The organism is Cylindrospermopsis curvispora GIHE-G1, from assembly GCF_014489415.1.
Classification (GTDB): Bacteria; Cyanobacteriota; Cyanobacteriia; order Cyanobacteriales; family Nostocaceae; genus Raphidiopsis; species Raphidiopsis curvispora_A.
Genome location: NZ_CP060822.1, coordinates 1,845,490 through 1,902,500 on the forward strand (window position 1 = coordinate 1,845,490; position 57,011 = coordinate 1,902,500).

The 57,011-nt window shown below is 42.2% G+C and carries 22 protein-coding genes and 2 pseudogenes (2 of these 24 only partly in view); 6 read left to right on the forward strand and 18 right to left on the reverse strand.

Annotation, left to right across the window (positions count from 1 at the left end; translation table 11 throughout):
* The 5 genes from pglX to IAR63_RS08420 form a co-directional block, all read right to left on the reverse strand.
* A protein-coding gene (pglX, locus tag IAR63_RS08400) for a BREX-1 system adenine-specific DNA-methyltransferase PglX (RefSeq protein ID WP_187707238.1) crosses the window boundary here: on the reverse strand, positions 1-2,792 show its 5' portion. It extends 847 nt beyond the left edge of the window; 2,792 of the gene's 3,639 nt are visible here — the first part of the coding sequence; the start codon lies at positions 2,790-2,792; the stop codon falls past the left edge of the window.
* Between the two features lie 212 nt (positions 2,793-3,004).
* A complete protein-coding gene (locus IAR63_RS08405; RefSeq protein ID WP_057176919.1) occupies positions 3,005-3,760 on the reverse strand; it encodes a ribonuclease T2 family protein in 756 nt (251 codons plus the stop codon).
* 64 nt (positions 3,761-3,824) lie between these two features.
* Positions 3,825-7,394: a BREX system P-loop protein BrxC gene (brxC, locus tag IAR63_RS08410; RefSeq protein ID WP_187707239.1), complete on the reverse strand. Its 3,570-nt coding sequence runs from the start codon at positions 7,392-7,394 to the stop codon at positions 3,825-3,827.
* Positions 7,381-7,983 carry a DUF1788 domain-containing protein gene (locus tag IAR63_RS08415; protein WP_187707240.1) on the reverse strand — a complete coding sequence of 201 codons (603 nt, stop codon included), beginning with the start codon at positions 7,981-7,983 and terminating at the stop codon, positions 7,381-7,383. Before IAR63_RS08415 ends, brxC begins: the two co-directional genes overlap by 14 nt.
* A gap of 227 nt (positions 7,984-8,210) precedes the next feature.
* Positions 8,211-8,363 carry a hypothetical protein gene (locus tag IAR63_RS08420; protein ID WP_057176922.1) on the reverse strand — a complete coding sequence of 51 codons (153 nt, stop codon included), beginning with the start codon at positions 8,361-8,363 and terminating at the stop codon, positions 8,211-8,213.
* A gap of 224 nt (positions 8,364-8,587) precedes the next feature.
* On the opposite strand from IAR63_RS08420, the gene IAR63_RS08425 reads away from it, so the two are divergent.
* Positions 8,588-9,214, forward strand: a complete 627-nt coding sequence (locus IAR63_RS08425; RefSeq protein ID WP_141303655.1) for a 7-carboxy-7-deazaguanine synthase QueE — start codon at positions 8,588-8,590, stop codon at positions 9,212-9,214.
* Positions 9,215-9,409: 195 nt separating this feature from the next.
* Here IAR63_RS08425 and IAR63_RS08430 read toward each other — a convergent pair whose 3' ends face one another.
* The 4 genes from IAR63_RS08430 to IAR63_RS08445 all read right to left on the reverse strand — a co-directional run bounded on the left by IAR63_RS08430 (position 9,410) and on the right by IAR63_RS08445 (position 15,371).
* The gene (locus tag IAR63_RS08430) at positions 9,410-10,468 is read right to left on the reverse strand and encodes a hypothetical protein (protein WP_187707241.1); all 1,059 of its coding nucleotides are present in this window, start codon (positions 10,466-10,468) and stop codon (positions 9,410-9,412) included.
* A 421-nt stretch (positions 10,469-10,889) separates the two neighbouring features.
* Positions 10,890-11,789, reverse strand: coding sequence for a hypothetical protein (locus IAR63_RS08435; protein WP_187707242.1), 900 nt, complete (start codon positions 11,787-11,789; stop codon positions 10,890-10,892).
* A gap of 211 nt (positions 11,790-12,000) precedes the next feature.
* Complete coding sequence (locus IAR63_RS08440) at positions 12,001-13,404, reverse strand: MFS transporter (protein ID WP_187707243.1); 1,404 nt, start codon at positions 13,402-13,404, stop codon at positions 12,001-12,003.
* Positions 13,405-13,607: 203 nt separating this feature from the next.
* Positions 13,608-15,371, reverse strand: coding sequence for a condensation domain-containing protein (locus IAR63_RS08445; protein ID WP_235678388.1), 1,764 nt, complete (start codon positions 15,369-15,371; stop codon positions 13,608-13,610).
* 67 nt (positions 15,372-15,438) lie between these two features.
* On the opposite strand from IAR63_RS08445, the pseudogene IAR63_RS08450 reads away from it, so the two are divergent.
* Positions 15,439-15,655: pseudogene (locus IAR63_RS08450) on the forward strand (hypothetical protein).
* Positions 15,656-16,087: 432 nt separating this feature from the next.
* Here IAR63_RS08450 and IAR63_RS18405 read toward each other — a convergent pair.
* From IAR63_RS18405 to IAR63_RS08480, 6 genes are all read right to left on the reverse strand, one after another.
* On the reverse strand, positions 16,088-27,403 hold the full coding sequence (locus IAR63_RS18405; RefSeq protein WP_187707244.1) for a cadherin domain-containing protein: 11,316 nt from the start codon (positions 27,401-27,403) through the stop codon (positions 16,088-16,090).
* A gap of 473 nt (positions 27,404-27,876) precedes the next feature.
* Positions 27,877-36,915 (reverse strand): cadherin domain-containing protein, encoded by a 9,039-nt coding sequence (locus tag IAR63_RS08460; RefSeq protein WP_187707245.1) that lies wholly within the window; start codon positions 36,913-36,915, stop codon positions 27,877-27,879.
* Positions 36,916-36,957: 42 nt separating this feature from the next.
* Entirely contained in the window at positions 36,958-40,425 is a 3,468-nt protein-coding gene (locus IAR63_RS08465) for a cadherin repeat domain-containing protein (protein ID WP_187707246.1), read from the reverse strand.
* Positions 40,426-40,541: 116 nt separating this feature from the next.
* Positions 40,542-46,316, reverse strand: coding sequence for a Calx-beta domain-containing protein (locus IAR63_RS08470; protein WP_187707247.1), 5,775 nt, complete (start codon positions 46,314-46,316; stop codon positions 40,542-40,544).
* A gap of 265 nt (positions 46,317-46,581) precedes the next feature.
* Positions 46,582-51,945, reverse strand: a complete 5,364-nt coding sequence (locus tag IAR63_RS08475; RefSeq protein WP_187707248.1) for a beta strand repeat-containing protein — start codon at positions 51,943-51,945, stop codon at positions 46,582-46,584.
* A 414-nt stretch (positions 51,946-52,359) separates the two neighbouring features.
* On the reverse strand, positions 52,360-52,509 hold the full coding sequence (locus IAR63_RS08480; RefSeq protein ID WP_187707249.1) for a hypothetical protein: 150 nt from the start codon (positions 52,507-52,509) through the stop codon (positions 52,360-52,362).
* Positions 52,510-52,663: 154 nt separating this feature from the next.
* Between IAR63_RS08480 and IAR63_RS08485 the strand changes: the two genes are divergently transcribed.
* Both IAR63_RS08485 and IAR63_RS08490 read left to right on the forward strand, forming a co-directional pair.
* Complete coding sequence (locus IAR63_RS08485) at positions 52,664-52,954, forward strand: helix-turn-helix domain-containing protein (RefSeq protein ID WP_235678389.1); 291 nt, start codon at positions 52,664-52,666, stop codon at positions 52,952-52,954.
* 76 nt (positions 52,955-53,030) lie between these two features.
* Entirely contained in the window at positions 53,031-53,276 is a 246-nt protein-coding gene (locus IAR63_RS08490; RefSeq protein WP_187707250.1) for a transposase, read from the forward strand.
* A gap of 133 nt (positions 53,277-53,409) precedes the next feature.
* On the opposite strand, the pseudogene tnpA reads toward IAR63_RS08490, so the two are convergent.
* Positions 53,410-53,770 (reverse strand): annotated as a pseudogene (tnpA, locus tag IAR63_RS08495) (IS200/IS605 family transposase).
* 79 nt (positions 53,771-53,849) lie between these two features.
* Between tnpA and IAR63_RS08500 the strand changes: the two are divergent.
* The gene (locus tag IAR63_RS08500) at positions 53,850-55,121 is read left to right on the forward strand and encodes an RNA-guided endonuclease InsQ/TnpB family protein (protein ID WP_187707413.1); all 1,272 of its coding nucleotides are present in this window, start codon (positions 53,850-53,852) and stop codon (positions 55,119-55,121) included.
* Here IAR63_RS08500 and IAR63_RS08505 read toward each other — a convergent pair.
* Entirely contained in the window at positions 55,089-55,490 is a 402-nt protein-coding gene (locus tag IAR63_RS08505; protein WP_187707251.1) for a hypothetical protein, read from the reverse strand. The genes IAR63_RS08500 and IAR63_RS08505 overlap by 33 nt on opposite strands.
* Positions 55,491-55,676: 186 nt before the next feature.
* Complete coding sequence (locus IAR63_RS08510; RefSeq protein ID WP_187707252.1) at positions 55,677-56,348, reverse strand: hypothetical protein; 672 nt, start codon at positions 56,346-56,348, stop codon at positions 55,677-55,679.
* Here IAR63_RS08510 and IAR63_RS08515 point away from each other — a divergent pair.
* Positions 56,341-57,011: the 5' portion of a hypothetical protein gene (locus IAR63_RS08515; protein WP_187707253.1), read on the forward strand. The gene runs 247 nt beyond the window's last position; 671 of the gene's 918 nt are visible here — the first part of the coding sequence; the start codon lies at positions 56,341-56,343; its stop codon lies beyond the right edge, outside the window. The two genes, IAR63_RS08510 and IAR63_RS08515, sit on opposite strands and share 8 nt — an antisense overlap.

Here is a 57,011-nt window from a genome sequence, read left to right on the forward strand (position 1 = left end):
CGGTTATTTTCTTCTTCTAGCAGTTGGAGTTGTCGAAATGCGGTTTCTGTGCGGTTTTGCCAATTGGTGAAGGATGTGGATATATTGGGGGAGTTTTCTCGCAGCAAGGGGTGGGTTTGGAAGTCCCAGGAGGTTTCAAAGTTATCCCAGTCTTCTCGAGCAATGTTAATCGCTTGTTCTATGGATTGATTAAAAACACTATCTTGTAGGGAGGTAATAATAGGTAGGTTAGCAACATTTCCTACTTGAAAACTAACAGTAGGATTCATGATTTCCATAAAATTGGCAATGACTTTACTGCATAGGAGTCCCACTAGGTTAATGATTATTTGAGAGTGCGGGAATATGGAAGATCCTTTAACATCAAAAATAAATCCTTTGGGCGAATATCTAACCGAAAAATATGAGGAACTTACGGATGACCAAGTTATACTTTCTTGAAAATATTTATCTGTGTTTTGGGGACGGGATCTAGCTTTTAGTCCATGTTCAGTGCCAAAATTACGAATCTCGAAACCATCATTTTCCCAATTAACAACATATTCCTGATTGCCATACCATTTTCTAAATTCCCCGCCTTTATTATAGGGAAACCATTTTTTTCCAGATTTTTTTGCCGCTTCTCGGCTATCTAATCCAAAACCTATATTATTAATGTTAACTTCTGTCCATAATCTCAGAAATCTATCATTATTACCAGTTTGCAGTCCAACACATGGGTTAGCAATATCATTCAGGGGTTTGGATTGTTGAAAAATCTCTAAAATCTTATCACTCACCCAATAGGCGATCGCACTTCCTGGAATTTTGGAGAAATTGACTTGATTAACTCCAGAATACCGATGTTTATTACTAATAAAGTTCCGCCGTTTGAGTTCAGAATCATTATAATCAACTAAACGGATATAAGTAGCTCTGTCATTTATAGGTTCTTTTTTATTAACAATAAAAGCTGTTGACTGAACAACTTCGCCACCAATCTCGGGAAAAGTTCGTGATCCCAGGTGAAGCATCGAACTAATAGTATAGTTACTTAAAAAATATTTTCGTAATTCTTCATAGGTACTTAAAAACATCCATGACTGCTGATTAATTGCAGACATAAATCCATAATTTTCCGTCATTTCTATGGTTCGTTCCATGAAACATGCAAATAAATCACCTTTACTCTTTGTGTAAAATTTATCGACAAAAGTTTTAATTGTCAAGTTAAAACTCCTATTCCCCATATAAGGAGGATTTGCCACCACCACCCAATACTGATTACTCAATAATTCAGCCTGATCAACTAAATGACGTAAAAAAACAACAAATTCCTGTTGAAAAAGAGGATTATCCAATGCTAAATCTGCCAATTGCTTTCTCAAAATCGTGCCATTAAAAGATGGCGGGGTAATCAAACTCCCTAAATTATCTGCATCAGAAAAAGCCTCCATTAAAGGTTGCCAATCCTTCTCAACAACCCCTTGTATGGCTGGTAACTTATACCCCCGTGTACAGCGCACAGTTTTAATATTCAAAGTAGGAGCATTTTTAAAAACACGCTTATTTATAGCCCTTGCCTTCATTAAAACTGCAAAACTTGCTAACTGTACAGCTCTTTCATCTATGTCCAATCCATACAAATTATGAGTTAAGATCAGTCCGGGAATATCCTTTTCCAAATATCCCTGCTCCTTATAAATTTCCACCAACAAATCGAAAGCATAGACCAAAATATGTCCACTCCCACAAGCTGGATCAATTACTGTTAACTCCTCCGGTGTTAAAGGAATTCCTGGACTTACCTTCTTGAAACTGGGGGGTGTTGGGTTCAATAATCCCAACAATGGAGCTGTGTCCCCTGATTGTTCTTCCCCACCCCTGATTTTCTCACCCTCCAAATAATAGGGCATTTTTTCCCGTAAATTTGATTGGGGGTGGTTTTCTAACCATAACCTGCCTAAACTATTTTCTACCATATACTGCACAATCCAACGAGGTGTGAATAGTTGGGTTGCTGCTGGTATATCCTTAGCTTCTATCTTAGATTTGGCTCCAATTACCTGGTCTTTGCGCTCAGAAATATAAAATTGATATAGCCATCCCACTATTTCTATATCTTCCCAATCTTCCTGGGCAATTTCCTTCACCAGTCTCCCGACGATTGAATCTTGACCTAGTAGATTAACTGGCAAAAATAATGCTGGATATCCCGTATCAAATAAAGCTGGTACACTAGAAGACAAGGCCTGACACTGGGCTAATAATAATTGACGGTATAGATATTCATCCGGATTAGTCTGTTTACTTGCTAGATCCTCCCATTTTTTCAGGGTTTCTCGATTAATTCCAGCTATTTCTCCCGTATCTGCTATGGAATCCCTATCTCGCAAAATGTCCGGATCTACCAAACTGCGATCGCTACTACTTAACACCCTTCCGATATAGCCCTTAACCTCCATAAAGCGCAGTGCTACTAATCGGTTAAACCAGGTATAGGCAATTTCCTCAATCAGTATATCCAGAACACTATCAGCTTGTTTAGTTAACTTTTTGTCTAAATTTTTAGATGCTTGTTGTTTTAATAAATATTCTATATGGGAATGTAGTTGTTGATATTGTTTAGCTTCCTCGCTATTGAGAGTTTGCTCCCCACTCAATAAACCTCCCGCAAAGGTCCTTTGGTCAGTAATGGTCTTTTCGGTAATGGTTTTTTCGGTAATGGTAAGTTGGGTAGCACGAGTGCTTACCTGTTCTTTTAGATGGTTCCGTGCCCAAATGGCAAAGTTTTTAATAGTGGTTCTATTCATAACAAAAGTTGAATAAGTAAGTGGGTGGAATTAAATATAAGATGAACGTAGGTTGGGTTGAAGTATGAAACCCAACACCCCCATGGGTCTCGTTACTCGACCCATCCTACAAATAATTGTGCATATCTACTTACTGGTTTTATTTTTGACTTTTCCCTGGTTGAAAACACCAGGGACTCTAGCAAACCAAAAAATTTTTTAAAAAATCTTTATTAGTTTAAACTGCTAACACCAAAGCCATCAACCACAACTTGACTACAAGACTGACCACCACTGGGAAGTAGGAGATCCGCCAGTTTTTGACCAACCTGAGGGCGTTTGATTTTCAGACGAATTTCGGTGGCCAAATTGTTCCTAGAATCGCATTTAAGACTCAAACTGGAAGAACTACCACTGCCAAAAGTTCCTTCAAATGCTGTTTTTACCTGATCTAGGGAGATTGTTTCACCTATGTGCTCAACAAACAAATTTCGCACTTGAGAATCATTAAATTCCTTCAGTAGGTCTACAGATAAATCATAGTAATCATCCGAGTTTCTCCCATCACAGGTTCCATGTTTGATCCATTCATGACGTTCAAGACTAGACTCTCCAAAACCCGGCATTACTTCATCTAATTCATCAGTAGTTTCTCCGTCTACCTCCACTGTGGGTAAATCTTTCCAGTTCCCGGTTTTGTCGTTCTTGATATTACTAGCGGAAACATTACAGTATTCCAACTTATCCGGCCATAATCCATGTAAGGTGAAGTTACTAGCATCGTAGCTGGTTGCTGTTTGTTCCTGACATTCTGCTTTATCCCCATGGGTTTCACAAAATCCAGGTTGCCAGGATAATGCTAAAGTATATTTTTGAGCGCATCCTTTGGTGGGACAATTATCTGCTATTGCAGTTCCTTGATGAGTAAGTAGAAAAGCTAGTACACATGCTATTACTAGTCTTACAGATTGCATAAGTCGTCTAGTCATAAGTTCAGATTCGTTAGAAAACACACAAAATTTATCACATTATATTTATCACATTATTTTGGCATCATCTCTCCAAACGGATTCTGTAACCTGTTTGAATCTGTTTGAGAAATTCCTCCCGCAATACTCCCAGATACACCTCCACATCTTCTTCATTTTCTAGCACTTTGCTGGGAGTAAATCTCCCCAACTGAATAAAAGTGATGGGTTTTACTTGCTCTGGTATGTGGTTTGCTGTATGATATGATTTGCCCAATTTTTCTTGAACTTTTTGAGCTTCAGCATCTATTTTCTTCCATAACTGGTTTGTCTTGTCGCTTAATTCGCTCCGATGGGCGATCGCTGAATCAATAGTTTTGATTTCCGATGGGTGAAAATTGTTTATCTCCTGGGTGATCTCAGAAATTTCATTGACAATCGCTGGGTATTGCTCCTGAATATAATCGCGTATTTCTTTTTCTTGGTTTTCCATTTCCCGATGCAGTTCTCCAATCTTTTGTCGGAGGATTTCCTGTATTTTTTGCTGCACTGGTTTCAGCAAATTTGGCAACAGCTGTATTTTACTGGTTGGGTCATCCATATTGAGAATTTCCTCAACTGATTTTACCTGCTCCAGCAGTTCCTCTTCCTCAATATGGCGCAATTCTGGTTTCAACTCTTTTAAACTCTGTTGAGCTTCTTGAAATATTTTCAGTTGTGAGGTGAAGAAAGACCTTAACTTTTGTAAGTCATCAATATATTCTTCCAGGTCATCCCGACGACCACGAACAAGCTGAAAAAACTCCTGTTCATGAGAGTTATCCGTTCTTAGCTCTTCTAGCATGGCTATGTGGTCTTTCAGCAAATTCCCAAATGGTAATTGCTGTTCTTGAGTCAGTTTTAACCATTCTTTTAACCTTTGAACATGTTGCCATAAAAGTTCTTGATAGGTTTGAAATAATTTGCCACTTTCCGTAGGTATGTCTAGTATATTCTTATCTAGTATATTCTTATCAAGTAATTGACTGGCTAAGTCTCTAGCCACCTTTAAACTAGCTGGATCAATGGTACTAGCCAATCTCACAATATAAGTTTCTTTACCATCGCGAGAAAGTAACTTATCTATTAGTCCTTCCTCTTGTAGATTGACCTTATTTTGTGCGTGTCTCAATTCAACTACACCTGCATTAGCCAACTCTGCCATTATCCCTAGGGTGTCTAGCTCTGACCAACCATAGGGAGTACAGGTAAATTTATCTATTAAAGATTTAATCGTAGTTGGATGATATTTATTTTGACTATGCAAAAAAGATTCCATGTCTTTTCGTGCGGATATATTAACGTCCTTAACCACCTCTCCATCGGTGGTCTTTTCTTGGATATGACGAGTTAAGGCATTTTTCACCTGATCTGAATTTTCAAATCCACTATCGATGTATTTTAACTTGCTGTAGGCATTGTTAATTAAATAGGTAAGAGCTTGTTTTAATAACTCTGTTGCAAATTCAGTTCGAGTAATTTCTACTTTATTGCCATAACTAAACACATCCGCACTGGCAATAAGTTTTTGTAGGCTATCTTTGATATTTTTCTCCCGCTGTGTATTTTCATCTTTCCGTGCTGTTATAATCTTTTGAATACTGGGACTAAGATTACTACCGGCTTTTTGGCGCAGATACTGATCGGTTTGACTAAACGTCTCTAAGTCTTGCAAAAGGTGATCCTCATTCCCTAGCCTAATTAATAACTCTGGACTTGACTGGGTTGTGATTAGACACTTTGTATTGTTCTCAAATTCAGCATAGTTTTCTCCATAGGGAGTAATAATATGCACAGTTAGTTCTTGTAATTTCTTTCCATGATCACGCTCATCTAACTTTCGATTGAATGAATACTTACGTTTACCAAATTTGAATTCCCTATCGGTCAAAATTGATCCCCACACCCATTCTTGCAGTTTTTTGTAAATCTCCCCTGGGTTCACCCTTGTGTTTTTAATTTCTTTACTAATATCTTGCTCTTCGTTTGTGAGAAATATGTATTCATCTGTATTACGCTGAATTAGGGTTTGTTTTTCCAATCTTCCCAGGGCTTCTGCTACTTGTTTTTTCAAGCCTAGTCTATCTTCATCTATGTCGGTTAAACTCAAAGTCGTTAAGTTTTCTAAGTTTGCCCTAATCTCTTTAATATATTTAATCATAAATAGGGTTTTTAAGAGCTGAATATCAAACTCCTTTAGTTGGGGATTATTCGTAGCCTGGGTAATCACCTGACTAATAACACTATCCAAAAAACCCTCAATGGCCAAATAAAAAGTATGAAAAGGAACTAACTTACCCAGGGATTGTGCGGAAATTGCTTGGGAAGCAACCTGAAAAGCGTCCAGCAAGGAGCGTTCTCCCGATGCTAAATGTTTACCCGCAGAACCCATTAACCGAATTTGGGTAAATACCTTCTGCAACAGATAAAACTGATAGGGAATAAACGGATAAGCTGCCACAAAATCCTGTGCATCTTTATACCCTGGTATATCCGCAGAGTCCCTAAAGGTGATTTGGTTTCTGAGAATGGCAATTTTTTCTGTATATAGGACTTCCAAACGTTTTTTAGCTTCGTCAGTTTTAGACAATAACCGTAATTTAATTACCTCATCAGTATTAGCAGAAGATAAATTCAGGGGACGATGAAAACGTCCAATAATTTTAGAGAACTCTTCCCCCTTGATTTTGTTTTTGGTGATTTCATCCATAGCTTCTTGGGATGTGACCAGCACCCAAGCTCTTCCCTGACAATGGATACCCAAATCTTCCACTACTGTTTGCAGATTGAGCATTAATTTGGTATCTTCGCCAATATACTGACCTACCTCATCTACCATAAAAACTAGGCGATGTTTTGGTCCCTTGGTGTGTAAATACTCTTTAACTGTTTTGGCAAACTCTTCTGGACTTAAAGTATATTTCTCATTGAACTCTAATAGGCGATTAGCCTGTTCTCCACTCATTCCTGTGCTAACGGTTAGAGCAGCAACAATATCATCTTGATAAAAAGCCCAAGCTTCTCGAGTTTCTTCCCAGGATTGGTTGGTTTGGCGATAAAAAGCCTCTTTAAAGGGCTCATACTTACCTTTACTTTCTAATTGACGTTCAAACCGGGCAATTTCCGGTGTTGTGCCAAAATATCCCAAATGGTCGTCAAAGACTTTTTGGAATACCTTGGTAATGGTTTCTTTGTCATTTTTATTATTGGCATCGGCCTTAGAATCAATATTAAAGAGAATTACATCACAATGAGTTTGTGCTGCTAAGGCAATATTTGCCAACAGGGATGGGTCGGGAATTCTTTGGGAATCGAAGTAATCTAAAGCCCGATTATTTCCCACCGAACGATTTTCTAGTATATAGGAAAGTATTTTCAAAAAATGAGATTTACCAGAACCAAAGAATCCGGAAATCCACACACCCATCTTATCCGTGGGACTTTCAATTGATTCAGCAAATCTGCCAAAAAAGGTATAAAAATGCTTTTTGAGTTCTTCGGTAACTACATACTCTTCTAACTCTTGACGGATATTAGTATCATCCTGCTGTCCCACCTTGATGACACCATTAATACTGCGGTTAATATCCTTGGCAAACAGTTCAGCAATGTTCATAGACAGCTCCATGATGTGGTATTAAAGCAAAAGCTCGATAATAGTTATCACTTTTAAAGGTATTAAATAAACAGAGTTCTTGACCATCATAGGATCCGGGAAAGAACAGCACTAAGGGAATGTGGTCAAGATAAGGTTGTAGACCATTCAAAATACTGTGGGATCTAATTAGGGGCCAACTCGCTCCAACTCCAGTCAGGAATACTAATTGTTCGTTCCCTTGGAGATGGTTTTGGATCTGAGTAATCACCTTTTCGGGTCGAACTATAGGTTGGATTTTATTCCAGAGAGATTTGTGTCCTTCTTTCGCTTCTACAATAAAAGCTTTATTGAGAATTCCTTTTTCTTGTAATATCTCTAGGATTATATTATACAGATTGAATTCTTTAACGACTAGATTTATTGGATCCCTAGTTAACTGCGAAATAAGTATTTTAGTATATTCTTGGACATATATTTCATCTTCTGGAGCATAATCAAAAACGTAGAAACCAATCTCATTGCCAATACCACGATTGCCCAACAGTCGGGAGTCTTGTAGTTTAGGTAGTAGTTGATTTAATCGTTCCTGAATACTCAATTTAGACATCTGTTTAGGTTAGCAGCACTCAAGAGCTAGTATAACAGGCGATCGCATTTTTGAGGAGGGGCTATTATATTTTATGTTATGTTTTATCCAGATAGGTTTGCAGACCATAGCGTGGTTCTTATGAAGCATCAATTGGCAAAGCTTCTTTTTGATAGAGAAGTCAAAGCGCTAGGATCATTCAACCAGTTGGTTTATAGACCGTAGCGCGGTTCTGTAGTAATATCCACTTACCAGGATGCTAATCTACCCCTCTTATAGGGTACACCGGTAAAAGGTTGAAAACCAGTCATGGGATAAGCATCATCGGTGGGGCTGAATATGCGCATAAAAGCTTCACTGAGAAATTGAACAACTCTAGAAAGCGATTTGGAGATCATCATAAACTTCGACTCCTTATTATTATGCTATTTATCTGATGTACCTGCAGTGTAATTCCAAATCTTGGGACTGACTCATTTTTGTAATATATATACAAGTAACTCAACTTTTCTTAAAAGTTCAATTGGAGTAGTTTTAGGTAAGTTTTATTGGTATAAAATAAACTTGAGAATATTTTCTCGTAAGAAAATATAGTCATCCACCTTATGAGTAGAAAACCAGAGAAATGTCGATTTTAGAAATCAAGCTACCCATTCATGAAACTTTTCAGAGTACAGTTCAAGGTGAAGGATATTGGACTGGTTCTTTAGTAGATTTTATTCGCTTGTCTGGTTGTCCATTGAGCTGTCCTTGGTGTGACACTGGTTATGCGGATGGTGGGGCAAACTTACCACGATTTGAGCGTACCATTGGTGAGCTTCTAGCAGAACTAAAATCTCCGAGAATAGTTATTAGTGGTGGAGAACCATTCATTCACAAGCATTTACCTGAATTAGTTGAGGCCTTGTTAGATGCTGGTAAACAAGTTAATATTGAAACATCAGGATCTTTTTGGAAAGAAGTTCCTTTATCAGCTTGGATCACCCTATCTCCCAAGGAACATATTAACCCTAAATATCCAGTACAGAATCAGTTTTGGAGTAGAGCTAATGAAGCGAAAATAGTTATAGAAACTGGTCAGGAAATTGATTTTTATCAAGAACATTTATCCGCACACCCTGATTTGTGTGTTTACCTACAACCTGAGTGGAATAGTTCATCAAAATCACTGGCTCTGATTTTGCAGTTATTACAACAAAAACCCGATTATAAACTTTCTTTACAAACACACAAATATATAGGTTTACAATGAGTAGGTTTTTTGAGTAGGTTTTTTCTCCTAACACTTTATAAAGTTATAAAGGTTCAATAGACTTACTTACGAGTTAAAATAAAATGCGATCGCTTAATGCGGACTCAAAAAAAATGTGGTAATTATCAGGTGGGAATTTGAAAATAGAGTTCCCAAGAACGGTTGTTGTGTGTTTATAGTTTTAAGATCCCAATATCATTGCTCCTGATTTTTTATTTGGTTGACACCCAATTGAGATAGAATAGCTGCCAAGTGCTGTAGCGTCTCTGGTGAAAGTCCTTCTAGGAGGTCCTGAGGAGAATATTGCTTTAACAGCTCTTTTGGAGAATATTGCTTGATCTCTTCGGGAGAATATTGCTTCAACACCTCTTCGGGAGAATATTGCTTTAATACCTCTTCGGGAGAATATTGCTTTAATACCTCTTCGGGAGAATATTGCTTTAACAGCTCTTTTGGAGAATATTGCTTGATCTCTTCGGGAGAATATTGCTTCAACACCTCTTCGGGAGAATATTGCTTTAACACTTCTTCAGTTGGTATCTCTCTCAAGTGACTTATTACAAAATCTTTTTTGAATTGCTTTAATGTGTATGTCATTGGCAGTTTCTCCTTTATGTAAAACTCATATAGTTGTTGCATTAATATACTATACTCGCTCTTGCGGTAATTTTCTTGATAATGGCTAATCGCTTCTTCTACCACTTCTGCTCTCGCACTAAACAGTCTCCACAACTCATTGTTGACACTTTTGGGTATTTTCGACAGCACTATCAGTCTCACGTTCATGCTAACACATTCTATATCATAAACCCCTTCACTGACACTTTTCCATTTTAATCTCCCCATTAATTGGGTCGGTTCGTGGGTTGTTAATCCGTACAGTCTGTAATCCTCCTCTGGTAGCAGGTTCGACAAGGATTTACTTGTTTGCTTCCGATAATTGACATAGTGTCCTATTAGTTCCATTAGTGACCAAACTGTGAATGATTCATGAATGGACTTATAGCTGATTAGGTTGTGTTTAGACATGTTTTCTAAACCTGCTGGATACAGATTGAATCCACTGTCTTTATATCTCTTAATGATTATGATGTCTAGCAGTTGTTTTCTGATGGTTAGATCCTTTTCTACTTCTACCTCATAAGGGCTATTATAGAAGTGGACGGTCATAAACATTCCTAAGAGGCGATGCCAGTCTCTATTTAGGGTGTCGGAAGACTTTTTTTTCTGAGGTTTGAGTTTTTTACTTACCATAACCGGACTGTTGGTATAATTCATCAGATGTGGGGTGGGTTAATTACCCCATGTCAATATAGTATCAATAGTATCAGCAATTATTACACTAATTTATTCCCAATCCGCTTGGATGAGGTTCCGCTATATTCCAGTATCCGTAGATCTAGCTTGATTGTGTTAAATTGGAGGAGGGCAATTGCGAAGCACTCACATTCCTTGGTTAGGAGTAATTCTTTATATCCCGTGGGTTTGTTGGGTTTCGTATTAAACTCAACCTACGTTCATCTTATATTTAATTCCAGCCACCTACTTACGAGTTAAAATAAAATGCGATCGCTTAATGCGGACTCAAAAAAAATGTGGTAATTATCAGGTGGGAATTTGAAAATAGAGTTCCCAAGAACGGTTGTTGTGTGTTGACAGTTTTAAGATCCCAATATCATTGCTCCTGATTTTTTATTTGGTTGACACCCAATTGAGACAGAATAACTGCCAAGTGCTGTAGCGTCTCTGGTGAAAGTCCTTCTAGGAGGTCCTGAGGAGAATATTGCTTTAACACCTCTTCGGGAGAATATTGCTTTAACACCTCTTCGGGAGAATATTGCTTTAACACCTCTTCGGGAGAATATTGCTTTAACACCTCTTCGGGAGAATATTGCTTTAATACCTCTTCGGGAGAATATTGCTTCAACACTTCTTCAGTTGGTATCTCTCTCAAGTGACTTATTACAAAATCTTTTTTGAATTGCTCTAATGTGTATGTCATTGGCAGTTTCTCCTTTAAGTAAAACTCATATAGTTGTTGCATTAATATGCTATACTCGCTCTTGCGATAACTTTCTTGATAATGGCTAATCGCTTCTTCCACCACTTCTGCTCTCGCACTAAACAGTCTCCACAACTCATTGTTGACACTTTTGGGTATTTTCGACAGCACTATCAGTCTCACGTTCATGCTAACACATTCTATATCATAAACCCCTTCACTGACAGTTTTCCATTTTAATCTCCCCATTAATTGGGTCGGTTCGTGGGTTGTTAATCCGTACAGTCTGTAATCCTCCTCTGGTAGCAGGTTCGACAAGGATTTACTTGTTTGCTTCCGATAATTGACATAGTGTCCTATTAGTTCCATTAGTGACCAAACTGTGAATGATTCATGAATGGACTTATAGCTGATTAGGTTGTGTTTAGACATGTTTTCTAAACCTGCTGGATACAAATTGAATCCACTGTCTTTATATCTCTTAATGACTATGATGTCTAGCAGTTGTTTTCTGATGGTTAGATCCTTTTCTACTTCTACCTCATAAGGGCTATTATAGAAGTGGACGGTCATAAACATTCCTAAGAGGCGGTGTCAGTCTCTATTTAGGGTGTCGGAAGACTTTTTTTTCTGAGGTTTGGGTTTTTTACTTACCATAACCGGACTGTTCGCATAATTTATTAGATGTGGGTTAATTACCCCATGTCAATATAGTATCAGAAATTATTAAGTGGCTCAGTGGAATTAAATATAAGATTAACGTAGGTTGGGTTTCGTATTAAACTCAACCCAACTTTGTATCTGGTAACTCATCTTCTACAAGACGCAGACGGGGATAAAAGTAGCAAATGAAAGTAAAAAGGATGCTAAATAGGCCCATGATGACGAACATTAAACCAATACCGCGACCATGGCCAATACCAATTATTTGTCCAATGGTGTTTGCTGCTGGTCCGTCAGCTTGCATAAAGGGTTCAAATAGTTGATCAGCTAGTGGTCCTGCTAGCAGAAAAGAAAGGGGTAGAAAACCTTGAGTAACTGCTATGCGGAAGGCAAAGACTTTTCCTTGCACTTCTGGAGCAACTTTCTTTTGATAAATTACCTGGATTGCACCATTAACAATGGGGACCATAAGAAATATAAAGAAATCCGAGATGGTAAACAGAATTGGGTTAGGACGTAACCCGGCTACAATATAGAATATACCTAAGAAAAACATCGAGGTAAAGATGAGGTTGATTTGGCGCTTTGGTCCTCCCCAGATGCTGATGATAAAACTGCTAACTAACATTCCAGAGCTTGCTATGGAAGAGATTGTACCTAGTGCTTCTGTTGAAGCAAAGGAAAGAACTAGAGGTGTGGTGAGAGCTTCAGCACCACCAATAAGAAAGTTGGTGATTGCAACAAGAAAGACTAGGCCAATTAGTCCAGGTCTCTCGATAAAATAATGCCATCCAAAGGATAATTCTTGCCAGAATGAAGAGAATAAACCAGCTTCCTCGGTTTCAGTTTCTTTGGTTTTAACTTCGGGGAAATTCACGACCAATAAGCAAAGCAAGGCAAAACACAAAGTAGATAAATCAATGAGAACCACTCCGGGAATTTCAACGCTCACTAAGAGTACAGTTGCTACCAGTGGTGAGAGGATTTCTGCAACAGCTAATCTAATTTGGGTCATAGAACTGGCGCGACCCAGTTGTTCTTTTGGGACTAATAATGTGGTAGCTGAAGAATAAGCGAGGGCTTGAAATGCACTAAAGCTAGAATTAAAGGCGCTAATTAGGCACAGAGTCCACACTTCTAGCTGGTTATTCATAAATAACCAAGCAATGGTTAGGGTACATAAACCAGCACAGAAGTCACTAATAATCATAATCCAGCGTCGGGGAAAGCGGTCAACAACTACTCCCGCAATGGGAGAGATAATAATCGTAGGTAAAGTCGTTGATAGAATTAGGAGGGTGAATTGGGTGGCTGAATTAGTATGTTGGTAAAGCCAAATACTTAAAGCAAAACTGGTCATGCGAGAGCCAACCAGAGATAATACTTGGCCAATCCAGATGAGGACAAAAACGCTCATGCTGGGAGCTTTCTCTGCTTCCTGATTGGAGCGGTCCCCAATCCACTTAAATAAAGATGATGCAAAACTGGGTTTTTGTTTTAATTCTGTTGGGTCGTTATCTAACATAGTAACAGTTATGACTGTATAAGTGGGTGGGTGAAATTAAATATAAGATGAACGTAGGTTGGGTTGAAGTATGAAACCCAACGCCCGCACGGGTCGAGGAACGAGACCCATCCTACAAATACAAATAATTGTGCCTCCCTACTTATTTCAATATTTTCAGTTAGCAAGGTAATTTGGCAGTTAAAACAGGCATGGAATTGTAATTATCCAAATTGGGTAATTGGTCTGTTTGGATTTTGCACAATTTTTTGGAGAATTTCTTGGTAATAAGTAAACATAAACTCTATAGTATCATTTGTAAATAGCTCCGTGCTGTAAAAAACTTTAATTTCAATGGTGGGATTATTTACTGAAGGTGAAGAAACATAAATTTCTAAAGGAGTTTCTTCATCCCATAAACTCAGATCACGCTTAATCGATACAAATTCAAAATCCAACATCCGGTTATGCCAATTTTGTGGGGGTAACATAGTTAGGGATGCAGAGATATTCAGTGGTTGTTTACTGGTGATAGTGTCAATGACTGTTCGAGAGGCAATTTCTTTATTGTTGATTGCTTCTATGAGGGTTTGTTGGACTTGTTCTAGAAGAGTAAGTGCGGTTTCCTCAGATGAGAAATGAGAGTGCAAAATTACATCGTTGATGAAGCAACCGAGCATTGTTTCAGTTTCCACTGAACTACGATTACCAACTGTTGTCATTACTAAAATATCGTTTTTACCGCTGTAATTAAACAAAAGTATGTTCAGAGCAGTGATGATAATCACAAAGATAGTAACTTTTTGCTCAAGACTGAAGGCTTCAATTGACCTAACCATACTGGCTGATAAAACTATGGAATAAACGGATGCACTGCTACTCACCTGTGGCGGAATGTTAGAAAAATTATCAGCTATTTGTGAGGTATTGGTTAATTTCTCTACCCAATAGGCCAACTGCTTTTCTATTACCTTTTCATTAAAGTGCTGATGTTGCCAGAGGGTAAAATCGGCATACTGAACAGGTAATTCGGGTAGAGGAGAAGATAAACCATTGGTGAAAGCTGTATAGAGTATTCCTAACTCCTCCAACAAAAGCCCTAATGACCATCCATCTGTGATGATATGGTGTATATTTATTGTTAACCAATATTCCTTTTGATTTAGTTGCAATAACTTTGTCTTAATCAGAGGAACTGAACCTAGATCAAAATGATGCTCGTATTCTAACGCAGCGAGTCTCTTAGCTTCAGATGTTCTTTCTGTATTAGGTAGGTTTTGTAAGTCTATAATCTCCAATGGTATGGTCAGAAATGGGGTAATTACTTGCACAGGTTGACCTTCTACTATAGTAAAAGCCGTGCGTAGTATTTCATGACGACGAATTATTTCATTGAAGCTGGACTCCAACACAGTTGCAGAAACAGAGCCTGTCAAACGTAAAGTAACAAAGCTATTGTAAGCGTAACTATCAGGAGTTAATTGCTGTGAATGCCATATAGACTCTTGTGCAAAGGAGAGTGGAATATATGTGTTTCGTATTTGAGGGACAAGAGGTAGTAAGGTGTTAAATGTCATATCACTTCCGCGCTCCTGCTGTACCTCTAGCTGATGAATATTTATTACTTGACTAAGTTCAGCTATGGTGGGTGCTTCCAATAGGGAACGCAAGGGAAGTTGGAGAGACAAACTTTCTCGAATTCGAGATATTACAGATGTTGCTAATAAAGAATGTCCTCCCAATTCAAAAAAGTTATCATAAATCCCGACCTTTTCTAGACCTAAGACGTTGGCGATAATGTGGGCAATGGTTTCTTCTGTGGGATTTCTGGGAGCTACAAAGACTGTTTGGGGATTGTCTGCTAAATTGGGTACGGGGAGGGCCCGACGGTCTATTTTTCCGTTAGGATTCAGGGGAAAGGCGTTGAGGATGACAAATGCCAAGGGAATCATATATTCGGGCAAATGTTCTTTGAGAAACTGACGCAACTCACTGTCTCAAAGCTCAAGTCGGTTGAAACCGACTAAAATATAATATAAAGATGTTAATTTAATTATGGTTTTGTGGCAGCTATATTATCACATATTTTGGGCGACTAAAAACGTGAGCCTTTAATTAGTCACGATATAGAAAGTCAAGTCTATGGTTATTTAACCGGGAAGGCTAATCATCTCAATTGTCCGTGGCTATAGATTATGTTAACAATCAAAAAATACATCATTTAAACAAAACTACAATTAGACTATTAGAAACAGATTTAGATGAATCCTGAACTCGATACGCCACAAATCACCCAGTACAAAACCAGTCGGTTGAAAACCGACTTGAGCTTTGAGACCGGGAATGAATTCCCGGTCTCCCCCACGGACAGTCTCCAGGTGTGGGGTGATTCAACCAATCACGGTTAATTGGCGAGCTCCCATAGGGAGTGCTTCGCAATCGCTCTCTTAATTTGAGTTAGAATAAAATGCGATCGCTTAATGCGTGACTCAAAAAAAATGTGGTAGTTATCAGGTGGGAATTTGAAAATAGAGTTCCCATTGTGGAGTTGACTTCTCCGAGTTCTAAAGAGTTGCTTTAGAGGATTCATAGTACCAAGGATTATTAGGTTTTACTTCTGTCAATAAACGCTTATGGAGATATATCGCACTAGGGATTTTGATTGATTTAAAAAGTTGGGTTGATTAAACCCAACATCGACATATTAACCAAAGGAGAAGACCGTATCATTGAAGTCGTAATCATTGACCCCTACACCAGCGGGTAAATCTTCGAATCCAAAGATATTATTGCCAAAGCTCTTGATGTGAGCTGCACCATCTGGGTTAGCTGCACCAAAGCTAAAGTAAGCAACTGGGAAAGAGGTATAGTTTTCAGCGGTGGCTCGACTATTATCAGCATTGAGTTGGAAGAAGGTGTTAATAGCATCCTGCATACTACCGAACAAGTTACCACCATTGGCAATGACGAAGGGAGCGTAAAATTTATCCCCGCCCACAACCACATTTCCAGTTATGCCATTTCCCGAACCCCCAGCTCGTACTGCAAAACTAGATACTGCTCTGTTTAAAGCAGCCCTAGCATAGCCAGGTTGTCCTGGAGCGATGCCATTAACTGTACCTGTAGCATTATCTATTTCATAAAGACCAAATAGGTTATTAAAGGCTGCATCAGTGCTAACTAAAGTTCTTTGCAGAATATCCCTTGCTTGAGTTGGATTGTAGCCAGCACGGAAATTGAAGGACACATTATTAACAATACCAGATAGGGAACCAGCTTCTGAAGGAATTAAGGGGTCACCAGGTTGGACATCTGTTATTACGCCCGAATTTACTACAACTTTTGTTCCCGTCACATTAACCTTGACGTTTGCGGTTGCTGTTAAATTTCCTTGGTCAGAGATAGTATAGCTAAAAACATCATCTCCTGTGTATGCAGCATCTAAGAGGGTGTATTTTAGCTGATCACCAATGATTTCAACCTTGCCCTGTTTACCATCGGTTACGCCAATAATTTTCAGTTTATCACCGCTATCAGGATCAGTATCGTTCTTCAAAGGTTCAATGGATCCGCTAGTATCTCCAACAATGGCTAAAAAGTCACCAATAGCAGCGGGTGCTTCATTGACATCTTCAACCTTGATATCGATATCTTGGGTTACGGGAGGGGTGTTACCATCTCCGACTGTAACTTGTACTTGATAAATATTATTCTTGCCCGCATCCTCGGGTTTTTCAAAGTCTGGTGCTTTATTAAACGTCAAGTTACCTTGGGAATCAATGGACAGCAATTTAGCATCAACTCCTGCTAGGGCAAAGGTAATAACGTCTTCCGGTTCCGGATTTTGAACACTGATTCTACCAACTAATTTACTATTTTCACGAACAGGGAAGGAGACAGCAGAGAAAACAGGTGGTTCATTTTCATTGGTGACATTAATGGTTAACTGTTTCTCAAAGAACTGTCCACCTTGGTCGGTGCTGCGAACTCTAATACTGTAGCTGTTCTTGGTTTCAAAGTCAAAGGCAGCAGCAGTTTTTAGTTGACCACGATCTATGGTAAAGGAACTATTATCGATAGAACCTGTTCCCGTAACTAGGCTATAGGTAAAGGTGTTGCCAGCATCCGGGTCTGTGGTAGACAAGTTACCCACCACTGTGCCAATTGCTTGATTTTCTGCAATGGTAGTAGCTGATAGGGTCAGGTCTGTGGGTGCTTCGTTAATGTTAGTAACATTGATAATCAAGTCCTGGGTGACTGGATTATTACCGTCCGTAACTCCAATCTGTACGTTGTAAACGTTATTGCTTCCTACATCTCCTGGTGCTTCAAAATTAGGAGCAGTAACAAAGCTCAAAACTCCCGTATTGCGATTGATGTTGAAAAGGCTCTGGTCTGCTCCCCCGCTAATGATGTAGGTCAGTGTGTTACCATCCGCATCAGTGGCAGTAATATTTCCCACTGCTGTGGTGTTTTCTGCCACGGAGAAGGTGGAGCTACTAGTAATTACCGGCGGATTACCGACTTCCACCACATTAGTGACATTAACAGTAACTGTTTGAGTAGCAGTTAGGCCTCCACTATCGGTGGCGGTAACGGTCACACTGTAAGTGTTGGTTCTCGCTGCACTACCTTTCGCCTCAAAATCAGGGGGAGTTTTAAAGGTCAGTGACCGGTTATCAATGTTGAACTTGTCCGCATCTGCTCCGGAAAGGCTGTAGGTAAGGGTGTCACCCGCATCCGGATCGGTAGCAGGAGCGATGGTTCCTACAGTAGTGCTGTTTTCCGCTGTAGAGAAAGTGGCAGTGGCATTGGCAAAGCTGGGTGCTTCATTAATACCGGTAACATTAACGGTAACTGTCTGGGTAGCGTTTAAACCCCTAACATCGGTGGCGGTAATGGTCAGACTGTAGGTGTTGCTACCTGGCGCTTCAAAATCAGGGGGAGTTTTAAAGCTAAGGGCGCGAGTAATGGTATTAAAATTAAACTTGGTTGCGTCTGCTCCCGATAGGGTGTAGTTAAGAATATCCCCCCCATCTGGGTCGGTAGCAGGAGCGATGGTTCCTACATTAGTGCTGTTTTCAGGTGTGTTGAAGGTAGCAGTGGGAGTAGGGAAGGTGGGTGCTTCATTAACGTTGGTGACATTAATGGTTAACTGTTTCTCAAAGAACTGTCCACCTTGGTCGGTGCTACGAACTCTAATGCTGTAGCTGTTCTTGTTTTCAAAGTCAAAGGCAGCAGCAGTTTTTAGTTGACCACCATCTATGGTGAAGAAACTGTTATCGGTAGCACCTGCTCCTGTAACTAGGCTATAGGTAAAGGTGTTGCCAGCATCCGGGTCTGTGGTAGAGAAGTTACCCACCACTGTGCCAATTGCTTGATTTTCTGCAATGGTAGTAGCTGATAGGGTCAGGTCTGTAGGTGCTTCGTTAATGTTAGTAACATTGATAATCAAGTCCTGGGTGACTGGATTATTACCGTCCGTAACTCCAATTTGTACGTTGTAAACGTTATTGCTTCCTACATCTCCTGGTGCTTCAAAATTAGGAGCAGTAACAAAGCTCAAAGCTCCCGTAGTGCCATTGATGGTGAACAAACTCCGGTCTGCTCCCCCACTGATGCTGTAGGTCAAGGTATTACCATCCGCATCAGTGGCAACTATTATTGCCACTGCCGTGCTGTTTTCTGTCACAGAGAAGGTGGAGCTACTAGTTATCACCGGTGGATTGCCGACTTCCTGGACATCGGTGACATTCACGGTAACTGCTTGGGTGGTGGTTAGGCCCCCACCATCGGTGGCGGTGACGGTCACACTGTAAGCATTGGTTCCCGCTGCACTACCTGGTACTTCAAAGTTGGGGGCAGTTTTAAAGCTGAGTAAGCGGGTAGAGGAGTCTATATTGAACTTGTCCCCATCTGCTCCCGATAGGGTGTAGGTAAGGGTGTCGCCTGCATCTGGGTCGGTAGCAGGAGCGATGGTTCCTACAGTAGTGCTATTCTCCGCTACAGGGAAAGTGGCAGTAGTATTGGTAAAGCTGGGTGCTTCATTAACGTTAGTGACAGTGATAATCAAGTCCTGGGTCACAGGATTGACGCCATCCGTAACTCCGATTTGCACGTTGTAAATGTTATCAGTTCCCAGTGCTTCAAAGTTAGGAGCATTAACAAAGCTCAAAGCTCCCGTATTAGCATTGATGGTGAACAAACTCCGGTCCGCTCCCCCGCTAATGCTGTAGGTCAGGGTATTACTATCTGCATCAGTGGCAATAATAGTTCCCACTGCCGTGCTGTTTTCTGCAATGGAGAAGGTGGAGGGGCTGGTTATCAACGGTGGATTGCCATTTTCCACCACATCAGTGACATTTACGGTAACTTCTTGGGTAGCAGTCAAGCCAGCAGCATCCTTGGCAGTAACAGTCACCCTGTAGGTATTGGTTCCCGCTGCACTACCTGGTGCTTCAAAATCAGGAGGAGTTTTAAAGCTGAGTAAGCGGGTAGAGGAGTCTATATTAAACTTGCCCTCATCTGCACCGGAAAGGCTGTAGGTAAGGGTGTCGCCTCCATCTGGATCGGTAGCCGTGATGATTTCTACCGTGGTCGTGTTTTCCGCTCTGGAGAAAGTAGCAGTGGGAGTAGCAAACCTGGGCGCTTCATTAACGTTGGTAACATTAATGGTAACTGCTTGGTTAGTGGTTAAGCCAGCACCATCCCTAGCGGTAACGGTCACGTTGTAGGTGTTGTTCCCTCCTGCACTACCTGGTGCTTCAAAATTAGGAGCAGTCTTGAAGCTTAAAAACTGGGTGGTAGAATCAATATCGAACTTGCCTGCATCTGCACCGGAAAGGGTGTAGGTGAGGGTATCTTCCCTATCTGGATCGGTGGCAGCTACAGTTCCCACAAGGATCGTGTTTTCACCAGCTGATAAGGTAGCGGTAGGAGCATTAAAGCTAGGTGCTTCATTAACGCCAGTAACAGTGATAATCAAGTCCTTGGTAACCGTGTTATTATCACTATCTTTGACTTGGATCTGCAGGTTGTAGCGATTATCAGCTCCTACATCTGTCGGGGCTTCAAAGTTAGGAGCAGTAACAAATCTCAGAGCTCCCGTAGTGGGGTCGATGGCGAACAAGTTCTGGTCTACTCCCCCGCTAATGCTGTAATTAAGGGTGCTACTTTCTACATCTGTGGCCATAATAGTTGCCACTGTGGTGCTGTTTTCTGCGATGGGGAAAGTGGATCCACTGGTTATCACTGGTGGGTTGCCAATTTCCACCACATCGGTGACGTTAACGGTAACTGCTTGGGTGGCAGTTAGCCCCCCACGATCAGTGGCGGTGACGGTCACACTATAAGCATTAGCTCCTGCTGCACTACCTTTGGCCTCAAAATCAGGGGGAGTTTTAAAGCTGAGTAAGCGGGTAGAAGAGTCTATGTTAAACTTGTCCCCATCTGCTCCAGAAAGGGTATAAATGAGGGTATCTCCCGCATCTGGATCGGTAGCAGCAGTAATTATTCCCGCAGTAGTGCTGTTTTCTGCAGTGGAGAACGTAGCAGTGGTATTGGCAAAGCTGGGAGCCCTATTAAATCTCACTTCCCGTGCGATCGGTGCACTGGTATTACCAGCAGTATCTGTGGCAGTTGCCAGTAAAGAAAGTATCCCTTCACTAGGTAATTCACCCGCGCTAATATTCACTGACCACTGGCCATTAATCGCGGTGACCGTGCGTGTCACATTACCAAAGGTCAACCGAACTCGGGAGTTGGCCTCTGCAGTTCCTGTAATGGTAATGCCACTTGATCTTTCTGCAGGGTTGATGATATCGTCACCTGTAACCGGATTAATGACAGGGGCGTTGGGTGGGGTGGTATCTAATAACAGAGTACGAGAAGCTGGGATGGTTTGGGATCCGGACTGAGCAATGCCAATGGCCTCAACACTGTATGAACCATCTCCTGGCAACTCCTGGGGTGTAAAATTAGCAGTCCAGTTTCCATCAATGACATTTACTGTTTTCCTTTGTCCAGCAATGGTGACTTGTACCTGAGCTAGTCCGGTTGCAGTTCCCGTAATAACAGCACCCGCTGCTTTTTCAGCTGCATTCAAAGTGTCATTTCCAGCAATCACCCTAATGGTTACTGGTGGCAAGTCATCACTAATAATAGTTGTTGCTGCTTGTCCCGCTGCTACCATTACTGAGCCTATATTAGGAGTCTCTATCCTCATTACTAATTGTTCATCAGTTTCAATGAGAGTGTCTCCTAATACGGTGACCTTCACCAGCTTTTCCGTTTCCCCATCTGCAAAGTTGATTAAACCAGACAATGGAGTACCAGGAGATAAATCATCAGCATTAATGGACCCCTCCAATCTGTAGTCCACTGTGAGATTACCACTGGGGTTGGTGCGCCACACCCGGAAGGTAACATCTTGTGAAGCGCTATTTCCTTCTGTAATAGATAATGGAGTAGCCGCTACACCAACGGAAGTAATAACTCGAGCAAGAGTCGGGTCGGTATCATCTTTGGGTTTATCCGGGAAAACCTCTGCAGCTGCAATAAAAGATCTTTCTCCTGTTAAGAGGTAATCATAAATGGCCGCATCCTTTAATATAGGATCGGTAATTCCCGCAGCAGCACGCACTGCTGCTGCTAATAAATCCGTAGGAACTTGGTTCAGGTCAATAACGCCTTGAGGGAAATTACTGCGGTTAAAACTGCCCACTTCTTCTCCCACACCATAGGAGAAGAGAGAATCCTTTCCATTGTTTGTGCCTACCCTATCTACCCGCCAACTATCGGCAAAGGGCCCGTAAAGATTCTGAAAACTGACTGGCTGAGGATAGGGGGTGCCATCTCGCCCGGTTAGATCATCTGCCCTATCGTTGTTGCGATTGCCCAGTAATCCCCTAAATCCTCGCTTAATAACTGCAGGTCTTTCCACAATTAAGACATTTACGTCCATAAAGGCATCGTAAATCTCTACTCGAACCTGCTCTCCCAAATCATTTAGGGTAATGGTGTATACGTTACCATTCCGCTCTACATCCAAAGTCCCATCACCATTTATATCCACGCCCGCTTCCGTGGGAGCAATGGATACAATTGATCCATCCACTAACAGCGGATCTGGACCCAGCTGTAACTCAATACGTCTTTCACCAAGTTTGACAGCCATACGAGTGGTAACAGACACCACTTCTGATCCTGGATAAGGTTCATAGCGGACTTGCACCTGGAAGGGGTTTTCGGACCCATCAGTTGTTTCTACTAGAACAAATTCGCCCACTGCCATAAAGTCATAGGCCAGCCCGTCTAAGGTTACCAAGTGGGGATCTCCAAAACCCCAACCCCATAACCATCCATCATCATTTAGAATCAGGGACGATGCATAGTTTTGAAAAAGCGCGATTGAGGTAGGATCTGGGTTGTCAATAACAGCTTGAAACGATTCTGCAAATTCAATGGTATTATCCCCTTGAACGCTGATAGTCAAAGGAGCAGTGGATTGCCCCGGTGCAAAATTAACCGTTCCTGAAGGGAGTGTGCTACCGACAAAATCGTTAGCATCAGCATTCGGATCGTTCGGGGAGAAGAAGCTTTGAGTATTCCAGTTGACACTCACAGCTGAATTAAGGTTACCCTGGCGGACAACTTCAAAGGTGTAGTTTGTGGAGGTTCCTTCATTGCCTTCAAAACCAGCTTGCAGCCATGCATTCCCTGGGTTACGAATAGAAAGAAAAGTCTTGGTGGTAGCAATATCTGCGGAATTGATCTGATTAAACTGATTATCACCATCCTCAAATCCTAAATTATAGGCATAGCCTTCTTCGCTACCTAAACCTCTACCACCATAGGCCCACACATAATCAGCTTTTCCATAGCCTCCTGTGCCAATTCCATCTTGGTCAGTTTGAATATCAAAATACTCATTAACCCAAATATAAGTGTTAATGTTCCTTAAACCAAAATCAGAGGTATCCCGAACAGAAGTGACTTTATAATAACCAGTCTTAACCGTATCATTAGAGTTTGAATATATAGCATATCCATCTGGACCCTTAATGTAATCTCCTATAGCAACAATGTAATCTCGACTGGCATAGCCATAGCCCTTGTAATAGTCATTATTTGTATCTTTGCCATAATAATAAGTAAATTCAAAGAAGACATTATTACTTCTTATATCGGCTTCAAAGAAGTTGCTAAAATAAGGGTCAGAGCTGAAAAAGTTAGCATCGTATGCAAAACCATATTCTGAACCCAAACCAGAGAAACCACTAACTGTACCCTGTGGCGGCCATATATTAGTTGTTGTTCCAAATCCCGTATCAGCGTCATTGTAGCTGGTAAGGTAAACCAGGTTGTTAAACGAACTGTCAGTGGTAATTTCTCCAAAAGAGTCAATGGTGTAGGATCCTGTTTGACCAGTTTCATTCCGATTGGAAACAGGTATGTTTTGACCTTGGTTGTAGGTTCCCACTGGAGCATAGACATAACCACTGTAGCTATCGCCATTACCGTAACGATAAGTAAAGTTATACTGCTGATAGCCAGGCAGACCAACAGTCAGAGTAAATGAGTTGGAAAGAGGGCTGACATTACCCGCAGCATCCGTAGCCTGGGCAGTGAAACTGTAAGTAGTTCCTGGAGCCAGGTTAGCAGTGGTGAAGGTATAATCCCCAGGAGTGTTGGCAGCAGTAGCATCACCATAGGTAAGACCATCACGGAACACGCGTACGGAACTGCCTGCTTCCGCTTTGATATTCAGGGTCGGGGTGAGATCATCTGTGGTAGTACCGTTGCCAAAGGTTCCTGTAACTGGCGCTACATCATCTCTGAAATTGATAATTTGGGGAGGATCAGGAGGGGTATCATCCACATCGGTGACGTTAACAGTAACTGCTTGGGTAGCAGTTAGGCCCCCTCCATCGGTGGCTATAACGGTCACACTGTAGGTGTTAGTTCCTGCTACACTACCTGGCGCTTCAAAATCAGGAGCAGTTTTAAAAGTCAGTGACCGGGTTGTATTATCAATATTGAACTTAGCCACATCTGCTCCCGAGAGGGTGTAGGTAAGGGTATTACCTGCATCTGGATCTGTAGCAGCAAAAATGATTCCTACAGTAGCGCTATTCTCCTCTACAGGGAAAGTGGCAGTGGGAGTAGCAAAGCTAGGTGCTTCATTAACATTGGTAACAGTGATAATTAAGTCCTGGGTGACTGTATTGTTACCATCCGTAACTCCAATTTGTACGTTGTAAACGTTATTGCTTCCTACATCTCCTGGTGCTTCAAAGTTAGGAGCAGTAACAAAGCTCAAAACTCCCGTATTGCGATTGATGTTGAAAAGGCTCTGGTCTGCTCCCCCGCTAATGATGTAGGTCAGTGTGTTACCATCCGCATCAGTGGCAGTAATATTTCCCACTGCTGTGGTGTTTTCTGCCACGGAGAAGGTGGAGCTACTAGTAATTACCGGCGGATTACCGACTTCCACCACATCGGTGACATTAACAGTAACTGTTTGAGTAGCAGTTAGGCCTCCACTATCGGTGGCGGTAACGGTCACACTGTAAGTGTTGGTTCTCGCTGCACTACCTGGTGCTTCAAAATCAGGGGCAGTTTTAAAGGTCAGTGACCGGGTCGTATTATCAATATTGAACTTGTCCACATCTACACCAGAAAGGGTGTAGGTAAGGGTATCACCTGCATCTGGATCTGCAGCAGCGGAGATGATTCCCACAGTGGTGCTGTTTTCTGCAGCAGGGAAGGTGGCAGTAGCACTGGCAAAGCCAGGTGCTTCATTAACATTGGTAACCCTTAGGGTCACTGTGTTAGTGGCAGTTAGTCCACCTCCATCTGTGACTGTAATCCCAAGGGTGAAGGTGTTAGGTAAACTTTCAAAGTTGTTAGCAGCAGCTGATATACCTGCTGATGTCAAAGTAATTTGTCCACTACTAGAATTGATGCTGAAAAATCCACTCTCGTTTCCACTGGAAATACTATACTGTCTAATACCTACGTTGTCCGTATTGGACAAGTTGTCACTTGCTGATACTGTTCCTAAGGTAGCTCCCTGCTGTTGGTTTTCTAGATAGGAAAGGACCTGGGATGCTGTTATAGTGGGGTCAATACCATCGAAGACGTTCCTTGAATTATTAATGAAGTTATTTCCCGCTATATTAATACTGTTTGCAGTAATCTGGGCTGCGTCACGTAAGACAACCCCAACTTCCCAGTTTCTAATGGTGTTGTTTTGGATGTTGAGATTGCTATTATAGGTTCCATAGCCAGTAAAAGTGGGATTTACATCAATACCGTAATAACTAGCAGTTTGACGAATTCCACCTTCACCGAAAAACTCGTTATTTTTGACCGACACCTGTCCCGGCAAACTACCGTAAAGGTTCAGACCTGTGATTAAATTAACACCTCCATTGGTACCTGTTGGAGTCAAAGTGTTGTTTTCAATGGTCACACCGTTGAAGTTACCCCGCACCTCTAAAGAAGATTTGTGGTCTTTATTGTATTTGACTTGAGCTAGATCCATTGTGATCTTATTATCACGGATCACTAAATCACTACCGGAAGGACCCCCATTCACAACCCTAGCAGTTGCCATGACAGCAGGAATCAGACCGGATAAATTATTGTTAGAGGCTTGAGTATAAGCATTAATAAAGTTATTAGCAGGAAAGGTATTCTTCTCTATGGTGACTTTCTTGAATACGAAGGGATCATTCACTTCACCATAAAGCTGAATACCACCGCTGTTGTATTCACCAATATTATTTTTGATATTAACAGTATCATTTCTCCCCTTGAGTTCTAACCAATAGTTACGACCATAGCCACCACCATAACTACCACCATAGCCACCATAGCCACCGTAACCATAGCCAGTCCCGCTAAAAAATTTCCCAAATCCGTCAAAATCGGCACCACCAGCGTGCAGTCCGTGATAGAACTTATTACCATCTATGGTAACATTGGTGAGAGATGCCAGGTATAGGTGGGCAGCACGAGGGCGCCAAAAAGTGTTATTATTAATACTTGAATTACTGAGTCCGGCTAAGTACATAGACCCGCCCGTGCCACCACCGCCCAATAAGCCACCAATGTAGTTGGCATCAATCTGCCAACCGGTAACTTGATCGGTTGGGTTGTTGCTGTTAGCATCTCCGAAACGGGGTCCCTTATTGGCGTTATACCCGGTAACGTAGTTGTTGAGTAGTTTAAAGTTATCTGGTGTACTAGTCCATTGCAAAGGACCGTTTTCATTTCTGAGTCGGAAACCATCAATAGTAACATTGTCTGCTGTTACAGTAACAGTGCCCTTAATCCAAGCTTCTGGGTTAGTACGGTATCCCTGATTGATATTAATACCACCAGTTAAGTTAATATCCGGTATAGTTGGTCTAATTCCTTTATTGGGACCTTCCAGTGTAACCGACTTATTTATAGTCACGTTTTCATTGTATACACCGGATAGCACCCTAATTACATCACCGTTGCTGGCAGCATCAATGGCTGCTTGAATTGTTGTATAAGTTTGACCGGGTCCAACTTCCAGAATAGCGGTGACCTGGTTATTGATCGCAACGGGAGCAATAGGATCTACTGTGAGGCTAGAATTACTGCTACGAGCAATAAAATTAACTGTTGCCTGGCCATCAAATGTACTGGTTGTTACAAAGGGAATATTAATAAATGATTTATTAGTTGCAGATGTAGTTAAATTTTGAAAGGTTAGCAGCACAAAATTCCCCGTACTGCTATCACTATCAGCATTGCCCGTATCAGTACCTGTTATTCTTCCATTTAAGGGAACTGTCCCTGTATTATCACCAATAGTGATAGCATTTACATCAATTTGAATTTCACTGCTAAAGTAAACCTCTATACCTGCTGAAGACACAGCCGGATCTGTAAAGTTTTCCAGTCGGTAGTCGAGATTAATCTTTCCACTACGTGGTGAAACGCTTTGAATTTTGGGGGTAATTACTAGTTTTGGTGTAGACATAAATCTCCAGTGTATTATTAGCGGTTATCATAACAAATCAGCACAAGCATAACATAATTTGCCGGTCTCTAGGAATATAGTCTAAGCAAACTAATGTTTCCAAGATTATAGTGTGTACGGACTACACATGGGTATATAAGGTTTCGGATATCATTATTGCAGCATTAACAGAACTATGGTAGCATTTCCAGAGCATGTGGTGTTAATTTTATTATTTGTTTACATTGTAAAACCACAAAATCCGCTCTTAGAAACTTACCAAAACCTACCCAAGCCTAGTTAAAACTAAACAAGGAAAGGTTTTAGCGATTGACATAACTTCCTACGGTCAGCAACCTGCTAAGTGGGTGAGTGGAATTAAACATAAGATGAACGTAGGTTGGGTTGAGGAACGAAACCCAACGCCCCACTGGTTACCTAACCCATCCTACAAATAATTGTGCCTCCCTACTTAACTCTAGGAACTTACACTTCTAGATGTTAGTACCTATTAAGTTACTTAAAGCTTGATTGAGTTCGTCGCCTGTATTATTAGGACCATTGAGTTCTGATCCAAAAGCAGATGCAACCAGCTGAAAGATTTGATTGCGGTTCGGGTTGCTCCCCAATAACAAGTATTGGTTCATCAAGAAAATATCTCCTGGCGAAGTTGTTGAATTTCCGTCAATATCAAAGAGGCTTAACTGTGCTTCAATCCCATTGGCAAGTGTAGCTCCGGTAGTATTGGTGGATCCCACGGTTTCACTAGGGAACCGAGCGAAGGTAGTTTCTAGGATGGAGTTACGGTTAGGATTATTCCGTTCCGCTAAAAACCGGTTAATTAGGAATGCATCGGATCCAGTAAAGACTCCGTTACCATCAATATCCCCTACAGCACCATCAACTATGGTTACAGTAGCTCCGGTAGTAGCACCCAGGTCATAGGTGGCTCCATCTGTGAGACTGAGAATAACGCTTTGATTACCTTCTATGATAGCATCATTTATCGGCAAGACATCGACAACCGCTGTGGTTTGTCCACCAGCAATTGTGACTGTGCCAGGTAGAAGTGTGTAATCTTCCCCATCAGTAGCGGTTCCACTGACCGTGTAGTTGACTGCAATTCCTCCTACTGGAGCCGCTTCTGACAAGGTAAATGTAAATTGACCTTTGTTGAATCTAGGTGTTTGAATTTCAGCAGCATAGGGATCTGTAGCAGCAATTGTTACGGTGGGTACAGCGGGTCCTTCATTTACATTAGTTACTGTGATTGCCACTGCTTGGGATGCGCTTAAACTGCCATCACTAGCACTAACGGTGATGTCATAAACATTGTTACTACCAGCATCAGTGGGAGTTTCAAAGTTGGGTGCGGTTTGGAAGGTAACTGCTCCCGTGGTGCTGTTTATATTAAACAGTCCTGCGTCAGTTCCTGATAAGCTATAGGTAAGAGCAGTTCCCTCTGGGTCTGTAGCTGTAACGGTGTAAGCAGTACCAGTGCCATTTTCAGCAAAGTTGGCTGTATTTGCACTGGTAATAGTGGGTGCTTCATTGACATCAGTTACTGTGATTGCCACTGCTTGGGATGCGCTTAAACTGCCATCACTAGCATTAACGGTGATGTCATAAACATTGTTACCACCAGCATCAGTGGGAGTTTCAAAGTTGGGTGCGGTTTGGAAGGTAACTGCTCCCGTGGTGCTGTTTATATTAAACAGTCCTGCGTCAGTTCCCGATAAGCTATAGGTAAAGGTGGTTCCAGCATCTGGGTCTGTAGCTAGAACGGTGTAAGCAGTACCAGTGCCATTTTCAGCAAAGTTAGCTGTATTTGCACTGGTAATAGTGGGTGCTTCATTTACATCAGTTACTGTGATTGCCACTGCTTGGGATGCGCTTAAACTGCCATCACTAGCATTAACGGTGATGTCATAAACATTGTTACTACCAGTATCAGTGGGAGTTTCAAAGTTGGGTGCGGTTTGGAAGGTAACTGCTCCCGTGGTGCTGTTTATATTAAACAGTCCTGCGTCAGTTCCCGATAGGCTATAGGTAAAGGTGGTTCCAGCATCTGGGTCTGTAGCTAGAACGGTGTAAGCAGTACCGGTTCCATTTTCAGCAAAGTTGGCTGTAGTTGCACTGGTAATAGCAGGTGCTTCATTTACATTAGTTACTGTAATTGCCACTGCTTGGGATGCGCTTAAACTGCCATCACTAGCACTAACGGTGATGTCATAAACATTGTTACTACCAGCATCAGTGGGAGTTTCAAAGTTGAGTGCGGTTTGGAAGGTAACTGCTCCCGTGGTGCTGTTTATATTAAATAGACCTGCGTCAGTTCCCGATAGGCTATAGGTAAAGGTGGTTCCAGCATCTGGGTCTGTAGCTAGAACGGTGTAAGCAGTACCGGTTCCATTTTCAGCAAAGTTGGCTGTAGTTGCACTGGTAATAGTGGGTGCTTCATTTACATCAGTTACTGTGATTGCCACTGCTTGGGATGCGCTTAAACTGCCATCACTAGCATTAACGGTGATGTCATAAACATTGTTACCACCAGTATCAGTGGGAGTTTCAAAGTTGGGTGCGGTTTGGAAGGTAACTGCTCCCGTGGTGCTGTTTATATTAAATAGACCTGCGTCAGTTCCCGATAGGCTATAGGTAAAGGTGGTTCCAGCATCTGGGTCTGTAGCTGTAACGGTGTAAGCAGTACCAGTGCCATTTTCAGCAAAGTTGGCTGTAGTTGCACTGGTAATAGTGGGTGCTTCATTTACATCAGTTACTGTGATTGCCACTGCTTGGGATGCGCTTAAACTGCCATCACTAGCACTAACGGTGATGTCATAAACATTGTTACTACCAGCATCAGTGGGAGTTTCAAAGTTGGGTGCGGTTTGGAAGGTAACTGCTCCCGTGGTGCTGTTTATATTAAACAGTCCTGCGTCAGTTCCCGATAGGCTATAGGTAAAGGTGGTTCCAGCATCTGGGTCTGTAGCTAGAACGGTGTAAGCAGTACCGGTTCCATTTTCAGCAAAGTTGGCTGTAGTTGCACTGGTAATAGCAGGTGCTTCATTTACATTAGTTACTGTAATTGCCACTGCTTGGGATGCGCTTAAACTGCCATCACTAGCACTAACGGTGATGTCATAAACATTGTTACTACCAGCATCAGTGGGAGTTTCAAAGTTGGGTGCGGTTTGGAAGGTAACTGCTCCCGTGGTGCTGTTTATATTAAACAGTCCTGCGTCAGTTCCCGATAGGCTATAGGTAAAGGTGGTTCCAGCATCTGGGTCTGTAGCTAGAACGGTGTAAGCAGTACCGGTTCCATTTTGAGCAAAGTTGGCTGTAGTTGCACTGGTAATAGCAGGTGCTTCATTTACATTAGTTACTGTAATTGCCACTGCTTGGGATGCGCTTAAACTGCCATCACTAGCACTAACGGTGATGTCATAAACATTGTTACTACCAGCATCAGTGGGAGTTTCAAAGTTGGGTGCGGTTTGGAAGGTAACTGCTCCCGTGGTGCTGTTTATATTAAACAGTCCTGCGTCAGTTCCCGATAAGCTATAGGTAAAGGTGGTTCCAGCATCTGGGTCTGTAGCTAGAACGGTGTAAGCAGTACCAGTGCCATTTTCAGCAAAGTTGGCTGTATTTGCACTGGTAATAGTGGGTGCTTCATTTACATCAGTTACTGTGATTGCCACTGCTTGGGATGCGCTTAAACTGCCATCACTAGCATTAACGGTGATGTCATAAACATTGTTACCACCAGTATCAGTGGGAGTTTCAAAGTTGGGTGCGGTTTGGAAGGTAACTGCTCCCGTGGTGCTGTTTATATTAAATAGACCTGCGTCAGTTCCTGATAGGCTATAGGTAAAGGTGGTTCCCTCTGGGTCTGTAGCTAGAATGGTATAAGCAGTACCGGTTCCATTTTCAGCAAAGTTGGCTGTAGTTGCACTGGTAATAGTGGGTGCTTCATTTACATCAGTTACTGTGATTGCCACTGCTTGGGATGCGCTTAAACTGCCATCACTAGCACTAACGGTGATGTCATAAACATTGTTACTACCAGCATCAGTGGGAGTTTCAAAGTTGGGTGCGGTTTGGAAGGTAACTGCTCCCGTGGTGCTGTTTATATTAAACAGTCCTGCGTCAGTTCCTGATAAGCTATAGGTAAGAGCAGTTCCCTCTGGGTCTGTAGCTGTAACGGTGTAAGCAGTACCAGTGCCATTTTCAGCAAAGTTGGCTGTATTTGCACTGGTAATAGTGGGTGCTTCATTGACATCAGTTACTGTGATTGCCACTGCTTGGGATGCGCTTAAACTGCCATCACTAGCATTAACGGTGATGTCATAAACATTGTTACCACCAGCATCAGTGGGAGTTTCAAAGTTGGGTGCGGTTTGGAAGGTAACTGCTCCCGTGGTGCTGTTTATATTAAACAGTCCTGCGTCAGTTCCCGATAAGCTATAGGTAAAGGTGGTTCCAGCATCTGGGTCTGTAGCTAGAACGGTGTAAGCAGTACCAGTGCCATTTTCAGCAAAGTTAGCTGTATTTGCACTGGTAATAGTGGGTGCTTCATTTACATCAGTTACTGTGATTGCCACTGCTTGGGATGCGCTTAAACTGCCATCACTAGCATTAACGGTGATGTCATAAACATTGTTACTACCAGTATCAGTGGGAGTTTCAAAGTTGGGTGCGGTTTGGAAGGTAACTGCTCCCGTGGTGCTGTTTATATTAAACAGTCCTGCGTCAGTTCCCGATAAGCTATAGGTAAAGGTGGTTCCAGCATCTGGGTCTGTAGCCAGAACGGTGTAAGCAGTACCAGTGCCATTTTCAGCAAAGTTAGCTGTATTTGCACTGGTAATAGTGGGTGCTTCATTTACATCAGTTACTGTGATTGCCACTGCTTGGGATGCGCTTAAACTGCCATCACTAGCATTAACGGTGATGTCATAAACATTGTTACCACCAGTATCAGTGGGAGTTTCAAAGTTGGGTGCGGTTTGGAAGGTAACTGCTCCCGTGGTGCTGTTTATATTAAATAGACCTGCGTCAGTTCCTGATAGGCTATAGGTAAAGGTGGTTCCCTCTGGGTCTGTAGCTAGAATGGTATAAGCAGTACCGGTTCCATTTTCAGCAAAGTTGGCTGTATTTGCACTGGTAATAGCAGGTGCTTCATTTACATTAGTTACTGTAATTGCCACTGCTTGGGATGCGCTTAAACTGCCATCACTAGCACTAACGGTGATGTCATAAACATTGTTACCACCAGCATCAGTGGGAGTTTCAAAGTTGGGTGCGGTTTGGAAGGTCACCACTCCCGTGGTGCTGTTTATATTAAACAGTCCTGCGTCAGTTCCCGATAGGCTATAGGTAAAGGTGGTTCCAGCATCTGGGTCTGTAGCTAGAACGGTGTAAGCAGTACCAGTGCCATTTTCAGCAAAGTTGGCTGTAGTTGCACTGGTAATAGCAGGTGCTTCATTTACATCAGTTACTGTGATTGCCACTGCTTGGGATGCGCTTAAACTGCCATCACTAGCACTAACGGTGATGTCATAAACATTGTTACTACCAGCATCAGTGGGAGTTTCAAAGTTGGGTGCGGTTTGGAAGGTAACTGCTCCCGTGGTGCTGTTTATATTAAACAGTCCTGCGTCAGTTCCCGATAGGCTATAGGTAAGAGCAGTTCCCTCTGGGTCTGTAGCTGTAACGGTGTAAGCAGTACCAGTGCCATTTTCAGCAAAGTTAGCTGTAGTTGCACTGGTAATAGCAGGTGCTTCATTTACATTAGTTACTGTAATTGCCACTGCTTGGGATGCGCTTAAACTGCCATCACTAGCACTAACGGTGATGTCATAAACATTGTTACTACCAGCATCAGTGGGAGTTTCAAAGTTGGGTGCGGTTTGGAAGGTAACTGCTCCCGTGGTGCTGTTTATATTAAATAGACCTGCGTCAGTTCCCGATAGGCTATAGGTAAGAGCAGTTCCCTCTGGGTCTGTAGCTGTAACGGTGTAAGCAGTACCAGTGCCATTTTCAGCAAAGTTGGCTGTAGTTGCACTGGTAATAGTGGGTGCTTCATTTACATCAGTTACTGTGATTGCCACTGCTTGGGATGCGCTTAAACTGCCATCACTAGCACTAACGGTGATGTCATAAACATTGTTACTACCAGCATCAGTGGGAGTTTCAAAGTTGGGTGCGGTTTGGAAGGTAACTGCTCCCGTGGTGCTGTTTATATTAAACAGTCCTGTGTCAGTTCCCGATAAGCTATAGGTAAGAGCAGTTCCCTCTGGGTCTGTAGCTGTAACGGTGTAAGCAGTACCAGTGCCATTTTCAGCAAAGTTGGCTGTATTTACACTGGTAATAGTGGGTGCTTCATTGACATCAGTTACTGTGATTGCCACTGCTTGGGATGCGCTTAAACTGCCATCACTAGCACTAACGGTGATGTCATAAACATTGTTACTACCAGCATCAGTGGGAGTTTCAAAGTTGGGTGCGGTTTGGAAGGTAACTGCTCCCGTGGTGCTGTTTATATTAAATAGACCTGCGTCAGTTCCTGATAGGCTATAGGTAAGAGCAGTTCCCTCTGGGTCTGTAGCTGTAACGGTGTAAGCAGTACCAGTGCCATTTTCAGCAAAGTTGGCTGTAGTTGCACTGGTAATAGTGGGTGCTTCATTTACATCAGTTACTGTGATTGCCACTGCTTGGGATGCGCTTAAACTGCCATCACTAGCACTAACGGTGATGTCATAAACATTGTTACCACCAGCATCAGTGGGAGTTTCAAAGTTGGGTGCGGTTTGGAAGGTAACTGCTCCCGTGGTGCTGTTTATATTAAATAGACCTGCGTCAGTTCCTGATAGGCTATAGGTAAGAGCAGTTCCCTCTGGGTCTGTAGCTGTAACGGTGTAAGCAGTACCAGTGCCATTTTCAGCAAAGTTGGCTGTAGTTGCACTGGTAATAGTGGGTGCTTCATTTACATCAGTTACTGTGATTGCCACTGCTTGGGATGCGCTTAAACTGCCATCACTAGCACTAACGGTGATGTCATAAACATTGTTACTACCAGCATCAGTGGGAGTTTCAAAGTTGGGTGCGGTTTGGAAGGTAACTGCTCCCGTGGTGCTGTTTATATTAAACAGTCCTGCGTCAGTTCCCGATAGGCTATAGGTAAAGGTGGTTCCAGCATCTGGGTCTGTAGCTGTAACGGTGTAAGCAGTACCAGTGCCATTTTCAGCAAAGTTGGCTGTAGTTGCACTGGTAATAGTGGGTGCTTCATTTACATCAGTTACTGTGATTGCCACTGCTTGGGATGCGCTTAAACTGCCATCACTAGCACTAACGGTGATGTCATAAACATTGTTACTACCAGCATCAGTGGGAGTTTCAAAGTTGGGTGCGGTTTGGAAGGTAACTGCTCCCGTGGTGCTGTTTATATTAAACAGTCCTGCGTCAGTTCCCGATAGGCTATAGGTAAAGGTGGTTCCAGCATCTGGGTCTGTAGCTGTAACGGTGTAAGCAGTACCAGTGCCATTTTCAGCAAAGTTGGCTGTAGTTGCACTGGTAATAGTGGGTGCTTCATTTACATCAGTTACTGTGATTGCCACTGCTTGGGATGCGCTTAAACTGCCATCACTAGCACTAACGGTGATGTCATAAACATTGTTACTACCAGCATCAGTGGGAGTTTCAAAGTTGGGTGCGGTTTGGAAGGTAACTGCTCCCGTGGTGCTGTTTATATTAAACAGTCCTGCGTCAGTTCCCGATAGGCTATAGGTAAAGGTGGTTCCAGCATCTGGGTCTGTAGCTGTAACGGTGTAAGCAGTACCAGTGCCATTTTCAGCAAAGTTGGCTGTAGTTGCACTGGTAATAGTGGGTGCTTCATTTACATCAGTTACTGTGATTGCCACTGCTTGGGATGCGCTTAAACTGCCATCACTAGCACTAACGGTGATGTCATAAACATTGTTACTACCAGCATCAGTGGGAGTTTCAAAGTTGGGTGCGGTTTGGAAGGTAACTGCTCCCGTGGTGCTGTTTATATTAAACAGTCCTGCGTCAGTTCCCGATAGGCTATAGGTAAAGGTGGTTCCAGCATCTGGGTCTGTAGCTAGAACGGTGTAAGCAGTACCGGTTCCATTTTCAGCAAAGTTGGCTGTAGTTGCACTGGTAATAGCAGGTGCTTCATTTACATTAGTTACTGTAATTGCCACTGCTTGGGATGCGCTTAAACTGCCATCACTAGCACTAACGGTGATGTCATAAACATTGTTACTACCAGCATCAGTGGGAGTTTCAAAGTTGGGTGCGGTTTGGAAGGTAACTGCTCCCGTGGTGCTGTTTATATTAAACAGTCCTGCGTCAGTTCCCGATAGGCTATAGGTAAAGGTGGTTCCAGCATCTGGGTCTGTAGCTAGAACGGTGTAAGCAGTACCGGTTCCATTTTGAGCAAAGTTGGCTGTAGTTGCACTGGTAATAGCAGGTGCTTCATTTACATTAGTTACTGTAATTGCCACTGCTTGGGATGCGCTTAAACTGCCATCACTAGCACTAACGGTGATGTCATAAACATTGTTACTACCAGCATCAGTGGGAGTTTCAAAGTTGGGTGCGGTTTGGAAGGTAACTGCTCCCGTGGTGCTGTTTATATTAAATAGACCTGCGTCAGTTCCTGATAAGCTATAGGTAAGAGCAGTTCCCTCTGGGTCTGTAGCTAGAATGGTGTAAGCAGTACCAGTGCCATTTTCAGCAAAGTTAGCTGTATTTGCACTGGTAATAGTGGGTGTTTGATTAACTGTAACTAATAGATTAAAAATTTCAGAATCGCTCTTATTAATGCTTGTATCATTTACACTGACGATAACACTGTAGCTGCTTTTAGTGCTATAACTCAGAGGTGTTCCAGCTTTCAGGTACAACCCATTTCCCTGAATCTCAAAACTGGATGCGTCTAAACCACTTAAGCTAGTTGTGTTATTGCCAAAAATATCGTCAGTAATACTTAGATTAGCTACCTTGACTGCTGTGGATGTGGAGGTATTTTCTGAAATTGTTGAGATTGGATTCACTAGATCAATTGAGGGAGATCCATTCAAAATTGGAACTCCATCTGCTGTAGAGAATTTTGTTATGTCTGGAGTTATTACAAATAAACTAGTTGTAGCATTTAAGTTAGATTTAGTTGTTAATTGTACAAGGGCAAAACGCTCAAGTTTATCCTTTCCGATAGCCTTTCCTAGATTTGCAGCTGGAATAGATCCTCCCTCGACCTTAGCAATTCCTGGTGTACTAATGTTCCCTGATGGTAAAAACGTAAAACTACTTGTAACTGTAGCTGAGTTAGCCGTCAGGACATTGGGATCCCAGTTCAGGTTTAGCCCTGCTCCAACAATTCCCGCTGAACGGGAGTCTTGTAACTGTATCTCAACCCAAAATGTACTACCACTAATTAATTGGGCGCTAGTTAGGGTGTCTCCAGGGGATCCCCCATTGTCCTGAAGCAAGTTGATCTTTGACAAAATAGACATGAATATTACTCCTTCTTGGTGAAAATGTCAGCTAGATAAATTCTAAAAAACGGACTGATTCCATTGTGCTGTGAGTTGACCCAAATCTCCAAACCCGACCTTCCCATCTCCATTAATATCCGCTGTCGGATCCCATGGGGTTGTAATGGAAGTCCGATCCCAATTAGCTGTCAGGGGTCCCAGATCTCCAAAACTTACTTTACCATCGTAACTCAGGTCGCCATTAAAGGTAGACTTACCTCTTAAGGATACTTGAGCTATGGGTAGGTTGTCAGAGTTACTAGTAATTATTAACCCATTACCCTGATTAAAGTTCTCTCTGGCACCAGTGGGAGCATATTTAAGTTGAATTTTCTGTGTTTGTCCCGGATTAAGGAAGAGGTTTCCCTGAGTACCAAAGTTATAATCTATGGTCACATTAGGTGCATTGACCTGAATACCGAATACTGTTAGCACCACGGAACCATTATTGGTTAGGTTAACGTATTGTTCCGTGTCTGGATAACTAGGACGGATAAAAACACTATCAGTGGCATTGTTGCGGAATTTTGAGAGAGGTGTAGTAAACTCGATAGAACGGTCATTGACATCTCCGGAACTGTCAGTAATTGTCAACGTTTCATTGAGGTTATTAACAGTAATCCCTAGGGTTTTCTCAAATTCCAGTCCGTCTTGGTCTGTGGTTTTTACCCGAATACTGTAACTACTCTTGGTTTCAAAATCGGGGGAATTATTAATTTGCAGTTGGTTACCAACAATGGAGAAGACTGGGTTATCCGCACCTCCCCCTACCAAACTATAGGTAAAGGTATTTCTAGCATCTGGGTCAGTTGTGGAAAAAGCCCCAATTACCGTATTGATGGGTACATTCTCATCTACACTAAAATTATCCAGAATTATATCCGTTGGTGCTTCATTGAGGTTATTAACAGTAATCCCCAGGGTTTTCTCAAATTCTAGTCCGTCTTGGTCTGTGGTTTTTACTCGAATACTATAACTACTCTTGGTTTCAAAATCGGGAGAATTATTAATTTGCAGTTGGTTACCAACAATGGAGAAGACTGGGTTATCCGCACCTCCCCCTACCAAACTATAGGTAAAGGTATTTCCAGCATCTGGGTCAGTTGTGGAAAAAGCCCCAATTACCGTATTGATGGGTACATTCTCATCTACACTAAAATTATCCAGAATTATATCCGTTGGTGCTTCATTGAGGTTATTAACAGTAATCCCCAGGGTTTTCTCAAATTCTAGTCCGTCTTGGTCTGTGGTTTTTACTCGAATACTATAACTACTCTTGGTTTCAAAATCGGGAGAATTATTAATTTGCAGTTGGTTACCAACAATGGAGAAGACTGGGTTATCCGCACCTCCCCCTACCAAACTATAGGTAAAGGTATTTCCAGCATCTGGGTCAGTTGTGGAAAAAGCCCCAATTACCGTATTGATGGGTACATTCTCATCTACACTAAAATTATCCAGAATTATATCCGTTGGTGCTTCATTGAGGTTATTAACAGTAATCCCCAGGGTTTTCTCAAATTCTAGTCCGTCTTGGTCTGTGGTTTTTACCCGAATACTATAACTACTCTTGGTTTCAAAATCGGGAGAATTATTAATTTGCAGTTGGTTATCAATAATGGAGAAGACTGGGTTATCCGCACCTCCCCCTACCAAACTATAGGTAAAGGTATTTCCAGCATCTGGGTCAGTTGTGGAAAAAGCCCCAATTACCGTATTGATGGGTACATTCTCATCTAGATTGATGTTAATTAGAATTATATCCGTTGGTGCTTCGTTGAGGTTATTAACGGCGACAATCAGGTCTTGGGTGACGGGATTCTTGCTATCCGTAACTTGGATTTGTAGGTTGTAAAAGTTATCAGTTCCTGTATCTCCTGGTGCTTCAAAATCAGGAGCAGTAACAAAACCCAAAACTCCCGTATTAGCATCAATCGTGAATAAACTCTGGTCTAATCCTCCACTAATGATATAGGTCAGAATATCTTCCAGATTTGCATCAGTAGCTGTAATAGCTTCTACTACAGTACTGTTTTCTGCTACAAAGAAGGTGGAGCTGCTAGTTATTAGTGGTGGATTGCCAACTTCCACCACATCGGTCACATTCACGGTAACCGCTTGGGTAGCAGTTAGACCCGCACCATCGGTGGCGGTAACGGTCACAGTGTAGACGTTGGTTCCTACTGCACTACCTGACGCTTCAAAGTCAGGGGCAGTCTTAAAGCTCAGAACACGATTGCTGGTATCAAAATTAAATTTGTTTGTATCTGCTCCCCCTATACTGTAAGTAAGAGTATCTTCATCTGGATCTGTAGCTGCAGTAATCATTCCCACTAGGGTGCTGTTCTCCACCGAGGAGAAGGTAGCAATACCACTAGGAAAGGTCGGCGCTTCATTGAGGTTATTAACAGTAATGGTTAAGGTTTTCTCAAATTCTAGTCCGTCTTGATCTGTAGTTTTTACCCGAATACTGTAACTACTCTTGGTTTCAAAATCGGGGGAATTATTAATTTGGAGTTGGTTATCAACAATGGAGAAGACTGAGTTATCGGTATCTCCCCCCACTAAACTATAGGTAAAAGTATTTCCAGCATCCGGGTCGGTTGTAGAAAAAGTCCCAATTACCGTATTAGTGGGTGTATTCTCATCTACAGTAGTAGTATTTAGGCTTATATTTGTAGGCGTTTCATTGACGTTGATAACTTCAATTATCAGCATTCTTACCGTTGTGACGCCAAGGACGGTGTTCTCCAGGTTGCCAAATTTCAACTCACCAAAGTTATCATAAGCAGTAATTTCGACTTGATAAGAATTATTTTGATCGCTATCTAAAGGATTTTCATAATCAGGTGATTGATTTTCACTCAAATTAAAGAGCAATTCCCCGTTAGTATTTAGGGTAAACCACTGTTGGTCAGCCCCCCCTGTAATCTTAAATATTAATATATCCGATGGATTGGGGTCGGAAACTGTTAGGATAGTTGGATTGCTATTTTCTAAAACTATCCCCGGGTCTGAAATGATGGGAGCATTATTAATATAGCCATCAGCAAAGGATAGGTTGGAAAGATCTGGCGTGAGAGTAAAGTCTGTAACATTGATAATTTTAGTGCTGATCGCCTGAAATAACAAGTTCGCAAAGGGTTCCCATTTCTTAATGCCAATGGCCTCTCCTCTCCCAAATTCAGGTAGGGATCCTCCTGTTAAGTCATTAATCAAGCCAAGAGTTTTATCTAAAGTCCCACCCACAAACAAAGGAAAACTGCTCGTAACTAGGGTTTTGGGATCAAAGGGATCATCCAGAGCTTGAATTTGACCAGGTTGCCATTGTAAATCAGTGACGAAGCCAATTAAACCCTCTGCATCAGAACGAAAATCCCCTGCCAAAATTTGCAGAAAAAAGCTATTTTCAAATGGGACTTCATTGATGGGATCACCTATCAGCCCATTATTATTCGTGAATAATTGCAGTTTCAGTTGTAGTGCCATAACATCTCCAAATAAAATAGGAGTAGGAAAATACACAAATGACAGGAGTCAAACCCGGCTTGGGTTTAATGGGAACCGATTCAGCCATAACGCCTACTCGATTCCCTATATAAATTCTACAAAACCGACCCCCATTGTGCTGTGAGTAGACCTAAATCCCCAAGACCCACATCTCCATCCCCATTAATGTCCGCTGTAGAATCGTAAATTCCTTCCTTAAAGTTTTTGTATGCGTTATTCAAGGGGCCTAAATCACCAATTCCCACTTTTCCATCGTAGTTGATGTCTGCGTCATAAGTGGATTTACCCTGCAAGGCGATTGCGTGTTGGGGGTTATAGGGGTCATTGGTAACCAGGAGTAGTCCATTCGCAACGGAGAAGTTTTCACCTGCTACAGACGGATCATAGGTTAGTTGAATTTGTTGGCTTGCTCCTGGATTGATTAAGAGATAGTCCACCTCTGAACTGATTAAGTCTTTAAAGTTGGTAGTCACTCCCAGCACATCGTCAGAAACTTGCAAAGAAACTACTTGCAAAATTCCCGTTCCGTTGTTGGCAATCTCGATGTATTTTGTGGTATCCGCAAAATTGGGACGTACGAAATCGCTTTCGGTATAGTTTATGCGTTTAGGGAATTGAGTGGTGAACTTGATACTGGAGTCACTGGCATTACCGGAGTTGTCGCTAATGGAGAGAGTTGCTTTCACTAAATCAGCTTCGTAGTATTTATTGAAATATCCTCCATCCCAAGCACTGCCATTGCTATCGTAGGCATAGCCATATTCCGAGCCTAAGCCAGAATCACCATTTCCTCCCCACCAATGTTTGGAAACATTGGTGGTTTCTCCGTAAAAGGTATCATTATCAGTATAACTGGTGATATAAACGTGGTTATTTACACTGGAACTAGTTGTTTCAGCTTCAACGGAATTAATGGTGTAATGTCCGGGAGTACCAGATGACTCAGTTTCGTTGGGGTAATAGCCAACAATCTGAGTGGTGTAATAGCCAACAATCTGACCTTCAGTGTAGGTTCCAGCTAATGCATAACCATAACCACTGTAGCTATCGCCATTACCATAAGTATAGGTAAAGGTATATTTCTGGTTGAGAATATCGGCTTCCTTATGAATCCCAGAACCATCAGCCCCAAAGAACGGATCACTGCTTAACCCATTGCTATCGTAGGCATAGCCATTTTCTGAACCTAAGCCATAATCACCATTTCCCCCCCACCAATATTTCGAAATATTAGTAGTTTCACCAAAGCCAGTATCAGCATCCGTATAGCTAGTCACATATACCCTGTTGTTATACCAAACGTCTAATGTTGTCTCAACAGTGGAACCAATGGTGTAGGATCCAGCAAATCCCGTTTCGTTAGTGGTACCGGCAATAATCTGTCCCTCAGTATAAGTTCCTTCTACCGCATAGACATAGCCAGTATAGCTGTCGCCATTAGCATAGGTATAAGTGAAATTATACTTGGCATAAGGGGTAACAACATAAACAGGCTGATCGGTCTCAACATTTAGGGAGTAGTAGGGATTATCATCAGCCAGACTAACATCGTTGACTGTTGTGGTAAAGTAATTACCCCACCAATTTCCATAATTCTGGGTAGAGAAATGCAACAAAGCAAAGGTCTCCAGCTGATTAACGCCGATCGCCTTTCCAGTTCCAAATTCTGGGAGAGAACCGCCACTTAGGTCATCAATCAAACCGTCGGAGGCTAGGGTTCCACCCTGTTGGTAGGGGAAATTAGAGGTGATATCCAGGGACGGATTAAAGTTAATGGATTCCAATATCGAGCCATTCCAGGCAAAATCGAGGTTTAAACCAACAACCCCGGCCGCATTAGGACGAAAATCACCTGCCTGAATCTGCACAAAGAAGGAATGGTTGAGTCCCACCCTATTATCAGCCAAAACCTCACCTGGTTTGCCACCATCGTCTGCTAACAGATTAACCTGCACTTTCAACGCTGCGGGCAAGTCTGCCTCGTTGTAGCGACTAAAGTAAGTGTCTCCTGTCCAAGGGTTGGCGTTGAAGGCATAGCCATACTCTGAACCTAAGCCATAATAACCGCTACCCGAATAGATACTTGTAGTCTCGCCAAAGCCTGTGTCAGCATCAGTATAACTGGTAACCTGGACATAATCTTTTGTGCCGGTTGCACCATCTTCAACGGAGTTAATGACATAGTAGCCTTTTTGTGTCCCCGTTTCATTGTCATAGTAATCAGGTAACTGACCTACTGTGTAGGTTCCCAATGGTGCAAAGCCGTAACCGGAGTAATTATCTCCATTTCCATAGAAATAGGTAAAGGTATATTGCTGCCCGATAATGTCAGCTTCGTAGTATGAATTGAAGTATCGATCAAATGTATTGCCATCACTATTATAAGCATAGCCATACTCTGAACCTAAGCCAGAATAGCCACGACCATCCCAGATATTCGTAGTTTCGCCAAAGCCTGTGTCAGCATCAGTATAACTGGTGATATAAACATAGCCATTTGTGCCAGTTGCACCATCTTCAACGGAGTTAATGGAGTTAATGGAGTTAATGACATAGTAGCCTTTTTGTGTCCCCGTTTCATTGTCATAGTAATCAGGTAACTGACCTACTGTGTAGGTTCCTAATGGTGCAAAGCCGTAACCAGAGTAATTATCTCCATTTCCATAGAAATAGGTAAAGGTGTATTTCTGCCCGATAATGTCAGCTTCGTAGTATGAATTGAAGTATGGATCAAATGTATTGCCATCACTATTATAAGCATAGCCATACTCTGAGCCTAAACCATACGCATAAAGACCACCGGATACATTAGTGGTAGTGCCAAAGCCTGTATCAGCATCAGTATAACTGGTGATATAAACATAGCCATTTGTGCCAGTTGCACCATCTTCAACGGAGTTAATGGAGTTAATGGAGTTAATGACATAGTAGCCTTTTTGTGTCCCCGTTTCATTGTCATAGTAATCAGGTAACTGACCTACTGTGTAGGTTCCCAATGGTGCAAAGCCGTAACCAGAGTAATTATCTCCATTTCCATAGAAATAGGTAAAGGTATATTCCTGCCCGATAATGTCAGCTTCGGAGAATTTACTAAAGTAGGGATCAAATGCATTGCCATCACTATTATAGGCATAGCCATACTCTGAGCCTAAGCCAGAGTAAACTCCCGAGGATACACTTATAGCTTCGCCAAAGCCTGTATCAGCATCAGTGTAACTGGTGACCTGGACATAACCATTTGTGCCAGCTACACCATATTCAACAGAGTCAATAACATAGTAGCCCTTTTGTGTCCCCGTTTCATTGTCATAGTAATCGGGTAACTGACCTACTGTGTAGGTTCCCAATGGTGCAAACACGAAACCAGAGTACTTATCTCCATTTCCATAGAAATAGGTAAAATTATACTTGATATAGTCGTCATTGAGAATCAGACCATCGGCAATATAGTTGAGAGTCTGAGCACCACCGTCGTATTGTACTGTATAGTCCCAGGCAGTTCCGGGATCTGACCCAGTCATGACAACCCTCACCATGTCACCTGACTGGAGATTATATGTGTCTAAGTTTAGAGATCCGCTACCGGAAACAAATCCGCCCGTGCTAGCCGCCAGTGAACCATTGATAAAAATTTCAGCCTGATCCGGGATCCAATACATTTCATAATCCATCACAAACCGTCCACCACCACCAGCTAGGGAGTAATAGTTTGTTGTTACTCCATAACCACCTGAAACGCTGCTAGTAATGTTGTAAGCTATCGATGAAGTATCTAGAGTTGAATTTACAGGATTAAATAGCGTTACTGCAAAAAATTCATCTGGTTCGGTATAGGTGTCACCGTTTACCTCTACAGTGATTGTCGCGTTAGCCTGATTGGGAGCAAAGGAAAGTATACCTTCAGGGTACAAACCGCCGTAGAAATCATCAGCCTCAGCAGGGCGAGTAGTACTACCGACAACACGCCAATTGACCGATGAACTATAAGATAGGTCACCCACTCTATTTACATTAAATGTAAATGATGTCAATCCGCTATTGCCCTCTGCTTTTACTGCATCTGTCGCTTGGATAGACAGCTTCGGTGGCAAGATGATTAAATCCGCTTCATAGTAAATACTAAAGTAAGAATCAATACCATTGCCACTGGCATCATAAGCATTTCCGTACTCAGACCCTAAGCCAGTGCCATAACTATTACTAGAGACGTTGGTTGTTCTCCCGAAGGTTGTGTCTTGATCAGTGTAGCTGGTAACATAGACATAACCAATAGAACCCGTAATCTCTTCCCGGATGGAATCAATAGTATAGTAACCCGAATTGCCAGTTTCGTTTGGGTAAGGACTCAAGGTTTGACCTGTAACATAAGTGCCCGCTGCTGCGTAGCCATAACCTGAATAGCTATCCCCATTGCCATAGTTATAAGTAAAGGTATAATATTGCTTCGAAACTACCTCATTATCCTCGTTGACAACAGCAACATCAGCTGCGTCAAGACTGTTATAATTTAAATCACTACTGACCGCTTTACCAGTAAAAATGGTGTAACTTACATTACTATCTACTAAAGCATCATCCACACCAGTTACAGTGACCGTCTGCCCAATGTTAAAATTGGTGGGAGTAAACGTCAAAGCAGTAACATCAACAACTCCTTCTGTGATATCAGAACTGTAAATGGGAATAGTTACATCCGCACTTGGCTGACTGGTTAAAGAGACTGTAAAAGTTACCGATCCTCCAGATTCAGTCGTCAACAGATTGGGGTCAGCAGTAACACTGATATTGACAACTTCCCCCAAGGCCGTTTGGACCGCACTTGTAATATTAGAACTATCACTCGCTAAGGAAACAACAGAACCAACACCGCCTAATTCGGCGATCAAAGACTCATAGGCACTGATGTTTTCAGAAGTAACAGCAAAAACGGGGATAACTCCGACCCCAGCAGCACTGAGAACATTCGCGACCTGGGCGATGCTGGGATAATCTTCTCCAGTTCCTGGTGGTGTGCCGTCTAGAATATCGTTTCCATTGTTGGGTGCGTAAATACTAGCTGCAGAACCATCACCCGCGACATGATAAGGAGCATCCGTAAAGATAATGGCTAGTCGTTTAGATCCTTCTCGAAAACCAATTTCGCCTGCCCGCAGCCCCGTCTGCATTAAAGCTTCTAGTTGCGATTCATTAGTATCGTCTCCACTAAGGATCACCAAATTGTCATAAGTTGTTTGTACATCCGTAATGTTAGATGTAAGGGGGAGATCAGTACGATAAACATAATCACCACCCGATCCAAAGGGAGAGGTTGGTTTATCGACAAAGGAAGCCACTGCGAACTGGGCATTGGGCTCAAAGTTAAGGATGTTACTGATAAAGTTGGGGATCAGACCTCTAACGGTTGCAATATCATCACCAAAAGATCCCGACAAATCCTGCACAAAGACAATGTCAAGAAGCCCGCGACTATCATCATTCTGTATCGTTAATGTAGCAGTTGGATTTGTTCCAAGACTTGCTCCTCCGGAAGGATTCACCAGTGCTAAAACAATAGTATCCGCCGACTCTACTGTAGTGTCTCCATAGATCGGGATCTGGATTGTCTGACTGGTTTCACCAGGATCAAAAGTTACTGTTATGGGAAAACTCGTATTTTCATAGTCAGTTAATCCACTGGCGCTGTCACCCCCAATTGCCGACCCGGGACTACCACTACTAATGATTACCTCTATACTATGTACGCTACTCAGGTCTCCTGATCTGTTTATAGTCACAACATTGCTATTAGCGAACGATTGACTATTTCCTTCAGTAAATTGAAATGCATCTGTACTGAAGCTAATTGTAGCTGATGGTGTAAGACTGATCATATTACTACTGCCCTCATTGATTAGGTTTAATAAGTAAGATTGACATGATAACCGGGCGAACAGTGAACTCTCTTTCCAGTAACTATACCATATTTTAAAAGTTAAATAAATTTCTATGTAAATCTTAACATACTATTAATAGCTTACCTCTGGTATCGCAATTTTACATACCAATGGTAATTTATCTACGGGCGATCACCACAGTGAAATGATTCCAATTTTACATCTACCATGCTCCACACCCCGTTACGCACAAACAAAAACCTCAAGTAAAGGACAGGGCAAAAACCGCATCATCAAAATCGTTGTTCGAATATTGGGTGGCGTTGGCAGGTAAATCTTCAAATCCATAGACCCCATTACCATAGGAACGGAAATGGGGAGATTGATCGCGATTAACCACTCCGAAACTAAAATAGGCCACAGGCTCCTGTATAAATCTAGGCGAATTGTTAAACAAATTGTCCAATTCCGTAGCAACAAGGGTTCGGACATATTGAGGCGCACTACTAAACCGTTCTATATCTCCGTTTTCAGCAGCAACAAAATCTTCTATTCCCTGTGAACCGGGGAAGTAGGTTCCAGCATTAGCAATGACAAAAGGAGCATAAAACTTATTATCCTCAAGTGAGACACCAGACCCCAATTGTGTAGCGGTGCTAGGAGCATCATTGCCACCCGCTTGCACTGTGAAGTTCTTCACCCTAGCAGTGGTCAGAGCATGAAAGGCGTAGTCACTGGGGTTGCTATCTCCTGGTTTTAAATCAGCGATCCCGTCACCATTAGTATCAATTCCCCCCTGGGCATCTGTAACCTCATATAATCCAAATAAGTGTTTAAAATTAGACTTTGTTCCATTTTGGACACCAATAACTTCATCTGGAATGGCGGATAATCTATTAGTATCTAAAGATATGGTTCCTCTCCCATTCGTTTTGAAAACCAATCCTGTAGATATATTAACCTTGGGTCTAACTTCACTGGGGGTGATGGTGGGAACATCATCATTGGTAATAGTTCCTGTAGCAGTTCCAGTGGTAATGTTAGCATTAGTGGGGTTGGAGAGACTAACTGTAAACCCTTCATCGGGTTCAACTGTGCTGTCTCCTAACACATTGAGCGTAATAATTTGACTGGTTTCACCTACTGCAAAACTCACCGCACCAGAAGTTCCACCAAAATCCGTGGCATTTGCTTGGTTAGTGCCAGAACCTGTTACTGCCCAATTAGCACTGCTACTACTACTAGTATCTCCACTGCGGGTAACAGTGAAGGTAAAGGGTTTTATGCCTGTATTTCCCTCTGTTTGGATGGCATTGGTAGGGGCGATCGCCAGTTGAGGTGGAACAACATCATCATTGGTAATAGTTCCTGTAGCAGTTCCAGTGGTAATAGTAGCATTAGTGGGGTTGGAGAGACTAACTGTAAACCCTTCATCGGGTTCAACTGTGCTGTCTCCTAACACATTGAGCGTAATAATTTGACTGGTTTCACCTGCTGCAAAACTCACCGCACCAGAAGTTCCACCAAAATCCGTGGCATTTGCTTGGTTAGTGCCAGAACCTGTTACTGCCCAATTAGCACTGCTACTACTACTAGTATCTCCACTGCGGGTAACAGTGAAGGTAAAGGGTTTTATGCCTGTATTTCCCTCTGTTTGGATGGCATTGGTAGGGGCGATCGCCAGTTGAGGTGGAACAACATCATCATTGGTAATAGTTCCTGTAGCAGTTCCAGTGGTAATAGTAGCATTAGTGGGGTTGGAGAGACTAACTGTAAACCCTTCATCGGGTTCAACTGTGCTGTCTCCTAACACATTGAGCGTAATAATTTGACTGGTTTCACCTGCTGCAAAACTCACCGCACCAGAAGTTCCACCAAAATCCGTGGCATTTGCTTGGTTAGTGCCAGAACCTGTTACTGCCCAATTAGCACTGCTACTACTACTAGTATCTCCACTGCGGGTAACAGTGAAGGTAAAGGGTTTTATGCCTGTATTTCCCTCTGTTTGGATGGCATTGGTAGGGGCGATCGCCAGTTGAGGTGGAACAACATCATCATTGGTAATAGTTCCTGTAGCAGTTCCAGTGGTAATAGTAGCATTAGTGGGGTTGGAGAGACTAACTGTAAACCCTTCATCGGGTTCAACTGTGCTGTCTCCTAACACATTAAGCGTAATAATTTGACTGGTTTCACCTGCTGCAAAACTCACCGCACCAGAAGTTCCACCAAAATCCGTGGCATTTGCTTGGTTAGTGCCAGAACCTGTTACTGCCCAATTAGCACTGCTACTACTACTAGTATCTCCACTGCGGGTAACAGTGAAGGTAAAGGGTTTTATGCCTGTATTTCCCTCTGTTTGGATGGCATTGGTAGGGGCGATCGCCAGTTGAGGTGGAACAACATCATCATTGGTAATAGTTCCTGTAGCAGTTCCAGTGGTAATAGTAGCATTAGTGGGGTTGGAGAGACTAACTGTAAACCCTTCATCGGGTTCAACTGTGCTGTCTCCTAACACATTGAGCGTAATAATTTGACTGGTTTCACCTGCTGCAAAACTCACCGCACCAGAAGTTCCACCAAAATCCGTGGCATTTGCTTGGTTAGTGCCAGAACCTGTTACTGCCCAATTAGCACTGCTACTACTACTAGTATCTCCACTGCGGGTAACAGTGAAGGTAAAGGGTTTTATGCCTGTATTTCCCTCTGTTTGGATGGCATTGGTAGGGGCGATCGCCAGTTGAGGTGGAACAACATCATCATTGGTAATAGTTCCTGTAGCAGTTCCAGTGGTAATAGTAGCATTAGTGGGGTTGGAGAGACTAACTGTAAACCCTTCATCGGGTTCAACTGTGCTGTCTCCTAACACATTGAGCGTAATAATTTGACTGGTTTCACCTGCTGCAAAACTCACCGCACCAGAAGTTCCACCAAAATCCGTGGCATTTGCTTGGTTAGTGCCAGAACCTGTTACTGCCCAATTAGCACTGCTACTACTACTAGTATCTCCACTGCGGGTAACAGTGAAGGTAAAGGGTTTTATGCCTGTATTTCCCTCTGTTTGGATGGCATTGGTAGGGGCGATCGCCAGTTGAGGTGGAACAACATCATCATTGGTAATAGTTCCTGTAGCAGTTCCAGTGGTAATAGTAGCATTAGTGGGGTTGGAGAGACTAACTGTAAACCCTTCATCGGGTTCAACTGTGCTGTCTCCTAACACATTGAGCGTAATAATTTGACTGGTTTCACCTGCTGCAAAACTCACCGCACCAGAAGTTCCACCAAAATCCGTGGCATTTGCTTGGTTAGTGCCAGAACCTGTTACTGCCCAATTAGCACTGCTACTACTACTAGTATCTCCACTGCGGATAGCAGTGAAGGTAAAGGGTTTTATGCCTGTATTTCCCTCTGTTTGGATGGCATTGGTAGGGGCGATCGCCAGTTGAGGTGGAACAACATCATCATTGGTAATAGTTCCTGTAGCAGTTCCAGTGGTAATAGTAGCATTAGTGGGGTTGGAGAGACTAACTGTAAACCCTTCATCGGGTTCAACTGTGCTGTCTCCTAACACATTGAGCGTAATAATTTGACTGGTTTCACCTGCTGCAAAACTCACCGCACCAGAAGTTCCACCAAAATCCGTGGCATTTGCTTGGTTAGTGCCAGAACCTGTTACTGCCCAATTAGCACTGCTACTACTACTAGTATCTCCACTGCGGATAGCAGTGAAGGTAAAGGGTTTTATGCCTGTATTTCCCTCTGTTTGGATGGCATTGGTAGGGGCGATCGCCAGTTGAGGTGGAACAACATCATCATTGGTAATAGTTCCTGTAGCAGTTCCAGTGGTAATAGTAGCATTAGTGGGGTTGGAGAGACTAACTGTAAACCCTTCATCGGGTTCAACTGTGCTGTCTCCTAACACATTGAGCGTAATAATTTGACTGGTTTCACCTGCTGCAAAACTCACCGCACCAGAAGTTCCACCAAAATCCGTGGCATTTGCTTGGTTAGTGCCAGAACCTGTTACTGCCCAATTAGCACTGCTACTACTACTAGTATCTCCACTGCGGATAGCAGTGAAGGTAAAGGGTTTTATGCCTGTATTTCCCTCTGTTTGGATGGCATTGGTAGGGGCGATCGCCAGTTGAGGTGGAACAACATCATCTTCGAGAATTGTGCCTGTGACCGCATCTACCGTACCAATAGTATATCCAGCACCCGCAGCCAGAATCGCGAAAACGGTTTTATCCCCTTCTATTATGGAATTTGGAATGGGATCAACAGTGACTGTAGCCGTGCTGAAACCCTCAGCAAAGGTAACGCTTGCAATACTGCCCAAGTTACCTTGACCAATGGGACCAGTCACGCTGAAGTCTCTGCCCAAAACAGCAGTACCACCGGCGTTCACATTCACGGTCAATTGATTGCCAGTCGCCCCGGTACGGGTAAAGCTGTAGACCAGATTTACAACACCATCTTCCGTAACACTTGTAGGATTAAGGGACAGGGTAATGTTAGCAGGTTCACTGTCGTCATTTTGGATGGTTCCTGTAGCAGTCCCAGTACTAATAGTAGCATTAGTGGGGTTGGAGAGACTAACTGTAAACCCTTCATCGGGCTCAACTGTGGTGTCTCCTAACACGTTGAATGTAATAATTTGAGTAGTGTCACTTGCTGCAAAACTCACCATACCAGTTGGTAAAGTTCCACCAAAATCCGTGGCATTTGCTTGATTGGTACCAGAACCTGTTACTGCCCAATTAGCACTACTAACATTGCTAGTATCTCCAGTGCGCGCAACAGTGAAGGTAAAGGTTTTTGCACCCGAATTACCCTCCGTTTGGGTGGCATTTGTTGCTGTAATAGATAAGCTAGGTAGTATAACTGGTGTAACTGATAAGTTAAAAGTTTTAGAATCGCTCTTATTAATATTTGTATCATTTACACTTAAAATAACACTGTAGCTACTTTTAGTGTTATAATTCAGGGGTGTTCCAGCTTTTAGATATAACTCATTTCCCCGAATCTCAAAACTGGATGCATCTGGACCACTCAAGCTAGTTGTATTATTGCCAAAAATATCGTCAGTAATGATCAGATCAGCTACCTTGACTGGTGTGGATGTAGAAGTATTTTCTGGAATTGTTGAGGTTGGATTCACCAGGGTAATTAAAGGAGATCCATTCAAAACTGGATCTCCATCTGCTGTAGAAAACTCTCTTATATCTGGTACTATTATTGTAAATAAGCTAGTTGTAGCATTTAAGTTAGATTTAGTTGTTAATTGAACAAAAGCAAAACGCTCAAATTTATCTTTTCCGATAGCTTGTCCTATACCTACAATTGGAAGAGATCCTCCCCTCACCTTAGCAATTCCTGGTGTGGTAAAGTCTATTAATTGCGAAAACGGCAAACTACTTGTAACTGTAGCTGAGATGGCCGTCAGGGAGTTAGGATCCCAGTTCAAATTTAGCGCTGCTCCAACAATTCCCGCTGAATTGGTACGGGAGTCTTGTAACTGTATCTCAACCCAAAATGTACTACCGCTAATTAATTGGGTGCTAGTTAAGGCATCCCCAGGGTTTCCCCCATTATCCTGAAGCAAGTTTATCTGTGACAAAATAGACATATACACGACTCCTCATTCCTAAAAAATATCAGATAGCCTAATGATAAAAATTAACCTTCCCCTGCAACTACGCAATGATAATAATATTACGTTTTTATCATTAGTATTAAGCAAAGTTGTAATAAATCTCTTTATTAACAAAGAGCGATCACTGTAGCTTGGGTTGAGGAATTAAACTCAACACCATCATCCATCAAAACCCAGAACCAATTTATAGGTAAGGGATTCTAATTGGGGCGATCGCCAATGTGGGTGTTTCAGATAGCTGCTAAGTAGCAGTCAAGTAGCTGGTTAGTAACCCCATGGTATTGTCAGTAAGCCTCAGATTTTTTTGGAGACTCTATTACCTGAAATCCATTCCCTGTAATGGTTTCAACTTGCTTGTCGCCCCCTGAACTATTCTTACAATAAACTCTAAAAAACCGAATGATTCCATTGGGCTGTGAGTAGACCTAAATCGCCAAAGCCCACATCGCCATCTCCATTAATGTCCGCTGTGGGATCATAAATTCCTTCCCTAAAGTTTTTGAAGGCGTTATTTAACGAACCTACAGCGATTTTCATGTAGTTAAACTCCAAAATAAGATAAGCTATAATAAGGGTAATAAACTAAAATAGAGTAGAAGTGCTGTCAAATTATATGCCAAAACCTTATTCAATAGATTTGCGTAATCGCGTGATTGTAGCATGAGTTGCTCGAGAGGGATCTCAACGCCAGTTGGCAGAAAGATTCAAGGTCAGCTTATCATTTGTGAGAAATTTAGTACGTCGTTATCGTGAAACTGGGCAAGTTGAGCCAAAGCAATGTGGAGGATATGAAAAGCCTATAATTGCAGGCCAATATTTAAACATGATCAAGTCTTGGCTGGATGAGAAAAATGATTTACTACTTTCAGAATTATGCGATCGCCTGAGAGAAACGACGGGCACTAGTGTTAGTATCACAACCATGCATCGAGCCTTAGAAAAGTTGGGTCTACGTCATAAAAAAAAGTCTAAATGCCAGTGAACAGGAGACTCCACGTGTTCAAGAATTAAGGCATGATTATCGTCGTTGGGTAGATACAGTTGATATTAGAAATTTAGTGTTTTTAGATGAATCGGGGATAAATTTAGGGATGTCAAGGTTGTTTGCCAGAAGCCAAGATGGACAAAGAGCAATTGGTAGCGTACCAGGAAACAAGGGCAAAAATATTTCTCTGATTGGCGCTTTAAATATGGATGGAATTCTGGCAGCAATGACTAAGCACAAATACAGAAGTATTTCTCACTTATGTAAATCAGGTTTTGGTACCTCAATTATGGAAAGGGGCTATTGTTGTTATGGATAATTTAAAGGTTCATTTCTAGTTAGGGCGATTTCTCTCTTCATCTGCGCTATCTCACAAGAAAATCGCCGAAAGGCACGGAAGCCACTTGGCTTTAGACAGGAAGTGCCAACGGCGAATTTATTCGCCTTGATATTTAACCGTGATGCGGCTCTTCAATATACCTTTTAATAACATCTGCTGAAACCTGTCCAGCAGTGGAATAAAAATAACTATTAGTCCATAGGCTAGGAAGTTTAAGTAATTCAGGAAATTTTCGTCTTAACAAGCAAGATGACCGTCCTTTAAAAGCTTTAACCACTTGATTTATAGCAACATCTGGTTGATGTTCTACAAATAAATGAACATGGTGCAACCTCAAGAGCGAGGATATCCCAGTCTTTTTCTTTGGCTAGTTCGTAAATTATCTGTCGAAGGCGTTTAGGTATCCATACAAGATGCACTACTGCATTACCTTTTGAGTGATTTCCTATTCTGTATTCCAGTGTTGTCTTCATATTGTTTCGTGGCTGCTATTGACAAGTAAATCATATCTCAACTATACTTTTGAAATCAACAAACATTGAAGGTCGAACAATGTACGGATGCCAACAAGTTCTTATCAAGTCCGATAAATCAATAACAGCCATATTGGAGTACGTCTGCACAGAAGCTAAAAAGCTGACAAATTGTGGCGTTTACTATTCTAGGCAGATGTACTTTAAAACTGGTTATATTCCTAGTAGACCAGATTTGCATAAACAACTAGGAACTTATCAGAAAAACGTTCATTATCAGGCATTGTATTCTGATACTTCTCAACAAATACTAACCAGTGTAGCTGAATCCTTTAAATCCTACATTGAGCTAGTAAAAGCTGCAAAAAAGGGCGAAGTTTCCCAAAAACCAAAATTACCTAATTACTGTAAAAGTGTTATGACTGTAGCTACTTTTACGGGCAGGTCATTAAAGTTAATTGATGGGATGATTAGGTTTCCTTTGGGAATAAAAGTTAAGGCATGGTTTGGGATAGATTCTTTTTATCTACCAATGCCATCTAACCTTGACTTCAAATCAATTAGAGAAGTACGTATTTTACCTAGAAATAGACAATTTTATGCAGAATTTGTCTATCAGGTAGATGAAATAAAATCTGATGTTGATAGAAATAATGTTTTAGGGATTGACCACGGGTTAAATAACTGGTTAACTTGTGTTTCTAATCTGGGAACATCATTTATTGTTGATGGACTTCATTTAAAAAGTTTAAATCAGTGGTACAACAAATCAGTAGCTAAACTTAAAAGTGATAAACCGCAGGGTTTTTGGTCTAACAGATTAGCTGCTATTACCGAAAAAAGAAACCGACAAATGCGTGATGCAGTTAACAAAGCTGCAAGAATAGTCGTTAACCACTGTATTGAAAATAAGATTGGTGCTATTGTTTTTGGATGGAATAAAGGACAAAAAGATAGTATTGATTTGGGGTCTAAAAACAATCAGAAGTTTGTCCAAATTCCCACAGCAAGATTAAAAGACCGTATTGCTCAATTATGTAAACAATACGGAATAGATTTTATTGAAACAGAAGAATCATACACTTCTCAATCATCGTTTTTTGATTGCGACAATATACCTAAATTCGGTGAAAAACCCGAAGGGTGGGAAGCAAGCGGGAAACGAGTTAGTCGTGGAGTATATGAAACTTCTGATGGGTTCAAAATTAATGCGGACTGTAATGGTGCTGCTAATATTTTGAAAAAAGTAGCGGTGATGCTAGGAATTGATCTTAGCGGAATCAGTAGAGGCTGTTTAAGCCAGCCTCAGAAAGTTCGTTTATGGACTCTTCAGAAATCTCCGTGTCTTTAGACCGGAGAAGCTTAACTGGGCATCAATGTGATGACCATATTCTTCTAACAGCACTAGCACTAAATCAGCAAGTTTAGCAGCTACCACAAACTGCTCTGACATATATATTTTATCTGTATCTATACTATATGCTCCTAAACTGATGCCCAGTACCTCCTGGTTGACTATCTCTACTAGCGGTAATGCTCCCTTATCTCCTAGTCTCCATTGAGTACGCAGTTCTTTTACCCGCAGCTGATTGTATGTTTGCCCAAAGGCTGTGTCAAATATTTTCCAAAAGTTGGACTGCCCGGCAAATTCTTGCAGGGTCTCAATTAGTGAGGTTAACGCATTATTTAATTTGTTCCTGACCTGATTTTGCTGACTCATTTTTTTATCCTCCCCGGCTAGTAAACTGCAAAATATCAACAATAGGTTTCTTCAACCTAACCTACGTTGGTCTTGTATTTAATTCCACCCACTTAAGCTTAGGAGAGATGCGATCGCCTGCACATAAACTCACATTCTTAGAAGAGAGCGATCGCTACCAAGTAGTTCGATACAACGCCAGAAATTCTAGTTATTGAAAGCACTACTTAAACGTTTCAACACTTGACCAATAGTTATAAACTCTTGGTTTCTAGACAGTGCGGTCACCGTAGCATCATCACTGGTGTCAAGAATCTGGTTAAATATGAATATGGCTCTGTTTAGCCGTACGGGCTCTATGGTTACATTTTGAACTATTTTAGAGTTGGATTCTGATTTATTCCTAGGATCGGAGGCTAGTGTACTACTAGCTAATAAACTGAGAGGCTGACCTTTCTCTAATTTTGGTTCAAGGGTCTGGTTGGTGGCAATTATCATTAAACCGGATAAACTATTGATCAACGCTACTACCTGAGTATAATTTGCTCCGCTTAGAGCTATGCTAGTGCCAGTTTGTATCTGGGCTCCTGACAATTCAGCGGAAGTGGCTGCGGCAATAAACCCGGCAGCGTTAGCAACTTGGTTAGATGTGCCTTTCAAGACTAAACTTAGGGTTTGTCCATTGACAGTTGTAACGGTTGCAGTCGTTGATACAGTTTGACTATTGGCAGTAAGGCTTATAGGTAAAATACGTACTGACGCCGTGTTGCTAGTCACCTCTACTCCTTGTCCCAAAGATATTTGAGCTGCCACATTTTGACCAGCTTGTAATGGTGTTGCTACTGTTGCTGAGTTATTGATACTTGTGGGCGTGATCACTGCCGTTACGGGACTACTAGGAATTATAGATGTTGTCGCTGAGTTATTATTATTTGTGGATGTTGCCACCGTTGCGGTAGTGCTAGAAGTTGTTGCTGAGTTATTATTATTTGGGGATGTTGCCACCGTTGCGGGAGTGCTAGAAGTTGGAGGTGTCACCACCGTTGTAGGAGTGCTAGAAGTTGGAGGTGTCACCACTGTTGCGGGAGTGCTAGAAGTTGGAGGTGTCACCACCGTTGTAGGAGTGCTAGAAGTTGGAGGTGTCACCACTGTTGCGGGAGTGCTAGAAGTTGGAGGTGTCACCACCGTTATGGGAGTGCTGGGAACTGCTGGTGTCACCACCGTTGTAGGAGTGCTAGAAGTTGGAGGTGTTGCCACCGTTGTAGGAGTGCTGGGAACTGCTGGTGTCACCACCGTTGCGGGAGTGCTGGGAACTGCTGGTGTCACCACCGTTATGGGAGTGCTAGAAGTTGGAGGTGTTGCCACCGTTGTAGGACTGCTAGGAGTTGGGGATGTCACCACCGTTATGGGAGTGCTAGAAGTTGGAGGTGTCACCACCGTTGTAGGACTGCTAGGAGTTGGGGATGTCACCACCGTTGCGGGAGTGCTGGGAACTGCTGGTGTCACCACCGTTGTAGGAGTGCTGGGAGTTGGGGATGTCAC

Bases quoted from the DNA above. Each gene is read 5' to 3' on its own strand.
- IAR63_RS08405 (WP_057176919.1), bottom strand. From the start codon at position 3,760: ATGACTAGACGACTTATGCAATCTGTAAGACTAGTAATAGCATGTGTA.
- brxC (WP_187707239.1), bottom strand. From the start codon at position 7,394: ATGAACATTGCTGAACTGTTTGCCAAGGATATTAACCGCAGTATTAAT.
- IAR63_RS08415 (WP_187707240.1), bottom strand. From the start codon at position 7,983: ATGTCTAAATTGAGTATTCAGGAACGATTAAATCAACTACTACCTAAA.
- IAR63_RS08420 (WP_057176922.1), bottom strand. From the start codon at position 8,363: ATGATGATCTCCAAATCGCTTTCTAGAGTTGTTCAATTTCTCAGTGAA.
- IAR63_RS08425 (WP_141303655.1), top strand. From the start codon at position 8,588: ATGTCGATTTTAGAAATCAAGCTACCCATTCATGAAACTTTTCAGAGT.
- IAR63_RS08430 (WP_187707241.1), bottom strand. From the start codon at position 10,468: ATGGTAAGTAAAAAACTCAAACCTCAGAAAAAAAAGTCTTCCGACACC.
- IAR63_RS08435 (WP_187707242.1), bottom strand. From the start codon at position 11,789: ATGACCGTCCACTTCTATAATAGCCCTTATGAGGTAGAAGTAGAAAAG.
- IAR63_RS08440 (WP_187707243.1), bottom strand. From the start codon at position 13,404: ATGTTAGATAACGACCCAACAGAATTAAAACAAAAACCCAGTTTTGCA.
- IAR63_RS18405 (WP_187707244.1), bottom strand. From the start codon at position 27,403: ATGTCTACACCAAAACTAGTAATTACCCCCAAAATTCAAAGCGTTTCA.
- IAR63_RS08460 (WP_187707245.1), bottom strand. From the start codon at position 36,915: ATGTCTATTTTGTCAAAGATCAACTTGCTTCAGGACAATGGGGGATCC.
- IAR63_RS08465 (WP_187707246.1), bottom strand. From the start codon at position 40,425: ATGGCACTACAACTGAAACTGCAATTATTCACGAATAATAATGGGCTG.
- IAR63_RS08470 (WP_187707247.1), bottom strand. From the start codon at position 46,316: ATGATCAGTCTTACACCATCAGCTACAATTAGCTTCAGTACAGATGCA.
- IAR63_RS08475 (WP_187707248.1), bottom strand. From the start codon at position 51,945: ATGTCTATTTTGTCACAGATAAACTTGCTTCAGGATAATGGGGGAAAC.
- IAR63_RS08480 (WP_187707249.1), bottom strand. From the start codon at position 52,509: ATGAAAATCGCTGTAGGTTCGTTAAATAACGCCTTCAAAAACTTTAGG.
- IAR63_RS08500 (WP_187707413.1), top strand. From the start codon at position 53,850: ATGTACGGATGCCAACAAGTTCTTATCAAGTCCGATAAATCAATAACA.
- IAR63_RS08505 (WP_187707251.1), bottom strand. From the start codon at position 55,490: ATGAGTCAGCAAAATCAGGTCAGGAACAAATTAAATAATGCGTTAACC.